Annotated in this window: 42 protein-coding genes (1 of these 42 only partly in view); 21 read left to right on the top strand and 21 right to left on the bottom strand. The window is 68.4% G+C overall.

Going from position 1 to position 53,997, the window contains the following annotated elements; all coding sequences use genetic code 11:
* The 5 genes from Aple_RS09385 to Aple_RS51925 all read right to left on the bottom strand — a co-directional run.
* A partial coding sequence (locus tag Aple_RS09385; RefSeq protein ID WP_246264289.1) for a thiamine pyrophosphate-binding protein occupies positions 1-525 on the bottom strand: 525 nt, incomplete at its 3' end.
* Positions 526-877: 352 nt separating this feature from the next.
* The gene (locus tag Aple_RS09380; protein ID WP_155344107.1) at positions 878-2,044 is read right to left on the bottom strand and encodes an acyl-CoA dehydrogenase family protein; all 1,167 of its coding nucleotides are present in this window, start codon (positions 2,042-2,044) and stop codon (positions 878-880) included.
* On the bottom strand, positions 2,011-2,946 hold the full coding sequence (locus Aple_RS09375) for a DMT family transporter (protein WP_170321369.1): 936 nt from the start codon (positions 2,944-2,946) through the stop codon (positions 2,011-2,013). Before Aple_RS09375 ends, Aple_RS09380 begins: the two co-directional genes overlap by 34 nt.
* Positions 2,943-4,166 carry a metal-dependent hydrolase family protein gene (locus Aple_RS09370; protein ID WP_155344105.1) on the bottom strand — a complete coding sequence of 408 codons (1,224 nt, stop codon included), beginning with the start codon at positions 4,164-4,166 and terminating at the stop codon, positions 2,943-2,945. The genes Aple_RS09375 and Aple_RS09370 overlap by 4 nt, the downstream gene beginning before the upstream one ends.
* A 270-nt stretch (positions 4,167-4,436) precedes the next feature.
* Complete coding sequence (locus tag Aple_RS51925) at positions 4,437-4,751, bottom strand: hypothetical protein (RefSeq protein WP_170321368.1); 315 nt, start codon at positions 4,749-4,751, stop codon at positions 4,437-4,439.
* Positions 4,752-4,764: 13 nt separating this feature from the next.
* Here Aple_RS51925 and Aple_RS09365 point away from each other — a divergent pair, with 13 nt between their 5' ends.
* Positions 4,765-6,456, top strand: coding sequence for a S9 family peptidase (locus Aple_RS09365; RefSeq protein ID WP_170321367.1), 1,692 nt, complete (start codon positions 4,765-4,767; stop codon positions 6,454-6,456).
* A gap of 78 nt (positions 6,457-6,534) precedes the next feature.
* On the opposite strand, the gene Aple_RS09360 is transcribed toward Aple_RS09365, so the two are convergent.
* The 4 genes from Aple_RS09360 to Aple_RS09345 all read right to left on the bottom strand — a co-directional run bounded on the left by Aple_RS09360 (position 6,535) and on the right by Aple_RS09345 (position 13,557).
* Positions 6,535-7,275: a serine/threonine kinase C-terminal domain-containing protein gene (locus Aple_RS09360; protein WP_155344103.1), complete on the bottom strand. Its 741-nt coding sequence runs from the start codon at positions 7,273-7,275 to the stop codon at positions 6,535-6,537.
* Between the two features lie 305 nt (positions 7,276-7,580).
* Positions 7,581-9,131, bottom strand: coding sequence for a glycoside hydrolase family 43 protein (locus Aple_RS09355; RefSeq protein ID WP_155344102.1), 1,551 nt, complete (start codon positions 9,129-9,131; stop codon positions 7,581-7,583).
* A 79-nt stretch (positions 9,132-9,210) separates the two neighbouring features.
* Positions 9,211-12,150 carry an endo-1,4-beta-xylanase gene (locus Aple_RS09350; RefSeq protein WP_155344101.1) on the bottom strand — a complete coding sequence of 980 codons (2,940 nt, stop codon included), beginning with the start codon at positions 12,148-12,150 and terminating at the stop codon, positions 9,211-9,213.
* A gap of 27 nt (positions 12,151-12,177) precedes the next feature.
* On the bottom strand, positions 12,178-13,557 hold the full coding sequence (locus Aple_RS09345) for a glycoside hydrolase family 5 protein (protein ID WP_155344100.1): 1,380 nt from the start codon (positions 13,555-13,557) through the stop codon (positions 12,178-12,180).
* A 164-nt stretch (positions 13,558-13,721) separates the two neighbouring features.
* On the opposite strand from Aple_RS09345, the gene Aple_RS09340 reads away from it, so the two are divergent.
* Positions 13,722-14,756, top strand: coding sequence for a LacI family DNA-binding transcriptional regulator (locus tag Aple_RS09340; RefSeq protein WP_155344099.1), 1,035 nt, complete (start codon positions 13,722-13,724; stop codon positions 14,754-14,756).
* Here Aple_RS09340 and Aple_RS09335 read toward each other — a convergent pair.
* From Aple_RS09335 to Aple_RS09325, 3 genes are all read right to left on the bottom strand, one after another.
* Positions 14,731-15,582 carry a carbohydrate ABC transporter permease gene (locus Aple_RS09335; protein WP_155344098.1) on the bottom strand — a complete coding sequence of 284 codons (852 nt, stop codon included), beginning with the start codon at positions 15,580-15,582 and terminating at the stop codon, positions 14,731-14,733. The genes Aple_RS09340 and Aple_RS09335 overlap by 26 nt on opposite strands.
* Positions 15,579-16,469 (bottom strand): carbohydrate ABC transporter permease, encoded by an 891-nt coding sequence (locus tag Aple_RS09330; RefSeq protein ID WP_246264286.1) that lies wholly within the window; start codon positions 16,467-16,469, stop codon positions 15,579-15,581. The genes Aple_RS09335 and Aple_RS09330 overlap by 4 nt, the downstream gene beginning before the upstream one ends.
* A 154-nt stretch (positions 16,470-16,623) precedes the next feature.
* Positions 16,624-17,916 carry an extracellular solute-binding protein gene (locus tag Aple_RS09325; protein ID WP_155344097.1) on the bottom strand — a complete coding sequence of 431 codons (1,293 nt, stop codon included), beginning with the start codon at positions 17,914-17,916 and terminating at the stop codon, positions 16,624-16,626.
* A gap of 382 nt (positions 17,917-18,298) precedes the next feature.
* Between Aple_RS09325 and Aple_RS09320 the strand changes: the two genes are divergently transcribed.
* The 8 genes from Aple_RS09320 (at position 18,299) to Aple_RS09285 (ending at position 28,894) form a co-directional block, all read left to right on the top strand.
* Positions 18,299-19,915 (top strand): alpha/beta fold hydrolase, encoded by a 1,617-nt coding sequence (locus tag Aple_RS09320; protein ID WP_170321366.1) that lies wholly within the window; start codon positions 18,299-18,301, stop codon positions 19,913-19,915.
* Positions 19,916-20,065: 150 nt separating this feature from the next.
* Positions 20,066-21,469 carry a glycoside hydrolase family 30 protein gene (locus Aple_RS09315; RefSeq protein ID WP_155344095.1) on the top strand — a complete coding sequence of 468 codons (1,404 nt, stop codon included), beginning with the start codon at positions 20,066-20,068 and terminating at the stop codon, positions 21,467-21,469.
* Between the two features lie 68 nt (positions 21,470-21,537).
* Positions 21,538-22,569, top strand: a complete 1,032-nt coding sequence (locus tag Aple_RS09310) for a Gfo/Idh/MocA family protein (protein WP_155344094.1) — start codon at positions 21,538-21,540, stop codon at positions 22,567-22,569.
* Entirely contained in the window at positions 22,560-23,393 is an 834-nt protein-coding gene (locus tag Aple_RS09305; RefSeq protein ID WP_308805498.1) for a DUF6807 domain-containing protein, read from the top strand. Before Aple_RS09310 ends, Aple_RS09305 begins: the two co-directional genes overlap by 10 nt.
* Positions 23,381-24,025, top strand: a complete 645-nt coding sequence (locus tag Aple_RS09300) for a cupin domain-containing protein (protein WP_155344093.1) — start codon at positions 23,381-23,383, stop codon at positions 24,023-24,025. The genes Aple_RS09305 and Aple_RS09300 overlap by 13 nt, the downstream gene beginning before the upstream one ends.
* Positions 24,026-24,270: 245 nt before the next feature.
* Positions 24,271-26,817: a chitinase C-terminal domain-containing protein gene (locus Aple_RS09295; RefSeq protein ID WP_155344092.1), complete on the top strand. Its 2,547-nt coding sequence runs from the start codon at positions 24,271-24,273 to the stop codon at positions 26,815-26,817.
* A 143-nt stretch (positions 26,818-26,960) separates the two neighbouring features.
* On the top strand, positions 26,961-27,611 hold the full coding sequence (locus Aple_RS09290) for a copper resistance CopC family protein (protein ID WP_170321365.1): 651 nt from the start codon (positions 26,961-26,963) through the stop codon (positions 27,609-27,611).
* A complete protein-coding gene (locus Aple_RS09285) occupies positions 27,608-28,894 on the top strand; it encodes a CopD family protein (RefSeq protein WP_155344090.1) in 1,287 nt (428 codons plus the stop codon). The genes Aple_RS09290 and Aple_RS09285 overlap by 4 nt, the downstream gene beginning before the upstream one ends.
* Positions 28,895-28,954: 60 nt before the next feature.
* Here Aple_RS09285 and Aple_RS51920 read toward each other — a convergent pair whose 3' ends face one another.
* The 6 genes from Aple_RS51920 to Aple_RS09255 all read right to left on the bottom strand — a co-directional run bounded on the left by Aple_RS51920 (position 28,955) and on the right by Aple_RS09255 (position 33,371).
* Complete coding sequence (locus tag Aple_RS51920) at positions 28,955-29,632, bottom strand: GNAT family N-acetyltransferase (RefSeq protein ID WP_170321364.1); 678 nt, start codon at positions 29,630-29,632, stop codon at positions 28,955-28,957.
* A gap of 496 nt (positions 29,633-30,128) precedes the next feature.
* Positions 30,129-30,353, bottom strand: a complete 225-nt coding sequence (locus tag Aple_RS09275) for a helix-turn-helix domain-containing protein (protein WP_218038205.1) — start codon at positions 30,351-30,353, stop codon at positions 30,129-30,131.
* A gap of 19 nt (positions 30,354-30,372) precedes the next feature.
* Positions 30,373-31,080 (bottom strand): DUF998 domain-containing protein, encoded by a 708-nt coding sequence (locus tag Aple_RS09270; RefSeq protein WP_155344088.1) that lies wholly within the window; start codon positions 31,078-31,080, stop codon positions 30,373-30,375.
* Complete coding sequence (locus Aple_RS09265) at positions 31,077-31,742, bottom strand: TetR/AcrR family transcriptional regulator (RefSeq protein WP_246264284.1); 666 nt, start codon at positions 31,740-31,742, stop codon at positions 31,077-31,079. The genes Aple_RS09270 and Aple_RS09265 overlap by 4 nt, the downstream gene beginning before the upstream one ends.
* A gap of 82 nt (positions 31,743-31,824) precedes the next feature.
* Complete coding sequence (locus Aple_RS09260; RefSeq protein WP_246264282.1) at positions 31,825-32,187, bottom strand: HIT family protein; 363 nt, start codon at positions 32,185-32,187, stop codon at positions 31,825-31,827.
* Between the two features lie 41 nt (positions 32,188-32,228).
* Positions 32,229-33,371 (bottom strand): hypothetical protein, encoded by a 1,143-nt coding sequence (locus tag Aple_RS09255; RefSeq protein WP_155344086.1) that lies wholly within the window; start codon positions 33,369-33,371, stop codon positions 32,229-32,231.
* Positions 33,372-33,527: 156 nt separating this feature from the next.
* On the opposite strand from Aple_RS09255, the gene Aple_RS09250 reads away from it, so the two are divergent.
* The 5 genes from Aple_RS09250 (at position 33,528) to Aple_RS09230 (ending at position 42,740) form a co-directional block, all read left to right on the top strand.
* Positions 33,528-35,948: a beta-glucosidase family protein gene (locus Aple_RS09250; protein WP_218038204.1), complete on the top strand. Its 2,421-nt coding sequence runs from the start codon at positions 33,528-33,530 to the stop codon at positions 35,946-35,948.
* A gap of 152 nt (positions 35,949-36,100) precedes the next feature.
* Complete coding sequence (locus Aple_RS09245; protein ID WP_246264280.1) at positions 36,101-39,019, top strand: alpha/beta fold hydrolase; 2,919 nt, start codon at positions 36,101-36,103, stop codon at positions 39,017-39,019.
* Positions 39,016-39,864: an ABC transporter permease gene (locus Aple_RS09240; RefSeq protein WP_155344085.1), complete on the top strand. Its 849-nt coding sequence runs from the start codon at positions 39,016-39,018 to the stop codon at positions 39,862-39,864. The genes Aple_RS09245 and Aple_RS09240 overlap by 4 nt, the downstream gene beginning before the upstream one ends.
* Before the next feature lie 325 nt (positions 39,865-40,189).
* Positions 40,190-41,518: a cytochrome P450 gene (locus Aple_RS09235; protein ID WP_170321363.1), complete on the top strand. Its 1,329-nt coding sequence runs from the start codon at positions 40,190-40,192 to the stop codon at positions 41,516-41,518.
* Between the two features lie 118 nt (positions 41,519-41,636).
* Positions 41,637-42,740, top strand: a complete 1,104-nt coding sequence (locus Aple_RS09230) for a terpene synthase family protein (protein ID WP_155344083.1) — start codon at positions 41,637-41,639, stop codon at positions 42,738-42,740.
* Positions 42,741-42,743: 3 nt separating this feature from the next.
* On the opposite strand, the gene Aple_RS51915 is transcribed toward Aple_RS09230, so the two are convergent.
* Positions 42,744-42,908 (bottom strand): hypothetical protein, encoded by a 165-nt coding sequence (locus Aple_RS51915; RefSeq protein ID WP_170321362.1) that lies wholly within the window; start codon positions 42,906-42,908, stop codon positions 42,744-42,746.
* Positions 42,909-43,090: 182 nt separating this feature from the next.
* On the opposite strand from Aple_RS51915, the gene Aple_RS09225 reads away from it, so the two are divergent.
* From Aple_RS09225 to Aple_RS09215, 3 genes are all read left to right on the top strand, one after another.
* On the top strand, positions 43,091-45,199 hold the full coding sequence (locus Aple_RS09225) for an ATP-binding protein (protein WP_155344082.1): 2,109 nt from the start codon (positions 43,091-43,093) through the stop codon (positions 45,197-45,199).
* A 213-nt stretch (positions 45,200-45,412) separates the two neighbouring features.
* Positions 45,413-46,318, top strand: coding sequence for a proteasome assembly chaperone family protein (locus tag Aple_RS09220; RefSeq protein ID WP_155344081.1), 906 nt, complete (start codon positions 45,413-45,415; stop codon positions 46,316-46,318).
* Positions 46,319-46,330: 12 nt separating this feature from the next.
* Positions 46,331-47,398, top strand: a complete 1,068-nt coding sequence (locus Aple_RS09215; RefSeq protein ID WP_155344080.1) for a Gfo/Idh/MocA family oxidoreductase — start codon at positions 46,331-46,333, stop codon at positions 47,396-47,398.
* Here the strand turns inward: Aple_RS09215 and Aple_RS09210 are convergent.
* The gene (locus tag Aple_RS09210; protein WP_155344079.1) at positions 47,375-48,166 is read right to left on the bottom strand and encodes a tyrosine-protein phosphatase; all 792 of its coding nucleotides are present in this window, start codon (positions 48,164-48,166) and stop codon (positions 47,375-47,377) included. The two genes, Aple_RS09215 and Aple_RS09210, sit on opposite strands and share 24 nt — an antisense overlap.
* A 140-nt stretch (positions 48,167-48,306) precedes the next feature.
* On the opposite strand from Aple_RS09210, the gene Aple_RS09205 reads away from it, so the two are divergent.
* The gene (locus tag Aple_RS09205; RefSeq protein ID WP_155344078.1) at positions 48,307-49,176 is read left to right on the top strand and encodes a hypothetical protein; all 870 of its coding nucleotides are present in this window, start codon (positions 48,307-48,309) and stop codon (positions 49,174-49,176) included.
* Here the strand turns inward: Aple_RS09205 and Aple_RS09200 are convergent.
* Entirely contained in the window at positions 49,157-51,727 is a 2,571-nt protein-coding gene (locus Aple_RS09200) for a tetratricopeptide repeat protein (RefSeq protein WP_155344077.1), read from the bottom strand. The genes Aple_RS09205 and Aple_RS09200 overlap by 20 nt on opposite strands.
* Before the next feature lie 132 nt (positions 51,728-51,859).
* On the opposite strand from Aple_RS09200, the gene Aple_RS09195 reads away from it, so the two are divergent.
* Both Aple_RS09195 and Aple_RS09190 read left to right on the top strand, forming a co-directional pair.
* A complete protein-coding gene (locus Aple_RS09195; RefSeq protein ID WP_170321361.1) occupies positions 51,860-53,047 on the top strand; it encodes an SGNH/GDSL hydrolase family protein in 1,188 nt (395 codons plus the stop codon).
* 64 nt (positions 53,048-53,111) lie between these two features.
* On the top strand, positions 53,112-53,997 hold the 5' portion of the coding sequence (locus Aple_RS09190; RefSeq protein ID WP_155344075.1) for a choice-of-anchor I family protein. 644 nt of this gene lie beyond the right edge of the window; only the first 886 of its 1,530 coding nucleotides appear in the window; its start codon is at positions 53,112-53,114; its stop codon lies beyond the right edge, outside the window.

Genomic DNA, 53,997 nt, shown 5'->3' with positions numbered 1-53,997 from the left:
TGGAACCCGGAATGGGGTGGCCGGGGGGACGGACGTGGGGAGGTCGAGGAGGTCTACCGGGATTTCCAGGTGGATCGGGCGGGGGCGGGCCTCGGTGAAGGAAGCGAAGGCGCGGGAGAGGGCGGCGGGGATCTCCTCGGGGGAGGTGACGCGGTGGCTCCAGGCGCAGAGAGAGTCCAGGGCGCGGGACTGGTCTTTGGATTCGTGCAGGTAACCGCGGCCGAGGCGGGGGGGGGTGAGCGGGACGCCAGGCGAGATGAGCAGGACGGGGGACGAATCGGAGTAAGCCTGGGCGAGCGCGGCGGCGGCGTTGAGGACGGCCGGGCCTGTGGTGGTGAGGACGATGCCGGGGCGGCCGGTCGCCCGTGCGTAGCCATCGGCGGCGTAGCCCGCGCCCTGCTCGTGGCGGGTGGTGACGCAGCGAACGCCTGCCTCGGCCAACGCCTGGTAGATGGCGAGGTTGTGCGTGCCAGGGATACCGAAGACCGTGTCCACGCCGCACGCGACCAGAGTCAGGGCCAGCACGTGCGCGGCGGTCGTCGTACTCGGACCACCAGACGATACGGGAGCAACCCCACCTGCGACGCTCATGTCCGGGCCACCAAGCGATACACGAGAACCACCACCCGAAATACTCGGATCCAGGTCGCCGGGCGATACACCAGAAGCACCACCCGAAATACTCGGATCCGGGCCACCAAGCGATACACCAGACCACCCGAAATACTCGGATCCGGGCCACCAAGCGATACACCAGAAGCACCACCCGAAACGCTCGGATCCAGGTCGTCGGGCGAGACACCAGAAGCACTACCCGAAATGCTCGGATCGGGGTCGCGGGGCGGTGTGCGAGGAGTGGCGTGGCCGTCTGTGGTGGTCATTGGCGGGTCAGGGAGCGGGAGATGATCAGGCGTTGGATGTCGGAGGTGCCTTCCTCTAGTTCTTCTAGTTTGGCGTCGCGCATCCATTTTTCGACCAGGAATTCGCGGGAGTAGCCCCAGCCGCCGTGGGTTTGGACGGCTGCCCAGGTGCACCACATGGCGTGTTCTGAGGCGGTCAGTTTGGCGATCGCGGCCTCTTCGGTGACGGGCGTGCCGGTGTCGTACAGTTCTGCGGCGCGCATGGTTACCAGTCGTGAAATATCTGTTTTTGTGGCCATGTCGGCGAGGCGGAATGCCACCGACTGGTGGTCGATGATTCGGACGCCGAACTGTTCGCGTTCCTTTGCGTAGGCCAGGGCGGCGTCGAAGGCGGCTCGGGACAGGCCGGTGCAGGCGGCGGCGATCAGGATGCGGGAGGCGTCGAAGGTGCGCATCAGGCCGTAGAAGCCCTGGCCCTCCTCGCCCAGCCGGTTCTCCGCCGGCACTCTGACCCCGTCCAGGAACAGTTCGGCGCAGGCGATGCCACGCTGGCCCATCTTGGGCATCGGGTCGCCGATCGTCAGGCCGGGGGCGTCGCGTTCGACCACGAAAGCGGTGATGCCTTTCGACCGGGTTCCTGGCGCAACAGTGGCGAAAATGACGAAATAGTCGGCGAAAGGTGCGTTGGAGATCCAGGACTTCTGGCCGGTCAGCACGTAGTGATCCCCCTCGCGTACCGCCCTGGTGGTGATCGCGGCGGCGTCCGAGCCGACGCCCGGCTCGGTGGTGGCCAGCGCGGTCAGCGGTGGATCGGCCGAGCAGAGCGGTGTCAGGAAGCGTTTCCGCTGCTCCTCGGTGCCGAGTTCGAGCACGGGCGCGGCGAAGAAGCCGCCCGAGGTGACCAGGTTGCCGATCGCGATGTCGCCATGGCACAACTCCTCCTGTACCAGGCACTGGGTGACAAGATCGGCCACCCCTCCCCCGCCGTACGCCTCGGGAATCATGAACGAGGTCAATCCGATCCCGGCGGCCTTGGCCCAGATCTCCCGGGGCAGCACGTGATCGGCCTCGTCCACCTCCCGGGCGCGCGGCCGGATCTCGGCGGCGGCGAAGTCGCGGGCCAGCCGGACGGCGTCCGCCTGCTCCTCGGTCAGCGCCCGGGTGGTACGGGGGACGCGGGACATGTCGCCTCCTCAGGAAGCCAGTGGGGGACGGCCGCCTCGCGCCGAGGCCAGGCGACCAGGATCATCGCGGCGACCACGCAGGCGCCGCCGACGAGGACGGGCCAGGTGAGCGCCTCGTCGTAGAGGGCGAAGGCGAAGCCGGTGGCCCACAGCGGTTCCGCCGAGATGACGACGGCGGCGGCCGTGGGCGGAACGTGGGCCTGTGCCCAGGTCTGGGCCAGGAAGGTGAAGGCGCCAGCGATGGTGGCCAGGTAGAGGACCCCGGCCCAGTCGGCGGTGGTCGCGGGCATGGCCACGCCGCCGGGCGCGGCGGCCACCCACATGATCACGGTCAGGGTGAGGATCTGGATGATCGACAAGGGGTACGCCTCCTCGGGGCTGGACCAGCGGCCGAGGGCGACGATGTGCACCGCGTAGAGGGCGGCGGAGAGCAGGGTCAGCGCGACCGGGCCCGGCGCGATCACGCCGCCGGTGTCGCCGCCGCTGAGTAGGGTGAACGCGGCCATTCCGGCGGTGGCCAGGGCGACCGCGACCCAGGTCCTGCGTTCCGGCACGGTTCTGGTCCAGACCCAGGCCAGTAACGGCGTCAGCACGAGGTACGACCCGGTCACGAAACCCGACACCGAGGACGGCAGCTCGATCAGCGCGAGGGTCTGGACGACGAGGGCGGCGCCGTACACCAGGCCGAGGGCGATTCCGGTCAGCCAGGTGCGGCGGGTGAGTCCGAGGATGGATCTCGGCCGGATGGCCATCAGGACGGCGACGGCGATCGCGAAGCGCACCGCGTACAGGTCCGCTACGGGTAGTCGGAGCAGCATGTCCTTGGTCAGCGGGAATGTGGAACCCCAGATCGCGGTGACGCTGACCAGGGCGGCGATTCCGGCGAGGTAGGAGCGGTTCACCCGAGCTCGTTCTTGACGACCGTGCCGCCCTTCATCACGAAGGACACATGCTGAAATTTCTGGATATCTAGGGTGCCGGGGATGGCGATCAGGTCGGCGTACCTGCCGGGGGTGAGCGAACCCACCCGATCTTCCCAGCCCATGCATTCGGCGCTGGTCAGGGTTGCGGCGCGGAGGGCGGCCACGGGGGTCATGCCGTACTCGACCATGGTGGCGAGCTGGCGGGCCTGGAGGCCGTGCGGGAAGCCGCCCGCGTCGGTGCCGAAACCGATCTTCACGCCGGCTTTGACGGCTTTGGCGAACGCGGTGCGCTGGGCTTCGGCGGTCTCGTCGTTCTTGCGGAGCTGTTCGGCGTCGTAGCCCTGGGACGGGCCGGTCTCGGTGATCCAGTCGGCCCACCAGATGTCGGCGGACAGGTAGGTGCCGTGTTCGAGCATCAGGTCCACGCCCTCGTCGTCGAGGAAGCAGGCGTGTTCGATCGAGCGCACGCCCGCCCGGATCGCGCGTTTGACGCCTTCCGCGCCGTGGGCGTGGGCGGCGACGTGGCGGCCGTACCAGGAGGCTTCCTCGACGGCGGCGCGGAGCTGGGGCTCGGTCAGTTCGGGGGCGCCGGGGACGGTGCCGTTGGCGAGGACCGCGCCGGTGGCGATCACTTTGATCAGGTCGGCGCCGTTGAAGATGATCTCGCGGACGCGCTCGCGGATGTCGTCCACGCCGGCGGTCTGCCCGAACCGGAACTCACGCGGCAGCTCGATGTCGGGGGCGAGACCGGTGACCATGCCCCCGCCGCCCTTGACTGTGATGTACGCCCCTGCGACCGCCATCCGGGGCCCCAGAATGTGCCCAGCGTCAATGGCATCCCGTAATGCCACATCCAGAAATGCCCGAAATGTCCCCACATCGCGGACGGTGGTGAATCCGGCCATCAGCGTGTCGCGGGCGTTGGGCACCCCGGCCAGGGTCTGCTGGGCGGCGCTGTACTTGAGCTCCTGCGCGTAGTCACCACAGGCCGCGACACCGACCAGGTGGGTGTGCAGGTCGATCAGCCCTGGCGCGACCGTCACGTCGCCCAGATCGATCAGTTCACCCTCGAACGCGGCCTCGGCGGCGGGACGGACATCGACCACCCGCTCCCCCTCGATCAGGATCACCTGATCGTCGAGCACCCGCCCCGCGACCACGTCCACCAGCCGCGCACACCGCAGCGCCTTGTCCGCCATCGACCCCCCCTTTCCTGATTCGCCACTCAAACACAGCACTCTTTACCTTGGCAATAGTCATTCACTACGCTCCATCCCTGAGCAAGGGGGTATGCGGATGCGCCCGCAGGACCTGGCAGCCGACCGGCTGCTGACAGAGCTGGACGTCGCTCCGAACGGGGCGCTCGCAGCCGTCATCGAACGCCGCGTGGTTCGCGGCAAAGAACACCATCGCCTGCTGACCGTCCCGATCCGGAGCATGGGATCCCAGATCGCCGCCTCGGAGACAACTCAGGGGCCGCCAGTCGCCACCGAGAAATCGATCAATTCGGATTGCGGGTCTCCGATCGTCACCTCAAAGGCACCGATCGCTTCCAGCGAAAGGCGGCTAACTGTCGCTGCGAAGACATCCATCGCTTCAGACGAGAGGCCGACGGGCATCGCGGCAGAGGCACCGATCGTTTCCGGCGGAGGGCGGCCAGTCGTAGCCGCGACATCCATCGCTTCAGAGGAGAGGCCGCCAGACATCCCCTCAAAGGCACCGGTCGCTTCAGGTGGCGCCGCGACCGTGATCGCGCTGGAGGCGTCGACTCCACGTTTCTCCACTGATGGACGCACCTTGGCGTATCTGTTCAAGGATCAGCTTCACACCCGGCCCTCATCCGGCGGTCCGGCGACCAAGGTCACCTCATTTCCGAAGGGCGTCACGGATTACGCCTGGTTCGGGGAATCCTTCGTCGTCGTCGCTCCCGACGAGGCCTCTCCGGTCATGTCGGGGAAATCGACCGCGCGAGTGATTCGTCGGCTGGATTGGCGCGAGGACGGCCACGGGTTACGGCTGCATCCCACCCACCTGCATCTGGTCGAACCTGACGGGAAGAGGGTCCGCCTGACCTCGGGTGACTGGTGGGCGTCGAGTCCGCGGGTCGCGCCCTGCGGGACGAAGGTGGGCTTCATCGCCGACCCCCGGCCGGACGCCGATCTCGATCCGAATCCCCAGGTCTACGAGGTTCCGCTGACCGGAGGGCCGATCACCCAGGCGACCTGGGTGGCGGGCCCGGTCACCCGCTTCTCCTACGACCCCGATGGAACGATCGTCTGCGTTGCCGCACCGTCCCGCCGCCCCACCGACTTCGAGAACGAGCAACTCTGGCACACCCGGCCGGGCGAACCTCCCGTCTCCCTGACCGGCCACCTGGACCGCTTCTCCGGCCAAGCCCCCACGACCGACGAACGCCTCACCGTCACCTGCGACAACGGCCGCGAGATCGCCCGACTGGTGACCGGCCCAGGCCTCGCCGTACCCCTCCAGGCGCGATCGGGCGTCGCCGGACCCACCCCAGCGCAATCGGAGATCGTCGAACTCACCCCCGCGCGGCTTGACCCGGTAGTGCACGCGCTGGCCGCCAACGGCGGCGTGGTCTGCGGGATCGCCACCTTCGGCGGCGCGGCCCGCCCCGACCTCTACCGCCTCACCCCCGGCGGCGACCCAGAACTCCTGTTCCGCTCGGGCGCGGTCTGGCTGTCGAGCTTCGAACGCCCCATCCAGCGGGAACTCGAAATCGAGGGAATCCAGGTATTCCTGATCGGGCCTCCCTCGGACAAACCCCTCCCCGTGATCCTGCAACTCCACGGCGGCCCCGCCTGGGCTTGGCCGATCGAACCCGACACCGACGCCCTGCTCCTCGCCGCCGCCGGTTTCCTGGTCGTACGCCCCAACATCCGCGGCTCCTTCCACCGCGGGTACGCCTTCGGCGCCGCCCTAGGCCCCAACTGGGGCGACCCCGACGCCGAAGACTGCCACACCGTTCTGGACGCCCTCATCGCCCTCGGCCTCGCCGACCCCACTCGAATCGGCTGCTACGGCAACTCCTACGGCGGCTTCCTCACCAACTGGCTAATCGGCACTTCCGACCGTTTCCGGGCGGCGGTCAGCCAAAACGGCGTCACCAACCAGATCTCCGGCTTCGCCGCCTGCGACCTCGGCGCGATCTACGACGTGGACTCAGCCCTCGGCGACGTCTGGACCCCGGAAGGCATCGACCACCTCTGGAAGATCTCGCCACTCCGCCACGTCGCGAGCATCACCACCCCACTCCTGCTCCTCCAAGGCGAACAGGACTACCGCTGCCCACCCTCAGACGCCGAGCAGATGTTCGTCGCCCTCCGCCGCCTCGGCCGCGAAGTCGAATACGTCCTCTACCCCGACTCCGACCACTCCCTCACCCATACCGCCCGCCTGGACCGCCGAATCGACCGCAGCGAACGAATGATCGCCTGGTTTCAGCGCCACCTGTGCGCTGACCGCTGATCCGCGGCGTCGAGAACAGGGCGGCGCGGAAACCCGAAACCCCAGCGACACGACAGGCGGCCCGTCACGAACGCCGGGCTAATGCAGGCGGAACGTCCTCATCAACTTCTCGTGGATGACGACGTCCTCCGACTCCCAAGTCGACAAAACGCCGGTGTACATCAGCGCGACCGATCCACCGTCGGCGCGAAAGAAACGATCGATCACGCGCAGGGTCTCACCGCCCCGGCGGTAAGTGAACTCCCAGTCGAGCGCCGGCCTGCCCTTGTACGTGGTCTTGATGAAACGCTGATTCAAGGGAACACCCTCGCGCCGCGCCCAGTCCGCGGCGACCGACTCGGCCCACGAACGGAGATCAGTACTGGCCTCCCAGGTCTGGTCGACATACAGACAGCGAGGACCGCTCATGGCGTTGAAGGCGACGACGCTACGTTTCTTCTCGACAACGCGCCATCCGCGGGGAAGGCGAATGCTGAACCCGTGCTCCGGGTCATCATGACGCAGCCACGATTCGGAGAGGGCCGGGTCGATGGCGGGCGAGGGAGTCTCCACCGGAAGTTCCGGTGAGTGGGAGGGAAGCGGGGTGAGCGTGCTCTGCGACGGTTCAGGGGACAAAACGACCGCCATCTTTCCGGGGGACGGGGTCACCACGCCCGCAGACGGCGACGGACCTTGCGCCTCGTTCCTGAAAAAGAGGGGGACGAGGTTGATGAGACTCACGATAACGGCACTGGCCGCTCCGACCCAGGCCGCGATGATGACCGAGTCACGGCCCCTTACACGCCCGCCATATTGGTTGGGGTTCCAACTCGGGTCCATCTTCCCCCATTACTGAGCAACTTCCTTGGCCTCTCGCAGTGACCAACTTCCTTCGTTTGCAGAGAGTTCCATGAATAATGTGTCACTTCACGACGAATACGATAACGACCTGCATTCGGTCGGATCACATGCCCGCAATCGTCACCCCCTGAATAGGACTATCGGGGATGCGCGGCAACGTACGGCGACATTCCACACAATGCCATCGCGACGCAGACCGCAAATGGCATTAAAGATCAAGCACATTCATCTCGCCTGCTGCAGAACCGGGAATCCCACAATCCGATCCGCCAGCGGAAACGACGTCAGACCTGCCGGTATTCGAACCAGTCGAAGGAGGCCGTGTTACTACTCGAAGCGCCGTTGGAGGTGGCGCAGAGGGCGATCATGGTGCCGGTGAAGCCGCCGGAGGTGGTGGAACTGAGGAGGCGGCCGTCGGTGGGGGCGCCTAGGTTGTGCCAGGTGTTTGGGTGCAGGGCGTAGCGGAATTGGTAGGACTGGCCGTGGGCTTCGACGGCGAGCCAGATTCGGGGGGTGTCGGCCGCGGTGGTGGCGAGGAGGGTTTCTTCGCCGGAGGCGCGGCGGATCAGGTCGAGGCCGCGGGTGGAGCGTTCGAGTCTGAGGTGGAAGGCGTCGTTCTGGATGAGGGCCAGGCCGGCGGTTTCCGCACCGGCAGGGTGGAATTCCAGGACCGTGTGGGCGGCGAAGTCGATGTGTTGCTGGCGGCGAGCGATAAGGCTGGGATTGCCCCGTTCCGTCAGCGTCTGGGGGCGCAGCCTCAGCGTGAGACGGCCGTCCGAGAGGCTCCAGTAGGGCTCTCGCGGGGTGCGCAAGTGGTTCCATACCGGTGACAGCCGTGGCCCGTCGAAATGATCGCAGGCGGGTTCTGCAGGCCAATGGTGAGTGAGGAGGGCGGGGGCGGGCATTTCTGGCTGGACGAGGTCGTAGACGGGCCAGTCGTCTTCCCAGTGGACGCGGGTGAGGAAGGTTTCGCGGCCCAGGTTGTAGCCGCTGTCGGCGCGTACCGCCGCCATGGTCAAAGGGCCGTCGACAGGGCCGCCGTAGGGGCGGGTGGCCAGGAGGACGGACCACCAGTCGCCGTCCTGGGTCTGGACCAGGTCGGGGTGGCCGGTGCTGGTGATCGGGTGGCGCAGGCCCAGGTGGCGGTGGGTGAGGATGGGGTTGCGGGGGTTGGGTTCGTAGGGGCCGGTGATCTGGTCGGCGCGGGCGACCATGATGGCGTGGTCTTCGGCGGTGCCGCCTTCGGAGGTGAGCAGGTAGTAGCGGCCGTTGACCGAGTAGATGTGCGGGCCTTCGGCCCAGATGCCGCCGCGTTGCACGGGCTCCCAGATGACGTGTTCCTCGCCGACGAGTTTCATGGCGGTCAGGTCGAGTTCGCGGAGCCAGATCTCGGTGTCGCCGTCGTATCGTTTCAACGCCTTCTCGCGGGACCCGCACATCCACACGCGCCCGTCGTCGTCGAAGTGCAGCGACGGGTCGAAGCCGCGCGTCTCGGGGAACCAGATCGGGTCGCTCCATGGCCCGGCGGGGTCGGTGGCGGTGACCAGGAAGTTGCCCGGTTCGTCCATCAGCGTGGTGATCATGTAGAAGACGCCGTCGTGGTGGCGGATGGTCGGGGCGTAGATGCCGCCCGAAGGGCGTACGCCGTCCAGAGCCAGCTGGGACGGGCGGTCGAGCACGTGCCCGAGCTGACGCCAGTGCACCAGATCCCGGCTGTGGAAGATCGGCACCCCGGGAAACCACTCGAAGGATGAGGTGACGAGGTAGTAATCCGCGCCGACCCGGCACACCGAAGGGTCCGGATGGAATCCCGGAATAACAGGGTTCGTGAACATGAGTCTCCCCGAACACAGCTGCCGGGCCCCGCACGCTGCGGAAGGGTGGGGCCCGGCAACTGCTCCTATTTGAACATGTTTACTTTCCTAGTTGTAGGACGCCCCAGCGGGAGGTGTTGAGGTAGCTCTGGCCCGTCGGGTCGTTCCAGGTCACGGCGGCGGTCCGGGTCGGGCCGGTGGCGTCGTTGACCTGGAGGTCGAAGCCGAGGAGGGCGTCCTTGGCCAGGGTGACCGTCGGGAGCTTGATGGCCGCCTCGACGATGTAGCCGGTCGAGGTGAGCGAGACCGCACTGGTCAGGTTGTCGCGGATGCCGAAGGCGTCGAAGGTGCCACCGATACTCTGGTGGTTCGTGAAGCTGATCCGGTACTGCCCGTCGTCATCGTCGTAACCCTTGGTCTTGTTGTTCTGCGGGTCCACGAAGATCTCGACCGAGTCCTCCTCGTACGCGTTGGGCGACTCCTCGCTGAGCACCGGATCGGTGACCCGAGCCAGCACATACAGCGTGCCGTTGTTCCACAGCGCCTTGACCTTGGCGGTCGCCCCGGAGGTGCCCTGCACCCAGGTCCCGGTGGTGACCTCCTTGGCCTTGCTCCACACCGAGTCCACGGTCCCGTCAACCACCGGCGTGCCCTTGGGCGCGGAGGTCGTCTTGATCGCAGGCAGCAGACTTATGGTGCCATTCCACGAAATTTCCGGACCGGCGGCGTCGTCGACGGCCACCTTGACATCGGTCGCCGTACCAGAGGGAAGTTTGGCCTCCACCCGGTACCCGTCGTCGGTCTTCTTGGCGTGCGCCTTGAACCCATGCGCGTGCGTGCCGCCCCGCTGGATCCGATACGCCGTGCCCCCCACCGTGAACGTCACCGTGTCGGTCTTGTTGTTGGTCGGATCGACCACCTCACCGAGCACGTAAAGCCCACCGGAAGTACTCCGCACCTGGAACCCGGCCGACAGGTTCTCAACCCGGGCGATCGGCGCGTCGGGCAGGTAGTCCCACTCGACGTCCCGCTTCCCGTCCACCTCCACACTCCCGGCCGGCGCGTTCAACTGACGACTCAAAGGCGGCAACTGCGAAGGATCGGCGATCCCCCAGAACGCGGGCTTGGCCTGCAGCTCGTCGTCGAACGGCAGCGGCGGGTTGAGCCGCGTGATCGGGAACGACGACAGCCAGGTCGCGTCGTCGGCCACACCCCAGATCGTCACCGAGGTCAGCTTCGACGCCTGCCGCCGGAACACATCGAAGATCTCCTTGTACCGGTGCCCCTGCTCCGCCAGCACCGCCGCGGGAACGGTCGCGTAACTGCTGACGAAGTCGGTGTACACGCTCACGTCCAGCTCGGTGACCTGCTGCTCGACGCCCAGCTGGGCGAAGCGCTGGATGCTCGACTCGATCCACGAGGCCGGCGCCTGCTCGATGTTGACGTGCAGCTGGTGCCCGACCGCGTCGATCGGCACACCCTCCTGCCGCAGCTGCTTGACCACCTTGAACATGGCCTCACGCTTGCGCGGGAACTCGGTGTTGTAGTCGTTGAAGACGAGCGTCGCGTCCGGGTCCACCTCGCGGGCCACCCGGAAGGCGGTCCTGATGTAGTCGAGCCCGGCGATATTGAACCACGGCGAGCGGCGCAGCCCGTCTGGCTGGTTCTCGTCGATGACCTCGTTGACCACGTCCCAGGTGCCGATCCGTCCCTTGTAGCGGCCCATCACGGCGCGGATGTGGTTCTCGATCCGCTGGAGCAGGATCTCCTTGGTGGCCCCGGCGAACACCCAGTCGGGCGTCTGGCTGTGCCACACCAGCGTGTGCCCGCGGAACTGCAGGTCGTTGTCGGTGGCGAAGTCCACCAGCGCGTCGCCCTCGGCGAAGGTGAACACGCCCTCGCTCGGCTCGGTGGCGTCCCACTTGAGCGCGTTGCCCGGGGTGACGCTCTCGTAGTGCTTGTTGATGAGCTTGGCGTGCTCGCCCAGGGTCGCGCCCCGGTAGAAGGCCGCGCCGAGAGTGAACGGCACGGTGTCCTTCAGGGATGGGATGTCGGTCTGGATCGGCTTGGGCGCGATATAGGTGAGCGAGAAGTCGTCGATGTCGAACGGCAGCGTGCCGGTGTCGGACTCGACGTACACGCTGAGGAAGTCGTGGTCGTAAGCCAGTGTGTACGTCCCCGCCAGCTTGGTCCACACTCCGGCCGCGAGCGCGGTGGGGGCCACGACGCGCTCGTAGCTGGGCGTGCCGCTCAGCCGCCGCTCGATGGAAAGCCCGAGGTTCTGCGCGGTGGCCGAGCGCACCCACACCTCGAGGGCGTATTTGGAGCCCTTGGCCATCTTGCCGAGGATGTTGCGGGCCGGGCCGTCCCAGGAGGCGGAGCGGTTGGTGACGGCCAGGCCGTACGAACCGGCGTGGGCGGCCGAGGCAGACGCCGCCAGGGTGGCCGACCCGCGCGGCGCCCAGCCCTGCGCGGCGCCGGTCTCGAAGTCGGTGGCCAGGCCGGACTGGGTGGGGTCGGAGTCGGAGCTGATGACCACGTCGTCCAGGTAGAACGCGACGGTGTCGCCCGAACTCTCGAAATACAGGTTCAGTGTCGAGTCCACCGAGAACGAGTACGCCCCCGAGATCTCGACCCAGTCCGCGTCGGTGACGGTGGCCGCCCCGATGCGCTCATAGGTGGTGCTGCCGCCGGACGGCGTGCGCTCCATGGTGAGCGCGACCGTCGAGGACGGCTGGCCCGGCAGCGCCCGCGCCCACGCGGTGACGTTGTAGGTGATGCCCTTCTCGAACGGCGGCGTGATGGACGTGCCGTGCCAGTTCGCGGTCCTGCCGGTGACCGACAGGGCCTGCGCCCCGCCGTGCGCGGCGGCCGTGGTGGTGGCGACGGAGACCCCGGCGCCCCGTGGCGCCCACCCCCCGGCACTGGTCTCGTAGTCGTAGCCGGCGATGGTGACGGGATCGGCCAGCGCCGGGGGCGCGAGCAGCCCGGCTAACAGTCCTAGGAAGGCAGGGATCACCCAGTATCGGGCCGTGCGCATGAGGGGGCTCCTGGTCAGGTGGGAGTGTTACGGGTTTCGCGTGATGTTGTCGGTGAGCAGGTCGATGAGCGGCCGGCGGCGGACGCAGTTGGCCAGCGCGAAGGAGTCGGCGAGGGCGACCAGCTCCTCATCGGAGCAGCCGCGCAGCAGCTCGGCGTATTCGGGCACGAGCGCCTGCGCGATGAGAATGTGCCGCACCAGATCGTCGATCTGGTAGCGCGCGCCCCACGGGTAGGGGTTCCAGGACGGGAACTCGGTGTCCATCAGCCGGTGCAGCGGCGCGAGATCGCTGGCCGACTCCTCCATGGTCGACCCCCAGCGGTCCGCCCCGAGCCGCTGCTTCTTGGCGATGAACCCCCCGAACCTCTCCATGTACGGCCCCGCCGCCCCGGCCAGCCCCTGCAGCCCGACGTCCTTGTACGTCCAGATCGACCACCCGGCCGCATGCGCGTCGAAGATCTCCAGCTGGTCCCTGAGGATCTGGTACCGCTGCGCGTCGATCTCCGCGTTCCCGGTGTAGACGGGCCCGAACTCGCCCACCCAGATCGGCGTCCCGGTCTCCCGCTGGAACGCGGTACGCTTCTCGAAGGCCTGTTCGAGCTGGTCGCGGTCCACCCACTCGCCGCGCGTGTAGCCGGGGTAGGGCCCGCCATGCGCGAACCCGGCCAGCGCGTAGTCGTGGCAGACGAAGACCGTGTTCTCGTACACCTCACGGAAGATCGAGAAGTCGGTGGAGTAGGTGTTGCCGTCCAGGAACAGCACGTGCCCCGGGTCGACCGCGCGGATCGCCTTGACCAGCCGGTCGTAGAACGGTCCGATCACCTGGCCGCGCACGTCGCCGGGCTCGTTGATCGGGTTGTAGCCGGCCACCCACGGGTTGTCCTTGTACCGGTCGGCGATGGCCTCCCACAGGTGCACGGCCCGGTCCTGGAAGTGGCGGTGCCGCCAGAAGGAGGCCACGTGCGTGGGGTTGTCGCTGTGCCAGTGCTGGTTCTGCGCGCCGGGCAGCGCGTGCAGGTCGATCACGCTGTAAATTTCACGCTCGCCGAGCAGGTCGACGACCCGGTCCAGATGCCGGAAGCCCTGCTCGATGATCTCGAACGGCTGGTCGTCGGACTCGAAGTGGTGGTAGTTCACCGGGATGCGCACGCAGTTGGTGCCCATGTCGCGGAGCAGGTCCGCGTCGGCCGCGTCGAAGAACGAGGTCAGCAGCCGGTCGAAGAACATCTCATAGCGCTCCTCGCCCAGCACGTCCCGGACGGCCAGCCGCATCGCGGTCTCGTTGGCCGGGTAGCCGGTGATGAAGTTCTCCATGTTCAGCCAGCCACCGAGGCCGACGCCGCGAAGTCGTACCGGCCGTCCAGTTGAGTCGGTGAGGTGGGATCCGGTCACGCGCAAGTCGGGCATCGACGCTCCTGAGCTCTCTGAAAGTTTCGGATATCAACCGAATATTTCGCAAATCGCAGAATAGATACCAGGCAGGTAACACGTCAACAGCTCGTGGGAGCGCTTCCATATGCCTATCCGACCTGGGGAAGCGGGACCGAAAGTTTTCGGCTATGATCCGTTCCATGCCATCGAAAAGGCGGGTGACTATCGCCGTTATCGCCGAAGAGGCCGGCGTTTCCGTCCCCACGGTTTCCAAGGTCATCAACGGCCGTCCCGAAGTCGCCCCAGAGACGCGGCAGCGGGTGGAACGCCTGCTGCACAAACACGGATATCAGCGCCGGGTCAGCCCCGGCGACGGCCCGGTCGGGCTGATCGACCTGGTGTTCGCCGAGATCGAGAGCCCGTGGGCGATGGAGATCGTGCGCGGCGCCGAGACCGCCGCCCGCGAGGCCGAGGCCAGCGTGGTCATCTCGGTGCTGCACACCCACGCCGGGCCTGGCCGGGACTGGCTGGAGCGCATCGCCGCCCGCCGGACCGACGGCGTCGTCATCGTCGCCTCGCGGCTCTCGACCGGCCTGCAGGGCCAGCTGAGCGCCCGCTCGATGCCGTTCGTGGTGGTCGACCCGGAGGGCGAGCCCGCCAACGGCGTCGCCTCGGTGGGGGCCACCAACTGGCACGGCGGCCTGTCGGCCACCCGCCATCTGCTGGAGCTCGGGCACCGCCGGATCGGGATGATCGGCGGGCCCGGCGACATGCTGTGCAGCCGGGCCAGGATCGACGGCTACCGGGCGGCCCTGGAGACCGCCGGCGTGCCGGTCGAGCCGGAGCTGATCCGGCACGGCGACTTCCTGGTGGACTCCGGCCACGATCAGGGTCACGCGCTGCTGTCCCTGCCCGACCCGCCGACCGCCATCTTCGCCGGAAGCGACATGCAGGCGTTCGGGGTCTTCGAGGCGGCCCGGCAGCGGGGGCTGCGGGTGCCCGCGGACCTCAGCGTGGTCGGCTTCGACGACCTGCCGCTGGCCAGGTCGGCCTGGCCGCCGCTCACCACCGTCCGCCAGCCCCTCCAGGACATGGCCGACCTGGCCACCCGGATGGTGCTGGCGATGGGCCGCGGCGAGTCCGCCGAGGCCCGGCGGGTGGAGCTGGCGACCGACCTGGTGGTCCGCGAAAGCACGGCGCAGCCATCGCCTATCCCTTCGTCGCGCCCGTGGTGAGGCCGCCGACGAGATGGCGCTCGGCGACCGCGTAGAAGGCGAGCGCCGGCACCATCGCCAGGACCACGTAGGCCAGGATGCGAGCCGTGTCCGAGCTGTACTGCCCCTGGAACTGCTGCACCCCGACCGGCAGCGTCCACAGGCCGGGATCGTTGAAGACGACCAGGGGCAGGAAGAAGTTGTTCCAGCTCCCCACGATCGCCAGCACCGACACGGTGGCCAGCGCCGGGCGCGCCATCGGCAGCAGGATCCGCCAGAAGAACCCGAACGGGGTGCAGCCGTCCAGGGTGGCCGCCTCCTCGATCTCGCCCGGGATCGAGCGGAAGAACTGCCGCAGGATGATGATCGTCAGCGACAGGCCGAAGGCGGCCTGCGGCAGGATCACGCCCAGCGGGTTGTTCAGCAGGCCGAAGAAGCGCAGCAGGATGAACAGCGGCAGGATCGCCACCGCGAACGGGAACATGAGCCCGGCCGCGAAGACGGTGAACAGGAGCTCCCGGCCGCGGAAGGCGAACCTGGCGAACACGAACGCCGCCAGCGCCGCCACCGCCACCGTGACGAACGTGGTGGCCAGCGCGATGAACGAGCTGTTCCAGACCTGGACCCAGAAGTCGCCGGAGGCCAGCACGTCGGTGTAGTTGGACGGCACCCAGGGGTCGGGCAGGCCGATCGGGTTCGTGGACAGCTGCTGGTTGTTCTTGAAGCCGCCCAGCACGCCGTACGCGATCGGGATCAGGATGAAGACGCCGATCACGATCACCACGGCCTGCAGGGCGATCGGCTTGACCACCTTGATCGCGGGTTTGTCCCGCGCGTGGACGCTCATCGGGCGGCTCGCATGTTGGTGATGGCCCCTTCGGTGTCACGGCGCATGACGAAACGCTGGTACCCGAGCGCGAAGACGAGGCTCAGCAGGAACATCACGACGCTGAGGGCGCTGGCGTAGCCGACCTGGAAACGTTTGAAGCCGAACTCGTACATGGTCACGCCCAGCGTCTCGGAGGCGTGCACGGGACCGCCGCCGGTGAGCACGTAGACCAGGTCGAACAGCTGGACGGTGTAGATCACCGACAGGAAGATGGTGATCCGGATGGTGGGGCCGAGCAGCGGGAGCGTGACGTAGCGGAACACCTTCCAGGCGCCGGCGCCGTCGATCTGCGCCGCCTCGGTCAGCTCGTTCGGGATGGACTGCCTGCCGGCCAAGTACAAGATCATGTGGAACCCGAAGTACTTCCAGGTCATCACGATGAACAGGGAGTACATGACAGTGGACGGCTCGGACAGGAAGGTGGACTCCAGCTCCTCCAGGCCGATCGCGCCCAGCAGCTCGTTGGCCAGGCCGCGCTCGGGCGAGAGGATCATGGTGAACAGCACGGCCGTGATGACCTCGGACAGCACGTACGGCATGAAGAAGACCAGCCGGTAGAACGCCCGCCCGCGCATCTTCTGGTTGAGCAGCAGCGCGATGGCCAGCGACAGCGGCAGCTGGATGAACAGCGCGAGCAGGATCAGGATCAGCCCGCGCCCGAGGTCGCCGAGGAAGATCTCGTCCTCCAGCAGCCGGGTGTAGTTGTCCAGGCCGATGAAGTTCGTCGGGAACAGCCCGAAGCCGTTCCACTTGAAGAAGCTGGAGTACATCGCGAGCAGGGTCGGCACCAGCACCAGCAGGCCGAACAGCACGATTCCGGGCAGCAGGAACAGGACGATCGTCACCCAGGTGCGACGCCGACGGGCGGCGGGCGAACCGCCCGCCGCCGATCGGCCGCCGAGAGGGGGTGACGAGGCGGCCGCGCGACGCGGCCGCTCTCGGGGAGGGGCCGGAGGCGAGGTCGTGCCCTCCGGCCCTTTCGTCGTAGCCACTACGCCGTTACTCCGACTGAGCGGTCTCGGTGATGGCCTTGACGACCTCTTCGGGGCTCTTCGTGCCCGCGATGAGCTCGGCCACGCTGTCGTTGACCTGCTGGCCGACCGCCGGCGGGTAGGCCTGGTCGAGGTAGAGCTGGAAGTCGGTCGCCGCGGCCAGCGTCTCGGCCACCATCTTGCCGCGCGGGTTGGACACCGCGTCCTCGGTGCCCTTGATGACCGGGAGGATCGCGCCGGTGCCGATCTCCTTGCGGTGGTTCTCCGGGGACAGGATGAACTTCAGGAAGTCCACCGCCGCCGGGGGCGCGTCCGCGCCGACCGCGAAGCCGCCGCCACCGCCGAACGCGTCGGTGGCCGCGCCCTTGCCGCCCTCGACCATCGGGAACGGGAAGAAGCCGAGGTCGTCGCCGAGGTCCTTGGAGGTGTCCTTCTGGACGGTGGGCGCCCACTGGCCCATCAGCTCCATGGCGGCCTTGCCGTTGCCCATGGTCGCGGCCTGGCCGTCGGGGGTGTCGTAGTTGGCGCCGAGGAACCCGTTCTGGAACGGCTTGAGGTCGGCGAGCTCCTTGAGCTTCTGCCCGGCCGTGACGAAGTCGGGGTTCTCGAACGACTTGGTGGCCGCCGCCTGCTTGAGCGCGTCCAGGCCGGCGACCCGCATCGCCAGGTAGGCCCAGTAGTAGTGGCCCGGCCACTTCGCCTTACCGGCGAGTGACAGTGGCGTGATCCCGGCCGCCTGCAACTTCTTGACGTCCTCGATGAACTCGCCCCACGTGGCCGGCGGCGCTGTGATCCCCGCCTTCTCGAACAGCGCCTTGTTGTACCAGAAGCCCACCATTCCGATGTCGTACGGCACGCCATAGGTCTTGCCGCCCAGCTTGTACGCGGCGGCCGCGGCCGGCGTGATGGTGTCGGCCCAGGAGGCGATGTCCGCGGTGATGTCCTTGGCGATGCCCGCGTCGGCCTGCTGCTGGAGCACGCCGCCGCCCCAGGTCTGGTAGATGTCAGGGGATTCGCCCGACTGGGCCACGGTGGTCATCTTGGCCTTGAAAGCTTCATTCTCAAGTGCCGTGATGTTGATGGTGACGTTGGGGTGCGCGGCCATGTACTCCTTGGCCATGGCGTCCCACACCGGCTGCATGGGCTCGATGTTCTGGATGTGCCACCACTCCACGGTGACTTTCTCCTGCGCCGCCGCGCTCCCACTGGCCGCGGGCGCATCGTCTCCCGATGAGCCACAGCCCGCCAGGAGCAGCACACTCGCTGCCAGTGTGACCACTCCGCGTCGAGTCAACGACATATTGGTGGTTCCCTTCCGTCTTATCGCGGCGGCGAGGGGGTCGGGGTCCGGACCGCCGCCACGGGATCGGCCTCTGAAACTTTCGTTATTTATCCGATAGTTTCCATCGATGGCGCTGAGGTTACATCGGCTTTACCACGGGATCAACGGTCGTTGTGGAGCTGTTACTCGGCCGGGAACGCTAGGGTTCTGCCGTGATCGTCGGAAATCTCGTACGTCGACGCGAGAGATCCGATCAGTACGGATCTGGGCAGTAGAGGCGGAACCGGTGCGCCAGTGGACGACGCTCTTGACCGTGACCCTCGCGGTCATCGGTTCGCTTGGCCTACCCGGCCCGGCCCACGCCGACGGCGGCATTGAGGACCGACCGTGTCCTGTCTCAGTGCCGACCGGCACGACCTGCGGCTTCATGCTGGTGCCCGAGCGCAGGGACGTCTTCGGCAGCGCCACCGTCAAGGTCGGCTTCGCCGTACGCCGTGCGGGCGGCGACCAGCCCGACCCCCTGGTCTTCGCGACCGGCGGCCCCGGCTCCGCCGCCCTGCCGTTGATCGGCACGCTGGCCGACCTCGCCCCCGGCCGGGATGTCATCGTGATCGAACAGCGCGGCGGGCGCTATTCCGAGCCCCGGCTGGCGTGTCCGGAAATTGCCACCGGAATCGTGGCCGGTCTGAAAGCTTCGCGCGCGGACGAGGTGTCGGTGGCCGCGGCGACCTGCCGGGCCCGGCTCACCGCCGACCTGAGGGGCTACCGCACGCGCGAGATCGCGGCCGACATCGTGGACCTCCGCCACTCCCTCGGCTACCCCGAGTGGAACCTGCTCGGGATCAGCTACTCGACCCGGGCGATGCTGCTGGCCGCCGCCATGGACCCGGAGGGCACCCGCAGCGTGGTGCTCGACTCGTACCTGCCCGAGTCCACGCCCTGGTATGACCAGGCCGTGCCGTCGCTGCGCGGGTCGATCGCCAAGCTCGGCGTCACCGACCGGTTCGACGCGATGGTCGCCCGGCTGAACCGCGTCCCGGCCACGATGGAGATCCGGGACCCGGTCACCCAGGCCCCGGTCGAGGTCCGGCTGACCGGCGACGACGTGGCCACGCTGATCGGCGAGGCGCTCATGGAGACCGACGTGGTGCCGATCGTGCCCGCCCTGGTGGACGGCCTCGCCGACGGCGACTACACCCTGCTGCGCCCGCTGGTGGACCAGGTCGGGGACGGGCTCACCAGCCACGAGTGGGGCGAGTACTACGCGGTGCAGTGCCAGGACGAGGCCCCCTCCAACACCTTCGCGGACAAGCGCCTGATCACCGTGGCCGCGGACGCCGCGGTGTGCGGGCAGTGGCGGCTGGCCGGCTCCCGGCCGGAGAACGCGACCACCGAGGCGCCGGTGCTCGTGCTCGGCGGGCAGTACGACCCGACCACCCCGCCGGAGGCGGCCAAAGCCGCGATCCAGACCCTGCCGAACGCGCGGTTCGCCGAGTTCGCCGGGGTCGGCCACGGCGTGTTCCTGTCCAGCAACTGCGGCCGGGAGACCGTGCGGGCGTTCCTGAACGATCCGTCGGCGGCGACACCCTGCGACGCGGGACAGCGCCCGCACGAGAATCTGAAGCCCGGCGAGCTGCATCTGACCCTGCTCGGATACACGGCGCTGGGCGCGCCCTGGGTGCTCGCGCCCCTGGGCCTGTTCCTGCTGACCGCCGCCGTGCAACTCCTGGGCGGCGGGCTGACCGTCCGCCGCGGCGGCGGCTACACCGCGCTGGCCGGTCTCACCGGCCTCGCCTTCGGCGGCCTCGCCGCCCTCAGCCTGACCGGCATGGCGGGCGGCCCCAACGCGATCGGCATCGGCGTGCCCCCCGCGATCGTCTGGTACGGCCTGCTCGCCGTCGCCTCAGCCGCCCTGTCGATCGTGGCCGCCTTCCGGCTGCGCGCCCCCGCGATCACCATCCTGCCCGCCGGAATCGGGATAATTTTCATCGCGTGGCTGTACGGCTGGGCGCTCTGAACCTCTCATGAAGCCCGAGGGCCGCAGCTTGGCGCGCGAGGCCTACCGTCCGTCGCGTCACGGGTTGACGCGCTTTACCGGCAACATCTACGTTACGTGACACGAAAAGTCTCGGTAATCTTGTGAAACTTTCGGAAAGCGGGTCTCCGCATGTCGCGACGTCACAAGGCACTACTCGTTCCGATCCTGGCTTTACCCTTGGCGGGGTTCACGCCCGCCGGTGCGGAAAGCGCTTCCCATGGATCCAGGATCGAGGTCGACTACCGAACGGTTCATCAGAAGATCGATGGATTCGGAATCTCGCAGGCGTTCCGCCGGATGGAGCTCATCGAGCAGCTCTCCCCGCAGCAGCAGCGCGAGATCCTCGACCTCTGGCTGAGCAGGGAGAAGGGCGCGGGAGTCAGCATCCTGCGGCTCGGCATCGGCTCCTCGCCGACCGGCAGCCCTTATGACCTGATGGAATCGATCCAGCCGGTCGACCCCGGCGGGCCCAATGCGACACCGAACTATGTCTGGGATGGCAAGGACGGCGGCCAGGTCTGGCTGGCCAAGGAAGCCAAGCGTTACGGCGTGAAACGCTTCTACGCCGACGCCTGGAGCGCGCCCGGCTACATGAAGGACAACGGCTCCGACAGCAACGGTGGCAGCCTGTGCGGCCTGACCGGGGTGACCTGCGCCGGCGGCGACTGGCGCACGGCCTACGCCAAATACCTGGTCCAGTACGCGAAGTTCTACAAGCAGGAGGGCATCAAGATCACCGACATCGGGTTCACCAACGAGCCCGACTGGACGGCCGTCTACGCCTCCATGCGCTTCACCCCCGCCCAGGCGGCCGAGATGGTCCGGGTGATGGGTCCGTACGCCCGCCAGGCCGGGCTCAACCTGGTCTGCTGCGACTCCTTCGGGTGGAACGAGTCCAAGGCGTACACGGCGGCGATCGAGGCCGACCCGGTGGCGCGGCGCTACGTGGACGTGCACGCGGGCCACACCTACGCCAGCCCGGTGGACGCGCCGCTGCCGACGAACCGGCCGGTGTGGATGTCGGAGTGGAACCCGAACGGCGACACCTGGAACGAGGCGTGGGACGACGGCGGCGGCTGGGACGGGTTCACCATCGCCTCCGCCATCCATGACGCGATGACGCTGGGCAACGCCTCCGCCTACGTCTACTGGTTCGGGGCCTCGCGCGGGGCGACCCGGGCGCTGCTGCAGGTGGACGTGCCCAACCAGACCTACTCCGTGTCCAAGCGGCTGTGGGCGCTGGCCGCGTACAGCAGGTTCATCCGGCCGGACGCGGTGCGGCTCGGGATCACGGCGAGCGACCCGGCGCTGCGGGTGTCGGCGTTCCGCAACAAGGACGGCTCCGAGGTGGTCGAGATCCTGAACACCGGGACGGCCGCGGTGAGCACCACCCTCAAGACGAAGTCCGGCAAGGCCACCCTCTACCTGACCGATGGTGGAAACTCGCTGGCTCCGACCGTCCTGCCCGGCAAGCACGGCCACCGGCCAGTGACCCTGCAGCCGCGTTCTCTGACGACCGTCGTCGTCAGATAACCGTTGACCCCGGGAGGGCGCCCCTGGGAGCGTGGGCGCCCTTCCGGTCCATTTGTCGGGGAGTCGGGATGATTCGAGTAGCGATCGTCGGCACGGGCGGCATCGCGGGCGCGTGCCATCTGCCCGCGTTGCGGGCGCAGGCGCACCGGGCCGAGGTCGTGGCGGCGGTGGACGTGGACGAGGCGCGGGTGAAGGCATTCTGCGCGGAGCACCGCATCCCGGTGGCGTACACCTCGCTGGAGGCGATGCTGGCGGCGGAGCGGCCGAATCTGGTGCACATCTGCACTCCCCCGCATCTGCACGCGGCGCAGGCGACGGAGTGCCTGCGGGCGGGGGCGTGGGTGTGGATCGAGAAGCCGGTGTGCCGGTCGCTGGCGGAGTATGACCTGATTTCATCCGCTGAATTGGATGCGTTCGCGTCTGTTGTCGCGCAGCATCGGTTCGGGTCGGGGGTGCGGCATTTACGGGCGATCGCGCCGGAGCTGGGGCGGGCGCTGGTCGCGTTGTGCGTGACCGCCTGGTATCGGGATCACGCGTATTTCGACGTGCCGTGGCGGGGGAAGTGGGAGACCGAGGGCGGCGGGCCGACGATGGGGCACGGGATCCATCAGATGGATGTGCTGCTTTCTGTGCTCGGGGAGTGGACCGAGGTGCGGGCGATGACCGGGACGCTCGATCGGCGGGTGCAGACCGAGGATCTGTCCATGGCCATCGTGCGATTCTCCTCGGGAGCGATGGCGTCGGTGGTGAACAGCGTGCTCTCGCCCCGGGAGGAGAGTTATCTGCGGTTCGATTTCAGCGCCGCGACGGTGGAACTGCGGCATTTGTACGGCTATCGCAATGCGGACTGGACCTCCGCGTCGCCGCTCTGGAATCCGCCGGAGGATGTGCCAAGCTCGCATGAGGCGCAGCTGGCGGAGTTGCTGGACGCGTTCGAGCGGGGGGAGGCGCCGCCGATGAGCGGGCCCGAGGGGCGGCAGGCGCTGGAGTTGATCACTGGGCTGTATGCGTCGGCTTTTATGGGGAAACCGGTGTTTCGTAGTGATCTGACGGTGGATCATCCGTTTTATCACCGGTTGGATGGAGGGACGTGGAGCTGATCTTCTCCGAGCGTGGGGTGGAGATCCTGCGCTACGTCTACGAGCCGAATATGCCGGTTTTCGAGTCGCCGAAGCCGTTTTTTCATCCTATGAGGACGCTGGCGGGGGATGTGGTCAGCGTGTATCGGCCGCATGATCATCGCTGGCATAAGGGGTTGCAGTTTACGGTGTCGGATTTATCCGGCGAGAATTTCTGGGGTGGCGGGAGCTATGTGCGGTCCGAAGGTGGGTATATGGATTTGCCCAACAACGGGACCATGCGGCATGAGGAGTTCCTGGCACCGGGGGTTGAGCGGCTGACGTGGCATACGCAGGCGGGCGAGCACTGGGTGGATGAGGAGCGCGTGATCGCGGTCCGGGATGTGCTCGAGGATTCCTGGGCGCTGGAGTTCAGCACGGCGATCACCAATGTGCGCGGCTCGGAGCTGGTCTTCGGGAGCCCGACCACGAACGGGCGGCCGCTGGCCGGATATTGCGGTCTTTTCTGGAGAGGTCCCCGGTCGTTCGAGGGCGGCGATGTGATCGCCTCGCATGGCGAAGGGCCGGAGATGATGGGGCGGCCGTCCGATTGGCTGGCTTATGTCGGGCGTCATGACGAGGTGGATCGCTGCTCGACGCTGCTGTTCCTGAGCGCCCAGCCCACCGACTGGTTCGTCCGGACGACGCCGTTCGCCGCGGTCAATCCGTCGATCGCGTTCGATCGGGTGCTGGTGCTGCCGCCGGGTGAGACGCTGTCCCTGCGCTACCGGGTGGTCGTCGCCACCGGGGCGTGGGATCGGGCCCGGCTGGAGGCGTATGTGAAGGAACATCCGTGTTCGGGGTAGGTGTCTCGGATCTGACCGTGTATGACTGGCCGACCGCCGACGGGCTCTGCGGGGGTTCTCCGCATTTGCATACCTTGTGCGCGGAGGCGTACGTGGTGATCGAGGGGGTCGGGAGCGTACAGACCCTGACCTGGTCCGGGTTCGAGGAGACCCCGCTGGAGCCGGGGTCGGTCGTCTGGTTCACGCCCGGCACCGTGCATCGGCTGATCAACGGCGGTGGCCTGCGCATCATCGTGCTCATGCAGAACAGCGGCCTCCCCGAGGCCGGCGACGCCGTCTTCACCTTCCCGCCGCATGTGCTCTCCGACGCCGCCCGGTACGGCCAGAGCGTCGCGGGCGATGTCCGAAACCGCCGGGATCTGGCCATCGAGGGATTTCTGGCGTTGCGTGCGGACGGCTCCGCCTTCGCGGGGTTCCTCGAGCACGCGGCCCGGATTGTCCGGACCCGGCTGGACACGTTCGAGCAGCGCTGGCGCGAAGGGCCCCTGAAGGCCGCGCTGGCCACGGGTGAGCAGATGACCCGGCTCAGGAACGGCGATCTCAGCCACCTGCGGGAGGGCGCGGTGACCCGGCTCTCCCCCACCGCCAAGCCCGGCATGTGCGGAAATTTGCAGGCTTATCCGGCCGTGTGAGGGTTGCCCGCCCGGTAGATGAGCCGTGCTCGGATCGTAGTGTGTCCTGATCTCACGCTCAACATTTGGTTAAGCCTGACTTAAGGAGCTAACTATCAGGAAACTTTCTTAAAAGAAACCATTGACTGGCCTGATCAGACGACTTAGGTTCGCGATCAATCGCCTGGGGGCGGGGTGGGACCAACTGTTCTGTCGCGAGTCGCCGGAATCCGCGATCTCCGACCGTCGCCAATCGGAGGTGGCACGTGCGCCTGCGCGCAGCCGCCGCGGGAGCCTCGCTCGCTCTCGTGGCCGCACTCCTGACCATTCACGGCGCCAGCGCGGCCGTCGACAACGAGACCTGCCGTCCTGACGGGCTGTATCGCACGCCGGGGCTGGATGTGCCGTACTGCCTGGCGTACGACGAGAACGGCAGGGAGAAGAACGGCGCGGACCATCCGCGGCGGATCATCGGGTATTTCACCGGCTGGCGGGACGGGACCAACGGGCAGACGCGGTATCTGGTCAGTGACATTCCGTGGGGGAAGGTCACTCATATCAACTACGCGTTCGGGCATGTCGGCGCGGACAATCGGTTGTCGGTGGGGAGCCAGGTTCCGGCGAACGCGGCCATCGGGAGGGAGTGGCCCGGGGTGGCGGGGGCGGAGATGGATCCGGCCTTCGCCTACAAGGGGCACTTCAACCTGCTGAGCAAGTTCAAGAAGCAGTTCCCCAATACGAAGACGCTGATCTCCGTCGGTGGATGGGCCGAGAGTGGTGGGTTCTTCGACGCCAACGGCGACCGGCAGGCGTCGGGTGGGTTCTACTCGATGACGGTGAACGGCGACGGGTCGGTGAACCAGGCGGGCATCAACACGTTCGCGGATTCGGCGGTGGCGTTCATCCGGCAGTACGGGTTCAGCGGGGTGGATGTCGACTACGAGTACCCGACGTCGATGAAGGACGCGGGGAATCCGCTCGACTGGTCGATCGCGAACGGGAAACGCGCGCATCTGATGAAGGGCTATGTGGCCCTGATGAAGACGCTGCGGGCCAAGCTCGACGCGGCGGCGGTGGCGGATGGGAAGTACTACCTGCTGACCGTGGCCGCGCCTTCCAGTGGATATCTGCTGCGGGGGCAGGAGACTTTCCAGGTCACGCAGTATCTCGACTATGTGAACATCATGTCGTATGACCTGCATGGGGCCTGGAACGAGTTCGTCGGGCCGAATGCGGCGTTGTATGACGACGGGAAGGATGGGGAGCTCGCGGCGGCGAGTGTGTACACGACCCAGCAGTACGGGGGGATCGGGTATCTCAATACCGACTGGGCTTATCACTACTTCCGTGGGGCGATGCCGGCCGGGCGGATCAATATCGGGTTGCCGTACTACACGCGGGGGTTCAGGAACGTCACCGGAGGGACCAATGGGCTCTGGGGGCGTGCGGTGGGGAGCACGTGTCCTACCGGGCTGACCAAGTGCGGTGACGGGGCCGTCGGGATCGACAACCTGTGGCATGACGTGGAGAACGGGCTGGAGATGCCCGCGGGGTCCAATCCGATGTGGCATGCCAAGAATCTGCAGCAGGGGATTCTCGGGGACTATCTCGCGTCGTACGGGTTGGGTGGGGCGACGCTTCAGGGGACCTATGCGCGGTTCTACGACGCCGGGCTGGTCGCGCCGTGGTTGTGGAACTCGACGAAGCGGGTGTTCCTGTCGACCGAAGATGACCAGTCGGTGGCGGCGAAGGCCGACTATGTCGTGGCGAAGGGTCTCGGCGGGACGATGATGTGGGAGCTCGCGGGCGACTACGCGTTCAATTCCGCGAAGGGGCAGTATGAGCCCGGGTCCACGCTGACCACGCTGATGTATGACAAGTTCAAGAACGCGTCGCCGTATGGGGCTGTTCGGGCTACGACGTCGATTCCCGCGCAGAAGCTGGATATCGGTGTGGAGTTCCGGGAGTTCGCGCTGGGTGACAACAACTATCCGATCAATCCGAAGATTCGTATCACGAATAATTCGTCTTCGACGCTTCCTGGTGGGACGGAGTTCCAGTTCGATTACTCGACGTCCGCTCCTGGTAACGCGGCCGATCAGTCGGGGTTCGGGTCGCAGGTGATTCGTAAGGATCATACGGCGGCCAACAACGTCGGCGGGTTGAAGGGTGTTTACAACCGGGTGTCGTTGAAGCTTCCCAGCTGGCAGACGCTGGCGCCGGGTGCCTCGGTGGATGTTGCCTTTGTCTACTATCTGCCGACTTCGACGCCTTCCAACTGGACGGTCACGTTCGGGGGCAACACCTACGGAATCCTCCAAGACTATGCGCGGGGCGGCGCGGGTCCCTCTCCGTCGCCATCTGGGTCGCCGTCTGGATCGCCCTCACCGTCGCCCTCGCCGTCAGGCGGAACCTGCACGGCACCCGCCTGGGTGTCCACGTCCATCTACACGAACGGAATGCAGGTCTCGTTCGGCGGCAAGACCTGGGAAGCCCGCTGGTGGACCCAGAACAACCAGCCCGGCACCAACGAAGTCTGGCGAGACCTAGGCCCCTGCACGGGCAACCCCTCTCCGTCACCTTCACCATCACCTTCGCCGTCGCCTTCTCCGTCGCCTTCTCCGTCGCCCTCCCCCTCCCCGTCGCCGTCGCCTAGTCCCACGGGGCAGTTCCCGGCCTGGGCTGCAGGAACGGCGTACACGGCCGGAGCGAAGGTGACTTACGCCGGATCCACCTACGAATGCCGCCAGTCCCACACCGCCCTCGCCGGCTGGGAACCCGCCAACGTCCCCGCCCTCTGGACGAAGCTCTAACCCCCTAAGCCCCCGGGTCGCGTGAGAAAGGTGACGCTCACGCGACCCGGGCCATTCATCCCAAAATCGGGCAGGTCACGCACCAAACCGATAGATGGCACCATGGCTCCGTACCACCAAAGCCAACGGAAGGTCATCGACAGGTGAGGCGTCTACTCACGGTCCTGCTGCTAGCGAACGCCGCCACCCTGGCAGCCCCGCTCCCCGCCGCCCAGGCCCACAACGTCCTGCTAGGCAGCAACCCGTCCAAAGGCTCCCACCTCACCACCGCCCCCACCGAAGTCCGCCTGACCTTCGACCAGCCGGTACGCCCCGAGTTCGCCAAAATCGCCCTCACCGACGCAACCGGCACCCACTACGAATCCGGCACCATCACCGTCGAAAAGAACGACGTAGTCACCCCCGTGACCCCGCCGACCACCTCCGGCACCTACACCATCGGCTACCAAATCCTCTCCAACGACGGCCACCCGGTAACCGGCCAAATCACCTTCACCTACACCGCCCCCAACCCAACGCCCACCACCTCGCCCACCACCTCGGCCACCACCTCGGCCACCACCTCGGCCACCACGGAGCCAACACCCGCCGCCTCGGCCGCCTCGGAGCCGACACCCGCCACCACCCCGGCCCCCGCGCAGTCGCCCCCCGCCGCCCCGCTCTCCTCCGGAGCAAACCCCCCTTCCGGCGGTGGCAGCTGGGTCTGGGGCCTCCTCGCCGCCACGGCAGCCCTCCTCGCCCTCACCGTCCGCACCCTGGCCCGCCACGACCGCAATCTGCGCGGTGCCGCATGACGGCCACCCCCGACCACGCGCTGTCTGGCGAGACCGACGCGACCACAACCAGCACCAAGAACGACGTCCCCGCACCAAAAGGCGTGGATCCCACGCCCCGCTCCGGCGGACCGGGCCAAACCTCAACAAACCCGGCATCAACCTACGCAGACGACAGCGACGGCCGGCTCTCCGCTTCCCAACCGCAGCGCAGCATCGCGGCACCTACCCACACCGAGAACGATGACGGCCAAGGCCCCGCCTCTTCCCCGCCGATCGTCATCTCGACATCCGCCGACACCAACGGCGACGCCCCTTCCCGGCGAACGATCCCCCTGGCTGGACTCGCGATCGCCGGCGTCTTCGCCGTCGTCATCGGCACCTGGCTGACCGCCCCCGACGAGGCCCCCGGCATCCCGGTCCCCGGCATCCTCGTGGACTACGGCCTGCCCGTCACCCGGCTGCTTCTGGACCTCGCCGCCCTGGCGACCGTCGGCCTGAGCCTGCTGCCCAAGCTTCTGGGTTTCGACGACGTGGACCGTACCGAACCGATCGCCGCCCGAGCCCGGCACTGGGCCGTCATGTCCGCACTCACCTGGTGCGCCGCGGCCCTGCTCGCCACCCTGCTCAGCGCCGCCGAGGTGATGCCCGGCCAGATCCCCGACGTCGGCGCCTACGTGGAGACGATCGGCAGCGGCCAAGGCCTGATCGTCAGCGCCTCCGCCGCCCTGCTCAGCGCCGCCGTCGGCACCCTCGCCATCCGTTTCGGCGAGAAGGTCCCCGCCGAGCTCCGCGTCCTCATCGCGATGTTCGGCCTCCTCCCCCTCCCCGTGACCGGCCACGCCTCCAACTGGTACTGGCACGACCTCAGCATGGTCTCCATGGAGCTCCACGTCATCGGCGCCTCAGCCTGGACCGGCGGCCTCCTGGCGGTAACCCTCTTCCTGGCCACCAACCGCTCCCTCCTGGCCACCACCCTCCCCCGTTTCTCCCGCCTCGCCACCATCTGCCTGTTCCTGGTCGGCCTCTCCGGCCTCTTCAACGGCATCGTGGAGCTCCTCCTCACCCCCACCGAGCCCTTCCCCGCCTCCCTCCTCACCACCGGCTACGGCCAGCTCCTCCTAGCCAAAACAGCCTTCGCCGCCGCCATCGCCCTCCTGGCCGCCAACATCCGCTGGCGCCTCCTCCCCAGAATCACCCAAGCCCACCCCACCGCCTTCGCCACCTGGGCCGCCCTGGAACTCACCATCATGGGCCTGGCGTACGGCGTCGCCGTAGCCCTCACCCGCGCCCCCGTCGCCTGACAATGACACCCGGCCGAGCGGAGCTGGAAGATGTCCCGCCACGCAACACGCGTTTGCGGCTCATCCTGCCGAAGGCCGGGGCTGCCAGGAGTAGGTCACGTCCGGCTCGCCCGGCTCGTCATCGAACCCGGACACGGTGAAGCCATGCCGTTCATAGAAGCGACACGCGCCCGTGTTGCGCTGAAAGGTGTGCAGGCGCAACCCCTCGGGCCTGGCGCGCTTGGCATGGACGATCAGATCGGTGCCGATGCCATGACCTTGGAGGCCGGACATCACGAAGAGATGGCCGAGCTGGTCGATGCTGAGCGTGGCGAAGGCGACGATCCGGCCGCGCAACTCGGCGACCCAAAGTTCGTGGCTGTAACCACACGCCAAGAATCCGTTGATCCATTCAGGGTTCCCGGCGTCGGGTTCGGTGTCCCGCAGATACGGCTTGTCGTCCGTGGCGGATAGGAAAACCTCGCGGACCGCAGCGGCGTCGTCGACCGACCCCCGCCGGATCAGCGGCAAGGCGTCATGCAGAACGAGGTCGGCCATCTTCGTCAGCCCTAGAAAGTACCGAAAGGTCTCCATGTCCTCGATGCCGCCGAAGGGGCGCCGGTGCAGGCTGGCAACGCATCGGCGGAGGACCGCCCGATTGTCGCCGGTCGCCTGCCCGCCCGAACGGAGATAGCTCCAGATACAGCCCGCCGTGTAGCTGTCTGCTATCAAAGCGTCGGTCTTGTCGTGGTTGGGCATCTCAGGAAATGGGAGGGCGGTATGTTCGGCCCACAAGCTCTGAACAGTCTGATACATCGCCTCGTGGGCGTCTGCCCCGTACCAGCGGGGCCCGAATCGGTACCGCTGCTCGTCGCGACGCACCCCATACCCACGCTGCTTCTCCGCCCGCCGTCGTGCCCCGAATGCCGCCATCTCCCGCAATTGGCCCGCGCGACTGGCCTCCAGGACGTCGAGGGCCCGCAGCAGCGCGGGCTCATCGCTCCGGACCGATCCGGCTACACCGGTGATGTACTGCCAAGTGGCGGTGAACCCGAGGGGCATATGCCGTCCCACAGCGCATCGCAGAGCCGTGTACCGGTACTTGTAGGGCAGGCCACGATTGCGGACGCGCCGGGCATGGAAAGCGAAGCTCATGACGCGACCTGCCCATCTCCATCGGGTACGACCAGCACGGTCGAGCGCTCGACCAGCTCATGCCTGCAAATCGCCCCAGGCGGCCGGGCATTACAAACGATCACTCGTTCTGGTAGCTGAGGAGGTCGCCGGGCTGACAGTTCAGGGCCCGGCAGAGGGCGGTGAGGATGGTGAGCAGGCGCTTGCCGGCCAGGTCCTGGGCCATGGGGGCGACGATACCGCCGATCAGCTCTTGATCTTGCGGGGGTGGATCGAGGTGTGGCATGTCCAGACTTGTCAGGGCCCGCCGGTTGACCCAGGACGAGCTCGCGCCGGGAACGGGCACCGTTCCTCCGGTGACAGTCTTATCTGGTGAGTTGTCCTCGGGGTCGTGATGTGTTCAGCAGGTAGATGGCGAGCGCTGTGAGCCAGCCGAAGCCGGTGATGAGGGAGATGCGCTGGAACAGTCCACCGAAGTCCACCAGGCTTTCGGCCTGGTTGAAGGCGACGCCGGAGATCGCGAAGGAGACTGCGAACACGGCGGCGGTGACCGACGAGTAGATCGCCCAGCCGCGCTGGTGTTGGGTGGCGAACCGGCGGGTGAATACCAGGCAGGCGGCCAGCAGCGCGATGAAGGCGGGGATCGAGAACACGTCGTGAAGCGCGCCCAGGGTACTGGGATGTTCGACCATGTTGGGGGTTCCGGGTGGGTAGCCGCTTACCGGGTCGGTGGCGAAGACGCCCGCGCCGATCAATCCGATTCCCCATACTGCGATCAGCGACGGCCCCCAGGTTGCACGCCCGTGGGGCTTGAGTAAACGTCGCAGGCCGACGGCGAAGGCCAGCGTCAGCGCGCCGGTGACGATGAAGTTGGTGACCTGGATCCAGCCGTACTCGCCGAGGGCCAGCGAACTGCCGGGATGCCGCAGCGGATCGTAGTCGGCGCGGACGGCGCCCTGAATGAGGAGTGTGGTCACGAACAGCGGGCCGGCGATCACTCCGGCGATCAGCAGTGGCACCGTCCTGGACGTGGCTGTCCGATCCGGATTCGCGGCGCCTGCCGGGACGCTCATTGGTGCTCCTTGTGGGGGTTGGCGGGTTGCGGTGTTGTGTCCGGCAGGCGCAGGTAGCCGGACAGTTGCCGCAGCGCTTGGCGGACCAGGTCGGGTGCCGAGGCGGGCTGGTCCGCGATGAGCCAGCGGTCGGTGGCCACCTCCGTCGCCGTTGCCACGGCGTCGGCGAGGATCCGGGGAAGCATCTCGTGGCCGCTGTCGGCGCCGACGCGCTCGGCGATCGCCTCGGCGAGCACGTCCCGCATGACGGCCTGTGCCTTCAGGTACTCGCCCTGCAGGGCGGGCGCCTTGGTGACCAGACGCACGCCGGCGATCCAGCCTTCGGGTGCCTGGTCGGCGCCGGTGTACTGGCGGAGCACCGCGTGCGTGATCGCATCCCAGAGCGGTTCGCTGTCCGGCCGCGCACGCAGGGCCTGTCCGACGTGCCTGGCCCGGTCCACCGCCAGCGCGCAGATGGCCTCGTACTTGCTCGCGAAATAGTTGTTGAACGTGCGGGGCGACACACCGGCCTCGGCCGCGATGTCCTCGACCAGCACGTTGTCCAGCCCGCGCTCGATGGCCAGTCGCATCGCCGCCAGGCCCAGCGCCTGCCGCGTCGCCGCCTTCTTGCGTTCCCGCAACCCGGCGTGCGGGCGTCGGGTGGGTACGGCTTCGCTGCTCACGGAACCCATCCTCACAAAAAGTTGCGTGATCAGCAAGTTTTCTGGTTGGCGTAGGTAGGCGTGCAGATCCCGGGTGCGCAGTTCACGGTCGGGAGGTCCATGGGAGGAGGAGGCCGTCGCCTGGTACGCGGGGGACGACGTGGAGGTGGAGGTGGAACACCGACTGGGTGGCGGGCTTGCCGCGGGAGGTGATGATGTTGACGGCCGGGTGTTCCGCGGCCAGTTCGGCGGCTCTGGCCATGGTGCGGGCTGAGACTTCGGGGCTTTCGGCGACGTCGGTGACGTGGGTGTGCGGGATGACGAGGACGTGTCCGGGTGTGACGGGATCGATGGGCGTGATCGCGATCGTTTCCGGCCAGGCGCGGACGATGGTGGCGGGCGCGCGTTCCGCGATGATGTCGCAGAAGACGCAGGTTGTGTCGATCTTGACCTCCTCAGTCGCCAAAGCCTCAACTCCAGGTGATCCGGAGTTGAGGCGCAAGCCGTTCAGCGGAGTTCGGCCACGGCGTCCTCGGCGCGGAGACGGTAGCGGCGGACGAAGAGTTCGGTGAGGAGCCAGGTGGCGAGCAGGAGGCCGGCGGCGAGGGGCCAGGAGCCGGGGGCGTACGGGGGGGCTTCCACGAGGAGGTCCTGGAGGTAGAGGCCGCCGTAGACGCCGCCGGTGATGAGGGCCGTGCCGACGAGGGGGCGGATGTAGGCGGGGAGGGGGATGAGGAAGGCCAGGTCGACGGCGATGGCCGCGAGGATGAGGAAGAACGGGATGGCGGAGCCGGGGAAGCCGATGACGACCAGCAGGGGCCAGATCAGCATGCGGTACGCGACGTACCCCAAGGCGATCATGGTGGCGGTGCCGGTGCGGCCGACCATGATGCGCGCCATCACAAGGATGATCATGCCGACTACGCCCGCCCACACCGAGTAGACGGCGTCGGGGACGGGCAGGGAGAAGTTCTGGATGGCCACCAGGTCGACGGGGCGGTTGAGCGTCTCGGCGGCGAAGTCGAGCAGCGCGGGTTCGGCCTCGGGTTCGCCGCGGATCCAGGCGGCCAGGCCGAGCACGCCATACTCCTGGTGCTGGCTGGGGAAGATCGCGTTTTCCAGGAAGAAGCCGAACAGGATCGTCAGGACCGTGGTGCGCATGCGCCCGGCGGGTGCGCCGACGAAGTAGCCCCGGATGACGCCCGCGATCATGAAGGCGGTGCCGATGAACAGCAGCGCGTGGGAGGGGCTCCAGGCCGTGATGTCCAGGCCGTTGATCCGGTGGTTGATCAGGTCGAGCGGCACGGCGATCAGGAAGGTCCCGGTCCCCCACTGGATCAGCCGGGAGGCGGTGCGGTCGACGCCGTAGCCCGTGTACCAGTGCACGATCGTGAGCCCGACGGCGATGACGGTGCCGACCGTGTTGAGCAGGTGCGGCGGGGCAAGGTCATCGCGGATCCACCGGAAATGCCAGGAAACATCCCACGAAGAGCCGAGCACCTTGAAAACGAACGCCACCAGCCAGCCGAGGTAGAGGACACGGAACAATTCGGCGGGGGTTTCCCGCCCTGCCGTCCCTCGTGTCCAGTATGGGAGAGCCCACCCGATGATCCGGGCAGGGGCCTGCTTGAGCGACATTCCAGAGTTCACGCGCGAAATGATGCCGCTGTCTTTACCTGCGGCGCAATCATGCCTCCGGATTCGTGGCCGTATCGCGTACTAAGGACGGACTTCGGGTCCGGACGCACCTATCAGTACATGGCCACCGATGCGATGGTGAAGGGAGATCGCGATCGGAGGCTGACGATGGACGAAGTGACTCAGGCGCTCAAAAGACTCGATCTTCACACGAAAGCGGCGCTGCTCGCGGGGCAGGACATGTGGACGTTGCCTGCCATACCCGAGATCGGCCTGGATTCCCTGGTCATGTCGGACGGGCCGATCGGGGTCCGGGGCATGGAGTGGACGGCGGTGGACCCGTCGATCGCTCTCCCCAGCCCGACAGCCCTGGCGGCCACCTGGGATGTCGCACTGGCCCGGCGCGTGGGCGAACTGCTGGCGCAGGAGGCGCGGCGAAAGGGAGTGCACGTACTGCTCGCGCCGACCGTCAACCTGCACCGGTCACCGCTGGGCGGACGCCACTTCGAGTGCTACTCCGAGGATCCCCTGCTCAGCGGCGAGATCGCGGCCGGATACGTGACCGGCGTCCAGGAACGCGGCGTCGCGGTCACCGTCAAACACTTCGTGGCCAACGACTTCGAAACCGAGCGATTCACGGCGAACGTCCTCGTCGGCGAGCGGGCGCTACGCGAGCTGTATCTCGCGCCCTTCGAGATCGTGAACCTCAAAGCCGGCCCGTACGGGGTGATGGCGGCCTACAACCGGGTCAACGGCCCAACGATGACCGAACACGACGAACTGCAGAACCGGGTGCTGCGGGAGGAATGGGGTTTCGACGGGTTCATCGTGTCGGACTGGACGGCGGCCAGGGACACGGTGCGGGCCGCGAACGGCGGACTCGACGTGGCCATGCCAGGCCCGCGAACGGTGTACGGGCCCGCGCTGGCCGACGCGGTCAAGGCGGGCGAGGTCAGTGAGGCCGTCCTGGACGAGCATGTCCTGCGGGTCCTCACGGTGGCCGCCAGGACGGGCGCGCTGCGAACCGGCAGTCCACGCCCCGAATTCGCGCACGTGGACGGGGAGGCTCTCGCCCGGGAAGTCGCCGCGCGTTCCTTCACGCTGCTGCGAAACGAACCGGCGGCAGGGCGGCAGCGCATTCTCCCCCTCCCGACGGGCACCAGGATCGCCCTGATCGGTGGCCTGGCCAAGGACGCCCGGGTGATGGGCGGAGGAAGCGCGCAGGTCTACCCGGAACATGTGGTCTCACCGCTGGAAGGCCTGCGCGCCGCCGGTCTCGACGTCACGTACGCCCGAGGCGCCGACCCCAGCCCCAACCTCAACCCGGCCCGCGACGGCTTCGCCATCACCTCCACGGCCAGGGCCGCGGACGGCCGGATCCTGGGGACGTTCCCACAGATAGACGGCATGCTGACGTGGATAGGCCAGACCCCCGTGCCGTACGACGAGCTGCACACGGTCGAGATCGGCGGCACCTTCACCCCCGACGTGGACGGCGGGCATGAGTTCGCGATCGACGGGCTCGGTGCCTTCCGGCTGGAGATCGACGGCTCGACCCTGCACGAGGGAGTGATCAAACCGCCCCCGGACCGGGCGGCCGACGCGATCTTCGTACCGGCGCAGAAAGTCTTCACGGTCGAGCTGGCCGCCGGTCGGCCGGTGGACGTGCTGCTCGTCCACACCGTCTACAAGGGCCAGGTCGGCGAGATGCCGCTGGCGTTCGTCGGGTTCGGCCTGGCCCACCGGGAGCCGCGGCCGGACGCGGACACGCTGCTGGCGCAGGCCGAGGCCGCCGCCCGCGAGGCCGATGTGGCCGTGGTCGTGGTGGGCACCTCGAAGGAGATCGAGAGCGAGGGCTTCGACCGGCGCTCGCTGCGCATCCCGGAACGCCAGGACGAGCTCGTCTCGCGGGTGGCGGCGGCCAATCCGAACACGATCGTGGTCGTGAACGCGGGCTCCCCGGTGGAGATGCCGTGGCGGGAGGAGGTCGCGGCGACGTTGCTGACCTGGTTCCCCGGCCAGGAGGGCGGGCACGCGCTGGCCGACGTGCTGACCGGCGCGGCCGAACCGGGCGGGCGGCTGCCGACGACCTGGCCGGTGACGATGGCCGACTGCCCGGTCCTCGACGTGACCCCGCGGGACGGGGAGATCCGCTACGACGAGGGCGTGTTCATCGGCTACCGCGCCTGGGACCGGATGGGCACCGCACCCGCCTACCCGTTCGGCCACGGCCTCGGCTACACCACGTGGGACTACGAGTCGATCGAGTACACGGACGCGGATGACGGTTCGGCCATCGGCGCCCTCACCGTGCGACTACGCAATTCGGGCACGCGACCGGGACGGGAGGTCGTCCAGGCGTACCTTTCTCCGGTCGAACCGGACGAGTCACGCCCGGCGCGGTGGCTGGCCGGGTTCGCGACGGCCGACGCCGAACCCAGAGCGAGCGTCGAGGTGACCATCGAGATCCCGCGGCGGACCGCCGAAATCTGGACCGAGGAGGGCTGGCGGCTGGTCGAAGGCGACTATGTTCTCACCGCCGCGCACTCGCTGACCGAACCTCGCCTCAGCACCCCAATCACCTTCTAACCCACACGCATCAACCCCAACCGCCCAGCAGGTACGCCACCGGTCGGACAGACCTCATCTCGCCACCCCAATCACGTTCAACCCAACCGCCGGCACGCCTGCCCGCCAGGCGGTCTCAGCCGGCTCTCAGCGGTTCTCAGTAAGCTCTCGACATGACGTTCCCTGGTGGGCGGCGGGCTATGACCGCCGTGATCGCGCTTGCGGTCCTTGCGGTGGCCGCGATCACATGGGCGGTCTGGCCCTCGGAGCCACCGCCGCGCGGCCAGGACCTGACGATCGACGTGCTCGACGGTCCTGCCAACGACCAGCGCGTCACGATCGACGCCACGTTCTTCGCCCCCGCGTCCGGCGGCAAGGCCCCCGCCGTCCTGCTCGGCCACGGCTTCGGCGGCAGCAAGGCGAGCGTCCGCGACCAGGCCCAGCGCCTGGCCCAGCACGGCTACGCGGTCCTGACCTGGTCCGCCCGCGGCTTCGGCCGCTCCACCGGCGAGATCGCCCTCAACTCCCCCGACTACGAGGTCAAGGACGTCCAGCAGCTGGTCGACTGGCTCGCCACCCGCCCCGAGGTACGGCTCGACGCGGCGGGCGACCCCCGCGTCGGCATGGCCGGCGGCTCGTACGGCGGCGCGATCGCCCTGATGACCGCCGCCTACGACACCAGGATCGACGCCATCGCCCCCCAGATCACCTGGCACGACCTGGCCGACGCCCTGTTCCCCAACGCCACCGGCCAGGGCCCCGCGACCGGCGTCTTCAAGAAGATGTGGGCCGGAATCTTCTTCAGCGCAGGCGGCAACCGCCTGGCAGGCCTCAGCGGCGGCGCCTCGGGCGGCCTCGCGGGCCTGACCGGAGCTACGGGAACCGGCGGCTCTGGCGGAGTTGGCGGAACGGGCACAGGCGGAACGGGCACGCCCGGACCAGGAACAGCCACACCCGGAACAGCCACACCCGAAGCAGGCACGAACGGAGCAGGCACGAACGAAACGGGCGCAGGAGGCACAAGCGCGAGCCCAGCGCCCACCAGCGCGCCCGACATTTCCGGAACTCCGGGAACCTCCGGCTCTGAACGTCCGGCGGCGACAGGCATGACGCCGCAACAAGTGCAATGCGGACGATTCATGCCGACGATCTGCGACATCTATCAGGAGATCGCCGAAAAGGGCCAGGCCACCCCGCAGGCCATCGACTTGCTGCGACGCTCAAGCCCCGTCTCCGTGCCCGGAAAAATCCGCATTCCCTCCCTGATCATTCAAGGCCAGCGAGACTCCCTCTTCCCGCTCTCGCACGCCGACGCCAACGCCCGCGCGATCGCGGCCACCGGCGCCCCCGTCGAAGTCGCCTGGATCAACGGCGGCCACGACGGCGGCGACAGCGAAGGCGACTGGGTCTTCGACCGCACCGCCGCCTGGTTCGACACCTGGCTCAAAGACTCGGCCACCCCCGGCAACCCCGCCGCCGCGGCGTACCAGAAGGCCACAGGTCAGGGAGCGGCAGGCCAGAACACGGCCGGACAAACCGGCGCTAACCAAACCACAGGCCAGAGCGCTGACCAAACCGCTGGCAAGAGCGCGGCCACGGCCGTGCCAGGGGGCGCGGCGTTCACCGTCTCCCGGGACGGCGGGCGGGACCCCGGCACCCGGCGCAACACGATCGTGCACGCGGAAGGCAGCCGCTATTCCGGCCTTTCCGGCACCGCGCAGACCTCGGTCACGCTCAACGGACCCGCGCAGGAGGTAGCCAACCCGCCGGGCGGCTCCCCCGCCGCGATCTCCTCGATCCCCGGCTTCGGCGGACTGCTCGGCAACTCCTCCACCGGCGTGAGCGCCGCACTCGACCTCCCCGGCCAATCCGCCACTTTCGAGTCCGCTCCGCTCAAAGCGCCGATCCACCTCACCGGCTCCCCCACCGCCACGATCCGCGTGTACGGCACCGGCCAGGTCACCCTCTTCGCCAAGCTCTACGACGCCACGACAGGCCAGCTCGCCGTACTCCCCGGGAATCTGACCGCGCCCCTCCGGGTGAACGCGACCCCGTCGGGAACCACGGCCACGATCGCCCTCCCCGCGGTGGACCGCCGGTTCGACACCGGCCGCACGCTGCGCCTCGTCCTGGCCACCACGGACATGGCGTATTCGACGCCCGCCGCGCCGGCCGTCTACCGGATCGAGCTGGCCTCGCCGGACCTGGTGATCCCCACCGACAGCGGGCTGTCGGCTCCGGCGACGGGACCGGCCTGGTGGACCTGGGCGATGCCGCTGTCCGCGCTCGTCGTCGCCGTCGTCCTGGTGCTCGTCGGCCGGGTGCGCCGAGCCGACACCGCCCAGGAAAGCGACCTGGCCGACGTCCCCCTCCAGATCACCGGCCTGACCAAGCGGTACCGCAACGGCGAGAAGGCCGTGGACGACCTGTCGTTCCGGGTGGAACGCGGCCAGGTGCTCGGCCTGCTCGGCCCGAACGGCGCGGGCAAGACGACCACCATGCGCATGCTCATGGGACTCATCCACCCCGACGCCGGCGATATCAAGATCTTCGGCAGCAAGGTCGTGCCAGGCGCCCCCGTGCTGTCCCGGCTGGGATCCTTCGTCGAAGGCCCCGGCTTCCTGCCGCACCTGTCCGGGCGGGACAACCTGGAGCTCTACTGGCGGGCCACCGGCCGCCCGCCCGCCGACGCGCACCTCGACGAGGCGCTCGAGATCGCCGGTCTCGGAAACGCGGTGGACCGCGCGGTGCGCACGTATTCGCAGGGCATGCGGCAGCGGCTCGCGATCGCGCAGGCCATGCTCGGCCTGCCGGACCTGCTGGTCCTGGACGAGCCCACGAACGGTCTCGACCCGCCCCAGATCGCCGAGATGCGCAAGGTCCTGCGGTCGTACGCGGCGAAGGACCGGACCGTGATCGTCTCCAGCCACCTGCTCGGCGAGGTCGAGCAGACCTGCAGCCACGTCGTCGTCATGCACCGGGGCAGGCTGATCTCGAACGGCCCGGTGGCCGAGCTGCTCAGCCGGGGTCACCTCAACGGCAGCACCCGCCTGGAGGACGTGTTCCTCGACCTGATCGGAGAGCAGGTATGAGCACCGGCGCGATCGGCTACGCCCCGGGGCACACGCTGCCGCTCCGGGTGGAGATCATCCGGCAGTTCAAGCGGCGTCGCACCCTGGTCATGTTCGGCCTGCTGATGGCGCTGCCCTGGATCCTGGTGATCGCCTTCCAGTTCGGGCCGGGCAACAGCAACAACCAGAACAGCCTGCGCCTGTCCGACCTGGCGACGGCGGGCGGGCTGAACTTCGCCGCGTTCGCGCTGTCGGTGTCGGCGAGCTTCCTGCTGGTGGTCGCGGTGGCGCTGTTCTGCGGCGACACGGTGGCGAGCGAGGCCAACTGGTCGTCGCTGCGCTACCTGCTGGCCGCGCCGATCCCCCGCGACCGGCTGCTGCGGCAGAAGCTGATCGTCGCGCTCGGCTACTCGGCGGCGGCCGTCACCGTGGTCCCGCTGATGGCGCTGCTCGCCGGGACGATCGTGTTCGGCTGGAACGACATCACCGTGCCCGGCACCGGCGAGATCATCCCGGCCGGCGACGTGCTGCCCAAGTTCGCCATCGTCATCGGATACGCGATGGTCAGCAACCTGGTCGTGGCCGCCGTGGCCTTCCTGCTGTCGGTGAGCACCGACTCGCCGCTGGGCGCGGTGGGCGGCGCGGTCGGGCTGGTGATCGTCAGCTCCATCCTGCAGGCGGTGGAGGCGCTGGGCGGCCTGCGCGAGTTCCTGCCCACGTTCTGGAACACCGCCTGGCTGGACGCGCTCGCCCCGGTGCCCGACTACAGCGGCATGATCAAGGGCGTCGCGGTCGCCCTCACCTACGCGGTGATCCTGATCGCCTTCGCATTTCGGCGATTCCGCCGAAAGGACGTCGTCTCCTGATATTTCCGGCCATGCCGAATTAGACCGTGACAAACGACTACACAATCAAATTATCACACCGCGTCAGTGGCGAATAATCACAATAGCGACTGAATGGGCACGGCGACTCCCATGTGATTCCAGATGCGCAGCATCTTCTCAACTTCGGCAGTCATGTCTCATTGACAGAGCAACCATTTCATGTCGGAATGAATGGGACTTATTTCCTGTAGGGGCACCAGCGGGCATGCCAATCGCATGCGCTCGCTAATCGGGGGCGCGCTTTGGCATGGCCATTGGTCGTCCAGTCGGACGACCCTGCCGAGCCGAGACGAGGATCGCGCCAATGCCTCAGCTAACGACTGCCGCGCCCGGCGGCTTCCCGCTGCTCGGGCACATTCCATCCCTGGTGAGACGCCGCCTCAGCTTCCTCGAGCAGATGCGCGACCACGGCGGGGTGGTCCGCATCCGGCTCGGGCGCACGCCCGCGTTCGTGATCAGCGACGCCCGGATCGCCCGCGAGGTGCTCAGCGACGGCGGGACCACGTTCGCCCGGGGCCGGTTCTTCCGCAAGCTGCGCCCGCTGCTGGGCGACGGGCTCGGCACCTCCGACGGCCCCTTCCACATGCGCCAGCGGCGCATGGTGCAGCCCGCCTTCCACCACTCCCGCCCCGGGTACGACATCGAGACCATGCGCGGCGTTATCGAGGCGCGGACCGGCTCCTGGCAGGCGGGGATGACGCTGGACATCGCCAGGGAGATGGACCGGCTCGGGGTGGCGCTGATCACCAAGACCCTGTTCTCCTCCGACACGGCCGCGGGCGAGGTCCGCGACGTGCAGGAGTCCATCGCCGACTTCATGGTGGGCGTCGGCATCCGCACGGTGGTCCCCAGCGATCTGCTGGAGCGCCTGCCGATCCCGGCGAACCGGCGGTTCAACGCGGCCAGGGACCGGCTGGAGCACGCCATCACCAAGGTGATCGCCGACTACCACGCCGACGAGCGCGACCACCACGACATCCTGTCCATGCTGATCGAGGCCCGGGACCCCGAGGGCCTGCCGATGTCGGACCAGGAGCTGCGCGACGAGGTGCTCTCGCTGGTGGTCGCCGGCGGGGACACCACCGGCCACGTGCTCGGCTGGATCTTCCACGAGCTGGGGCAACATCCGGAGGCCGAGCGGCGGCTGCACGACGAGCTGGACCAGGTCCTGGCCGGCCGCACGGTGACCGCCGACGACCTGCCCAAGCTCGGTTACATCGAGCAGATCGTCAACGAGACGCTGCGGCTGCGCAACCCCGGCTGGCTGGTCATGCGCCGCACCACCCGGGCGCTGGAGCTGGGCGGCGTGCCCATCCCCGCGGGCACCGAGCTGCTGGTGAGCGTGTCCGCCCTGCTCAGGGACCCGGCTGTGTACGCGGATCCGATGCGGTTCGACCCCGATCGCTGGGCGCCCGACCGCGCCAAGAGCCTGCCCCGCGACCTGTTCCTGCCGTTCGGGGCGGGCACCAGGAAGTGCGCGGGCGAGCCGCTGGCCCGCATCTCGATGGCGCTGGTGCTCGCGACCCTGCCGACCAGGTTCCGGCTGCGCCCGGTGCCAGGTCATCGCGTCCGGGAGATGGCCCTGGGGACGATGTCCGCCGACAAGATCCCCATGACGCTGGAATCCCGATAACCACCCAGAAATAAACCGATAAATCGGGATAAGTCGTAATAACACATACTCCGCGTGCGGTGCGTTTTCCGCATTGCCTCGCGGCTCCACTCTCCCCCTCGCCCCAAAGGATCCTGCCGTGGAAATCTCCCAGATGGATGTGCCCTCGTTCTACTGCCCGTTCCCGTACGCGATCTCCCCCGAGGCGGCCGAGATCGACCGGCGCACCGTGCAGTGGATGGACGATTTCGGCCTGCACAGAAACCGTACCCAGCGTGACTACCTGGCCACCCAGAAGGTCGGCTACTTCGCCTCGCTCACCATGCCGCACGGCTCGGGCGAGGGCCTGCAGGTCGCCAGCGACCAGCTGTTCTGGCTGTTCACGTTCGACGATATGTACTGCGACGAGCGCGAGGACGAGTCGTCGCTGGACGAGCTGGTCCAGCTGCTGGGCAAGCTGGCCCGCATCCTGGAGGCCCCCACGGCCCGGATGCTGCCGGGCAACCCGTGGGCGGAGGGCCTGCGCGACATCCGCCGCCGCCTCGACCTCTACGCCACCCCCGTGCAGACCGCCCGCTGGGTGGAGGAACTGCGGAAATACCTGTTCGGCCTGATCTGGGAGGCCGTCAACCGCTCAGCCAAGCGCATTCCCCGGGTCAACGACTACGTGGCCATGTGGCTGAACGTCACCGCCACCGCCCCCAGCCTGATGTTTATCGACATCAGCGCCGGCTACGAGGTCTCGGCGGCCGAGATGTCCACCACGCGGGTGCGCGCCCTCACCGAGATGGCCAACGCCCTGGTCGGCTGGGACAACGACATCATCTCCTTCAACAAGGAGGCCTTCCGCAAGGAGCGGTACGGCTACGCCGAGCTGCAGAACCTGGTCAGCGTGCTGGCCCACCAGAACGACTGCTCGATCCCGGACGCGCTGGCCACGGCCGTGGCCATGCGGGACCGGGTGATGTCACTGTTCCTGCGCCTCAGCGACGAGGTCAAGACGGACGCGGGCTCCGAACTCACCCGCTATGTCCACGGCCTGGGCGAATGGGTCCGCGGCTACCTGGAGTGGAGCATGATCACCGACCGGTACGGCGACCCGCGCAACCCCGACGACGACCTCACGGCGGACCGCATCGCCATGCCCCGCACCTGGAAGGACGAGCCCATGGACGACAGCCCCGACCCGCTCCCGGTCACCGCCATCAACTGGTGGTGGGACCAGCTGGAAGAGCCGCACTGACGACTACCAGTGCGGGGGCCGATCCTCGATCAACCGGGCGTCGTCGTCATCGCCCCGCCACTCGCCCCAGCCGTGGTCGGTGTCATCCGCGGTCTGGTCCGGCAGCACCGGCAGACCGTCATCGAAGAGGTCCACCGGACGCATGTCATCCGGCTGCTGCTCTGTCATGCGGCCAATAATATCGACTCTCCCCGGGGGTGATTTCCCCCCACGGGAGAAACGTCGGCTCCTCTCGCCCAAACATCTGTCGGCGGGCAAGGGTACGATGCGAGAACAGGAAAGAGCCCGTATGGGCGCGCAATTGCATTGGTTCAGGTGCAGGCCGGACGCAACAACCCCCGTGAGGCGGCATGGCAACGCCAGCAGGATGGCGGCGAGAGGGCAATTTGCCCGCGGAACTCACCAGTTTCGTGGGCCGTAGTCGACTCCTCACCACCATCAGACAACGTTTGCAGAACTCCCGCCTGGTCACGGTGACCGGTATCGGTGGCGTCGGCAAGACACGCACCGCGCTGCGCATCGCCCACCTGGTCCGCCAGCAGTTCAAGGACGGGATCTGGTATGTCGATCTCGCCCGCCTGCAGGATCCTGGCATGGTGCACCACACGATCAGCACCGCCTTCGGCATCGCCGACCAGTCGGCCCGGGCCGGCGCGGACACGCTCGGCGACTGGCTGTCGGAGCGCGAGCTGCTGCTGGTGCTGGACACCTGCGAGCACCTGGTCGAGACGTGCGCGGAGCTGGTCCAGGATCTGCTGGCCCGGGCGCCCAAGCTGCGCGTCATCGCGACCAGCAGGCGCTCGCTCAACACCCAGGGCGAGTCCGTGGTAGCCATCCCGCCGCTGATCGTGCCCGGCGACGACCCGTCGGAGAGTCCGTACCACAACGAGGCCGTGGAGCTGTTCCGGCAGCGGGCCTCGGCCGTGGTGCCGGACTTCGTGGTGGACGAGACCAACGTGAACAGCGTGGCCCAGCTGTGCGTGCGCCTGGACGGCATCCCGCTGGCGATCGAGCTGGCGGCGGTCCGGTTACGGGCGCTGTCGGTGGACCAGATCCTGGGCCTGCTCACCGACCGGTTCAGCCTGCTGGCGGGCGCGAGCAGGACCGCGCTGCCCCGGCACCAGACGCTCCGCGCCGCGATCGGGTGGAGCCACGAGCTGTGCGAACCGGCCGAGCGGCTGCTGTGGGCCCGGCTGGCGGTGTTCGCGGGCGACTTCGAGCTGGACGCGGCCCGTTTTGTCTGCGCGGGCGAGAGCCTGGCGGCCGACCGCATCCTGGAAGTGATCACCGGTCTGGTGGACAAGTCGGTGCTGCTCAGCTACAGCACGGTCTCCGGCCAGCGCTACCGCCTGATCGACACGCTCCGCCAGTATGGCGAGGACTGGCTGGACAAGCTCGGCGAGACCGACGCCCTCAGGGCGCGGCACCGGGACTACTACCTGCAGCTGGCCGAGCGCGGCGAGCACGCCTGGTCGGGCCCGCGGCAGGTGCACTGGTTCGTCCGGATGCGCCAGGAGCACGACAACATCCGGGTCGCGGTCGACTACTGCCTGAAGAACCCCGGGCAGGTCCGGATCGGCCTGGAACTGCTGGCCTCGCTCTGGTTCATGTGGGTGGCCTGCGGTTTCGTCCGGGAGGGCCGCCACTACCTGGAGCGCGCGGTCAAGGAGTCCACCCAGCCGAGCAAGGAACGCTGCAAGGCGCTGTGGGTGCTGTCCTACATCCGCAGCGCGCAGGGCGACATCGGCGGGGCGATCGAGGCGGCCGAGCAGTGCAGCACCGACGCCGTCCAGGTGGGCGACTCCACCTCGGTGATCCTGGCCACCAAGATGCAGGGCACGGCGGCGTTCCTGCAGGGCGACCTGAAGAAGGCCACGGCGCTGCTCGGGGTGGCGATCGAGTTCCACCGGGGCGGCCGGGAGCTCAACCCGGGCCTGCTGCCCGCGATCGGCGAGCTGGCGCTGGTGCTGACCGCGCAGAACGACCTGTTCGAGGCGGAGACGCTGCTGCAGGACTGCCTGAAGGTCTGCCACGAGCGCGGCGAGCTGTGGCTGCGCTCCTACGCGCGCTGGATCCTGTCGATCGTGGAGCTGAACACCGACCGGCTGGCCGACGCGGTGGTGAGCGCCAAGGAGGCGCTGCGGATCAAGCGGCATTTCCACGACGTGCCGGGCGTGCTGCTGGTCCTGGAGACGATCGCCCGGATCGCGGTGGCGGAGGGCCGGGTCGTGCACGCGACCTACCTGCTGGGCGCGTCGGTGACGAACTGGCAGACGTTCGGCCTGGCGCAGATGGGCTCGCCGTTCCTCTCCCAGGAGTACGAGAAGAGCCGCAAGGAATGCGAGGAGAGCCTGGGCCTGGAGCGGTTCAACGAGCTGTTCCGCCAGGGCGCCCGGCTGACCTTGGAGGACACCATCGCCACCGCGCTGGGCGAGATGGATTCGCCCGAGCCCGGCTAGCCGAAGACCCCGGCGGTTCATCCGGTCAATGCTCGGTCAAACCCTGGACCGTTTCAGCGTGACCGTGGTAGGACGCGAGCATGCGCGACGTGTCCAGTTGCGGATCCGGCTGCATGAACCCCAATCTCCACCGATAGGGTCCCCGAAACCGCCCGGAATCGATTGGGCGGGTCGTAGGTTCTTTGTGTAAGGACCTGAGGAAAGGCTGACATCGTGTTCGACCCGACGGATCTCTACCGGCTCGACGGAGACGTCCCCGAGCTGACCGATCCGGTGCTGCTCTACCATTTCGAGGGCTTCGTGGACGCCGGGGCGGCGGGACGGCTCGCCCTGGGGCATCTGCTCGCCGAACTGGAGCACCGGGTCGTCGCGACCTTTGACATCGATCGGCTGCTGGACTACCGATCCCGGCGGCCGGTGATGGTGTTCGACACCGACCGCTGGACCGAGGTGGACATGCCGGAACTGGCGGTCTACCTGGTGCACGACGTGACCGGGACCCCGTTCCTGATCATGACGGGCCCGGAGCCGGACCGGGAGTGGGAGCTGTTCACCGAGGCGGTGGGCATGCTGGCGACCCGATTGAAGATCGGCAAGCTGGTCACGGCGCACGGCATCCCGATGGGGGTGCCGCACACCCGCCCGCTCGGCCTGACCGCGCACGGCAGCCGCCCCGAGCTGATCAACGGCCAGACCAGCCCGTTCGGCCGGGTGCAGGTGCCCGGGAGCGCGGCCGCGCTGCTGGAGTTCCGGCTCGGCGGCAAGGGCCACGACGCGGTGGGTTACGCGGTGCACGTGCCGCACTACCTGGCCCAGGCCGAATACCCGCAGGCGGCGGTGGCCGCGCTGGAGGCGATCACCCGGGGCACCGGCCTGGTGTTCCCGATGGAGACGCTCCGCGAGGCGGCCGGGAAGACCACGGCCGAGATCGAGGAGCAGATCCAGGCCTCGGCCGAGCTGTCCGGCGCGATCGAGGGCCTGGAGCAGCAGTACGACGCGTTCACGTCGGGCGCCTCGAAGGAGAACCTGCTGGCCGAGACCACCCCGATGCCGACCGGCGACGAGCTGGCCGCCCAGTTCGAGGCGTTCCTGGCGGAGCGCGACGACCGCGAGATCTGATTTCCTTGGGGAATGAATGAGATCAAGGTTGGATTGGCCGGTTTTGGACCGGCGGGGAGCTTCTTTCACGCGCCGCTGATCGCGGCCACGCCCGGGCTGCGGCTGGCCGCCGTGGTCACCCGCGACCCCGCCAAAGCCGAGCGGGTACAGGCCACCGGCGCGGACGTGGTCGACTCCGCCGAGGAACTGTGGGACCGTGCCGACCTGATCGTGATCGCCTCCCCGAACCGCACCCACGTGCCGCTGGCGACTGCGGCCCTGCGCGCGGGCCTGCCGGTGGTGGTGGACAAGCCGCTGGCGGGCACCGCCGCCGAGGCGGCCGGGCTGATCCGGCTGGCCCGGGAACGGGAGCTGCCGCTGACGGTGTTCCAGAACCGGCGCTGGGACGGCGACTTCCTGACGATCCAGCGCCTGCGCGCCGAGCTCGGCGAGATCCGCAGGTTCGAGTCGCGGTTCGAGCGGTGGCGGCCGGTGCCGAAGGGCGGCTGGCGGGAGCGCGGCGGCCCGGACGAGCTCGGCGGCCTGCTCTACGACCTGGGCAGCCACCTGGTCGACCAGGCCCTGCACCTGCTCGGCCCGGTGGCGGCCGTCTACGCGGAGAGCGACGTCCGGCGGGCCGGAGTGGAGGCGGAGGACGACGTGTTCCTCGCGCTCGACCACGTGAGCGGGGCTCGGTCGCAGCTGTGGATGAGCGCGGTGGCCGGTCAGCCGGGGCCGCGATTCCGGGTGGTGGGCTCGGAGCGTACCTATGTGAAGTGGGGCCTGGACGGGCAGGAGGACCGGTTGCGGGCCGGGGAGCTGCCGGACGCGCCCGGGTTCGGGGTCGAGCCCGAGGCGGCGTGGGGCAGGCTCGGTGTGGAGGATGACGTGCGGCCGGTGGTCTCGGAGCCGGGGGCGTACCTGGATTTCTATCGGGGTGTGGTGGCGATGATCCGGGAGAAGGCGGCTCCGCCGGTGGACCCCGAAGGGGTGGTGGCGGTGCTGGAGGTGCTGGAGGCCGCCAAGGTGGCGGCCTCCGAGCGGCGCGTCGTGTCAGTCCCGGTGTCAGTCCCGGTGTCAGTCCCGCAGCCGGGCGCGTAGCGCGCTGGCGTCGGCGGCGGTCCAGCCGTTGCGGTCCAGCCAGCCCAGCGGCCCGTCGAAACGGTCCTCCAGGGTGGTCAGGAAACGCTCCATGTACTCGGCCCGCGGCACGTGGTGGTCGTCGGACTTGGAGTCCAGGTCCTCCCGGTAGGTGTCGCTGGCGCGCAGCCGGGCCAGGATCGCCCCGATGCGCTCGCCGGTGACGGCGTAGTCGGCGACGATGGCCTCCCGGGTGACGCCGCCGACCGCCAGCGCCAGCGCGCTGACCACGCCGGTGCGGTCCTTCCCGGCGGCGCAGTGCACCACGGCCAGGCCGTCGTCGTGGGCCAGCGCGCGCAGCGCCGCGACCACCGAGTCCGGCCGGTCCCGCAGGTAGCCGTAGTAGTAGCCGGTGACCTGGAGTTCCTCATCCACCTTCGGCGAGTTCCCCCAGGGGAGCGCCCGGTCGTCGATCGTGTCGGCGGCGGCGTCGGTGAAGCGGCCGCCCTCGGCGAAAAGGGTGTGGTGATGGAACCCGACCTCCGGCATTTCGGTTAACGGGCCGGGGCCTTCCAGGCGCACCTCGTTATTTGACCTCAGGTCCACCACGTGCCGGAGTTTGAGGGTCCCGACCAGGAACTCGATGTCGGCCGGGGTCAGACCCTGCAGGTTGTCGGATCGCAGGATGCGGCCGAATCGGGTGGTGCCGCCGTCGGTGGTCGGCAGTCCGCCGAGATCACGGACATTGACCGCGCCTTCCAGAACTATCCATCGCTCATGTTCGTTCATCGCTTATGAGCCTATCTGTCGGGATAAGACGGCGGAGTGGCGGCAGAATGAATGTCTCCTAGTTCTTTCGCAATCATTGCGATCAACTCATATTTCGCGCTGGTGGTGGCAGCAGAGAGCATCATCCCCCAGGAGGTCACGTGGCCGACCGCGCAAGACCCGCAACAGCCCTAGATCCCAGCCTGCCGTTCCCGATCCGTCAGCTGCTGGAGACCAACGAGGAACTAATCCGGCGGGTCCGGCAGGGACTCGTCCCGGAGGCCCCCAAATCGCCGCGGCCGATCGTGATCGTGTGTGCCGTGGTCCTGATGTTCGGCGGCGCCCTCGGCGGCTTCTCCACCTTCCTGATCCTGGCCGGCATGACCGGCTTCGTGACGCTGCTCAACCGGTTGCTCACGGCCGACCAGCGCGAGGCCCGGCGAAAACTCCAGATCGTGTACGACCACGCCGACCGGATCGTGCTGCCGAGCGACCTGGACGAGCAGTGCGGGAGCCTGCTCGCCCGGGCGCAGAAGGCGGTCAAGGCCGTGCTGCACTCCACGGTGCACCGCCAGGGCCTGCTCGACACGGACAACAACAACGTCGCCCTGCCCGGGGAAGCATGGGTGATCGCCAAGCGCCTTTCCGACCTGTCCGCGCTCCGGGACAAACACCGCAAGATCGTGGGCCGGAACCCGGATCCGCTGATCGCCGAGGCGGACGCGCCGTACAGCACGACGATCAAGGAGATCACCGCGTCCTTGACGTCCCGGGTGGTGGCCCTGGAGGCGTACGCGGCCCGGGCCAGGGACGCCGACCGCCTCTTCGACGCCTTCCGGAAGGTGACAGAACTGCACGACCTCACCCCCGAGTTCCAACGGCTCTTAGCGGAGACGGCCCCGGACGCGATGGCCACGGCGGAGATCGCCCAGATGTCCACCCAGGCGGTGGCCATCGAGCAGGTCTTCCGCGCCAGCATCGCGGAGGCCAGGCAGGCGGGCACCCACCTGCTCAGCGTGTCGGCGGCCTAGGCGCTTCGGCGCGTTCGAGGACATCTCGGGCGCGCCGAGCGCCGGTCTCGTTGCCCAGGTTCAGGTAGATGTCCAGCGCCTGCCTGGCCGGTTCGCGCGCTTCCTCCCTGCGGTCGGCGCGCAGCAGGATCTCCGCCACGCCGCGCAGGCTGCGCGCCTGCCACCACCGGTCCCCCAGTTCCTCGAAGTCCCGTTCGGCCTGGCGGAACGAGATCACCGCCTCGGGCACCCGGCCAAGACGCTCCAGCGCCCACCCTTCGGAGATCTCGGCCCGGGCCACGCCCCACGAGTCGCCGAGCCGGGCCAGCATCTCCTTGGCGTCCCTGACGTTGGCGTGCTCGGTGAGCAGGTTCTGCGGGTCGCCGATCTCCCCGGCCGCGCGCAGGCTGCGGGCCTCCTCCCACTCCTCGTGGCGGTCCTTGAACGCCTTGATCGCGAAGCGGAGGGCGTTCCCGGCGAGGATGTACTGCCGTTCGGCGGCCAGGTCCTTGCCCTCGGCCAGGAGCGCGCGGGCCTTGGCGGCCAGGACCTCGCCGAGGGCGCGCTGGGTCTGCGCCTCGGAGTAGCGGTTGCCGTCCGCCTCGAAGGTGGCCAGGGATTCCTCCAGGAGGACGGCGGCCTCGCCGTAGCCGCCCTGGGCGAGGCGGAGTTCGGCCAGGTTGCGCTGGGTGCGGGCGGTCCACCAGCGATCGCCTTCGGCCTTGAAGGCGGTGATCGCCTCGACCAGGTGGTCCTGGCTGCGGTCCAGGTTGCCGCTGCTGAACAGGGTCATGCCGATCGTGCGCGAGGCCCGTGCCGCCCACCAGCTCTCGCCCTGCAGGGTCAGCAGCTCCAGGGCCCGGCGCGCGTCGCCGAGCGCGCCGTCCGGGCGGCCCAGGCCGCCGTTCACGGCCGCGCGTTCCAGCAGGGCGATGCCGATCGCGCGTGGGTCGTCCATGCGCTCGGCCGCCTCGCAGACGATGTCGGCGACCTCCTCCCAGTCCGACCAGTACGCCCGGAGCGAGTGGCACAGCGAGCAGAAGGCCCGGCCCATGCCCCAGGCCAGGTCCCACATCTCCTCGTTCCTGGCCTGGTGGATGGCGGCCAGCAGGGCCAGGCGCTCGGAGGTGAACCAGGCGGCGGAGGTGATCTCGCGGCGGGTGTTGTCCACCCGGGGCCAGGTGATCTCGATGGGGGTGATCGTGTCGGGGGAGCTGCGGCGCGGGACCCTGGAGGTCCAGTCCTGGGGCCAGCGGGCGGTGGCGGCGGCTTCGGCGCGGCGGCGGAAGCCGTACAGGACGCGTTCGATGGCGGCGCGGCGCTGGTCGGCGTCGAGGCGCTGTTCGCGGGCGAACAGGCGGACCAGGTCGTGCAGGCGGTAGCGCATGCCACCGGTGGAGTCGCGGCCGGTGCATTCGGCGAGCTGGCTGGTTACCAGCATCTCCAGCTGGTCGGCGCCGTCGGTCTCGGAGGTGTCCAGCAGGTCGCCGGCCACCCACTCCTGCACGTCGGGGGCGGTCAGCTGGGCCAGCAGCCGGAGCAGGCGGCGCTGCAGGTCGGTGCACTCCTCGTAGCTGAGGTGCAGGCTGGCGCGGACGCTGCTGTCGAGCTGGCGGCCGATCTCCAGCTGGTCGAGGCGGCGCCGCTCGTCGGCCAGGCGGAGGGCCAGGTCGTCCAGCGACCAGTGGGCGCGGGTGGCGAGGCGGCCGCCGCAGATGCTGATGGCCAGCGGCAGGCGGTCGCAGAGGCGGACGATGTCCTGGGCGGACTCCAGGTCGGCCACGACCCGGTCCCCGCCCGCCAGGCGGGCCAGCAGCTCCACGCCCTGGGCTTCGGTGAAGACGTGCAGCTGGGTGTCGTAGGTGTTGCGGAGCAGCAGCGGCTTGCGGGAGGTGACGATCACCGCGCACCGCGGTTCGTTCGGGATGAGATCCTTGACCTGATCCCCATCCCTGGCGTTGTCCAGAAATATCAGCAGACGGCGGTCCTTGGTCCAGGTCCACCAGAGCTTCTGCAGCTCGCGCAGGCCGCCGGGGTCGGTGGTGAGGCGCACGCCGAGCGAGCGCAGGAACCCGACCAGCACCTCCTCGGGGCGGACCACGTCGGCGCCGCCGCGCAGGTCGAAGTAGAGCTGGCCGTCGGGGAAGTCGTCGAGGATGTCGTGCCCGAACCGCCCGGCCAGGGCCGACTTGCCGACCCCGCCCTGGCCGTAGATGGACACCACGAACGGCGAGTCGCCGGCCCGGTCGCGAAAACGCTCGCGCAGATCGGCGAGGGCCTCGCCGCGGCCGGTGAAGTGGGCGATGACCGGGGGCAGCTCGGCCGCGACCGGGCCGCCTCCCGGCAGGGCCGCCGGGCGGCGTTTGGCCGGGGCGGCGGTGGCCCAGGCCAGCACCCCGGCCAGCGCGGCGGCGGTGCCGGTGACGCCGAGGCTCACCGCGACCGGCAGGTCCCAGATGTTGGTGGCGGCGGCCAGCGCGCTGCCCACCGCGGCGACCACCCCGATCGCGGCGGGCGCGGCCAGCGCCCGTCGGCCGGTTGCTTGCTCGTCAGGCGGGGACGGTTCGGACATCCGTGTCCTCGGGGGTGTCAGGAAGCCGGGCACTGTGGATTCAAGCACGTCTGACCGAATGACAGCGTTCCAGGGGGCGATTGGCCGTAATGTATCCCCTCGCGAATCAATCTCATGTGGCTTTCGGAGGCGATGGTGCGACCGGTCCACCGGTTCGTCGTGACGGCGTTGATCCTGGCAGTAGCCCTGGTGCCGATGTCGCCCGCGCGGGCGGCGTCCGGGCATCAGGTCGGAACCTGGACCGCGGCCAGCGACCGGCTGCCGACCGCGATCGGCGACCAGACGGTCCGGATGGTGGTGCGCACCAGCATCGGCGGCAGCGGCCTGCGCATCCGCCTGTCCAACGTCTTCGGGCGCACCTCGGTCACGTTCCAGAGCGTCTATTTAGGACTCCAGGCGTACGGCGCTGAGCTGATGGGCAAGACCAACCGGCCGGTCACCTTCAACGGCAAGAAGTCGATCAGGCTCAAGCCGGGGCAGGCGGTGTGGAGCGATCCGGTGGTCAAGAAGATCTCGCCGCGGCAGAGCGTGGTGGTCAGCCTGTACGTGCCCGCATACCTGCCGCAGGTGACGGGGCACGATCGGGCGTACACGACGACGTTCCTGTCCGATCCGGGGAACCACGCGCGGGCCGAGGCGGCGGACAAGTTCACCTACACCAGCACGCAGTGGTACTTCCTCGATCGGGTGGCGGTGACCACCGCGAAGTCGGTGCGGTCGGTGGTGGCGGTAGGGGATTCGCTGACCGACGGCGCGGGGCAGGAGCTCGACGCCAACCGGCGGTGGACCGACTATCTCAACCATCGGATCGGGGCGTTGCCGGCCGCCAAGCGGGTGGCGGTGCTCAACGCGGGGATCGCCGGGAACCGGGTGCTGCAGACGGGGGTCGGGCCGAGCACGCTCAGCCGGTTCAACCGGGACGTGCTGTCCCAGCCGGGGGTGAAGACGGTCGTGCTGTTCTGCGGGATCAACGACATCTCCAAGGGGGAGCTCTCCTCGGCCAGGCCGCTGATCGAGGCGTACAAGAAGATGATCAAGATGGCGCACGCCAGGAAGCTGCGGATTCTGGGCGGCACGCTGACGCCGTTCGCGGGATACCAGAGCTGGACGCCGGAGCGGGAGGCGATCCGGCAGCAGGTGAACCGCTGGATCAGGACGAGCCGGGCGTTCGACGGCGTGCTCGACTTCGACAAGGCGCTGCGCGATCCCGGCACGCCCGACCAGCTGCGCGCCTCCTACGATCACGGCGACCACCTGCACCTCAGCGACTCCGGGCGGCGCAAGCTGGCCTACACGGTGCCGCTCAAGCAGATCCTGTGACGGTTCACCTCATGGTCATCCAGGCGTCAGGAACAAGTCACGAAATATCGCGACGATGCAGGCCATGCGCATCCTCGCCGCCACCACTGGGCTGATTCTCACCTCCACGTTACTGTCCGTGCCCGCACAGGCCACGGGCGGTATCGAACTCACGTTCCTCGGGCGTTTCGCCACCGGCGCGGTCGGCGTCGGCGCGTCCGAGATCACCGCGTACGACCCCGCGACCCGCCGCGTCTTCGTGGTGAACGCCCAGGACGGCACGGTGGACGTGCTGGACATCAAGGACCCGCGCAACCCGAAGAAGGTGGCCACGCTGGTCACGCCGGGGGCCAACAGCGTGGCCGTGAAGAAGGGCCTGGTGGCCGTGGCCCAGCAGGCGGCGGTCAAGACCGACCCCGGCACGGTCAGCTTCTTCTCTGCCCGGAACGGGCGCAAGCTGCGCGAGGTGCGGGTGGGCGCGCTGCCCGACATGGTGATGTTCACCCCGGATGGGGACAAGGTTGTGGTGGCCAACGAGGGTGAGCCGTCCTCGTACTGCGCGGACGGGGTCGACCCCGAGGGTTCGGTCAGCATCGTGGACGTGAAGCGCGGCAGCGTGAAGACCGCGAGCTTCCGGGCGTACAACGGCAAGGAGAACTACCTGCGGGCCAAGGGCGTGCGGATCTACGGTCCGAACGCGACCGCCGCGCAGGACTTCGAGCCGGAGTACATCGCCACCGACAAGCACGGCCGGACGGCCTGGGTGTCGCTGCAGGAGAACAACGCGATCGCGATCGTGGACCTGAAGCATGCCCGGGTTGAGGAGATCGTCCCGCTGGGCTTGAAGGACCACTCCAAGCCGGGCGCGGGTATCGACGCCTCGGACCGGGACACCAAGATCGACATCAGGCCGCGGCCGGTGCTGGGCATGTACCAGCCGGACGCGCTGGCCTCCTTCGAGCAGCGCGGCC

This window comes from Acrocarpospora pleiomorpha (genome assembly GCF_009687885.1).
GTDB classification, from domain to species: domain Bacteria; phylum Actinomycetota; class Actinomycetes; order Streptosporangiales; family Streptosporangiaceae; genus Acrocarpospora; species Acrocarpospora pleiomorpha.
The sequence above is the reverse complement of the archived record's forward strand: the minus strand, read 5'-3'. Positions and strand labels throughout refer to the sequence as shown.

Excerpts from the sequence above, each read along its gene's own strand:
- Aple_RS09380 (WP_155344107.1), bottom strand. The coding sequence starts at position 2,044 with ATGTCCCGCGTCCCCCGTACCACCCGGGCGCTGACCGAGGAGCAGGCG.
- Aple_RS09370 (WP_155344105.1), bottom strand. The coding sequence starts at position 4,166 with ATGGCGGACAAGGCGCTGCGGTGTGCGCGGCTGGTGGACGTGGTCGCG.
- Aple_RS09360 (WP_155344103.1), bottom strand. The coding sequence starts at position 7,275 with ATGGACCCGAGTTGGAACCCCAACCAATATGGCGGGCGTGTAAGGGGC.
- Aple_RS09355 (WP_155344102.1), bottom strand. The coding sequence starts at position 9,131 with ATGTTCACGAACCCTGTTATTCCGGGATTCCATCCGGACCCTTCGGTG.
- Aple_RS09350 (WP_155344101.1), bottom strand. The coding sequence starts at position 12,150 with ATGCGCACGGCCCGATACTGGGTGATCCCTGCCTTCCTAGGACTGTTA.
- Aple_RS09345 (WP_155344100.1), bottom strand. The coding sequence starts at position 13,557 with ATGCCCGACTTGCGCGTGACCGGATCCCACCTCACCGACTCAACTGGA.
- Aple_RS09340 (WP_155344099.1), top strand. The coding sequence starts at position 13,722 with ATGCCATCGAAAAGGCGGGTGACTATCGCCGTTATCGCCGAAGAGGCC.
- Aple_RS09335 (WP_155344098.1), bottom strand. The coding sequence starts at position 15,582 with ATGAGCGTCCACGCGCGGGACAAACCCGCGATCAAGGTGGTCAAGCCG.
- Aple_RS09325 (WP_155344097.1), bottom strand. The coding sequence starts at position 17,916 with ATGTCGTTGACTCGACGCGGAGTGGTCACACTGGCAGCGAGTGTGCTG.
- Aple_RS09315 (WP_155344095.1), top strand. The coding sequence starts at position 20,066 with ATGTCGCGACGTCACAAGGCACTACTCGTTCCGATCCTGGCTTTACCC.
- Aple_RS09310 (WP_155344094.1), top strand. The coding sequence starts at position 21,538 with ATGATTCGAGTAGCGATCGTCGGCACGGGCGGCATCGCGGGCGCGTGC.
- Aple_RS09285 (WP_155344090.1), top strand. The coding sequence starts at position 27,608 with ATGACGGCCACCCCCGACCACGCGCTGTCTGGCGAGACCGACGCGACC.
- Aple_RS51920 (WP_170321364.1), bottom strand. The coding sequence starts at position 29,632 with ATGCCCAACCACGACAAGACCGACGCTTTGATAGCAGACAGCTACACG.
- Aple_RS09270 (WP_155344088.1), bottom strand. The coding sequence starts at position 31,080 with ATGAGCGTCCCGGCAGGCGCCGCGAATCCGGATCGGACAGCCACGTCC.
- Aple_RS09250 (WP_218038204.1), top strand. The coding sequence starts at position 33,528 with ATGGACGAAGTGACTCAGGCGCTCAAAAGACTCGATCTTCACACGAAA.
- Aple_RS09245 (WP_246264280.1), top strand. The coding sequence starts at position 36,101 with ATGACGTTCCCTGGTGGGCGGCGGGCTATGACCGCCGTGATCGCGCTT.
- Aple_RS09240 (WP_155344085.1), top strand. The coding sequence starts at position 39,016 with ATGAGCACCGGCGCGATCGGCTACGCCCCGGGGCACACGCTGCCGCTC.
- Aple_RS09235 (WP_170321363.1), top strand. The coding sequence starts at position 40,190 with ATGCCTCAGCTAACGACTGCCGCGCCCGGCGGCTTCCCGCTGCTCGGG.
- Aple_RS51915 (WP_170321362.1), bottom strand. The coding sequence starts at position 42,908 with ATGACAGAGCAGCAGCCGGATGACATGCGTCCGGTGGACCTCTTCGAT.
- Aple_RS09225 (WP_155344082.1), top strand. The coding sequence starts at position 43,091 with ATGGCAACGCCAGCAGGATGGCGGCGAGAGGGCAATTTGCCCGCGGAA.
- Aple_RS09215 (WP_155344080.1), top strand. The coding sequence starts at position 46,331 with ATGAATGAGATCAAGGTTGGATTGGCCGGTTTTGGACCGGCGGGGAGC.
- Aple_RS09210 (WP_155344079.1), bottom strand. The coding sequence starts at position 48,166 with ATGAACGAACATGAGCGATGGATAGTTCTGGAAGGCGCGGTCAATGTC.
- Aple_RS09200 (WP_155344077.1), bottom strand. The coding sequence starts at position 51,727 with ATGTCCGAACCGTCCCCGCCTGACGAGCAAGCAACCGGCCGACGGGCG.
- Aple_RS09195 (WP_170321361.1), top strand. The coding sequence starts at position 51,860 with ATGGTGCGACCGGTCCACCGGTTCGTCGTGACGGCGTTGATCCTGGCA.